The organism is Pseudomonas sp. No.21, assembly GCF_054558415.1.
In genome coordinates, this window is sequence record NZ_BAAJNO010000008.1 from 1 (window position 1) to 57505 (window position 57505).

Annotated in this window: 47 protein-coding genes and 1 pseudogene (1 of these 48 cut by a window edge); 23 read left to right on the forward strand and 25 right to left on the reverse strand. The window is 66.5% G+C overall.

Going from position 1 to position 57505, the window contains the following annotated elements; translation table 11 throughout:
* The first annotated feature begins 82 nt into the window (after positions 1–82).
* The 19 genes and pseudogenes from ACYJSS_RS17430 to ACYJSS_RS17520 all read left to right on the forward strand — a co-directional run bounded on the left by ACYJSS_RS17430 (position 83) and on the right by ACYJSS_RS17520 (position 22283).
* Complete coding sequence (locus ACYJSS_RS17430) at positions 83–5722, forward strand: hemagglutinin repeat-containing protein (protein ID WP_459480349.1); 5640 nt, start codon at positions 83–85, stop codon at positions 5720–5722.
* Entirely contained in the window at positions 5723–6088 is a 366-nt protein-coding gene (locus ACYJSS_RS17435) for a DUF3969 family protein (protein WP_236204948.1), read from the forward strand.
* Between the two features lie 167 nt (positions 6089–6255).
* Positions 6256–6474 carry a WapI family immunity protein gene (locus ACYJSS_RS17440; protein WP_445009245.1) on the forward strand — a complete coding sequence of 73 codons (219 nt, stop codon included), beginning with the start codon at positions 6256–6258 and terminating at the stop codon, positions 6472–6474.
* A 1090-nt stretch (positions 6475–7564) separates the two neighbouring features.
* A complete protein-coding gene (locus ACYJSS_RS17445; RefSeq protein WP_236204947.1) occupies positions 7565–8167 on the forward strand; it encodes a hypothetical protein in 603 nt (200 codons plus the stop codon).
* A gap of 85 nt (positions 8168–8252) precedes the next feature.
* Positions 8253–8648 (forward strand): hypothetical protein, encoded by a 396-nt coding sequence (locus ACYJSS_RS17450; RefSeq protein ID WP_236204946.1) that lies wholly within the window; start codon positions 8253–8255, stop codon positions 8646–8648.
* Between the two features lie 152 nt (positions 8649–8800).
* A complete protein-coding gene (locus ACYJSS_RS17455; RefSeq protein ID WP_236204945.1) occupies positions 8801–9139 on the forward strand; it encodes a DUF596 domain-containing protein in 339 nt (112 codons plus the stop codon).
* A gap of 164 nt (positions 9140–9303) precedes the next feature.
* Positions 9304–9696: a hypothetical protein gene (locus ACYJSS_RS17460; RefSeq protein ID WP_236204944.1), complete on the forward strand. Its 393-nt coding sequence runs from the start codon at positions 9304–9306 to the stop codon at positions 9694–9696.
* A 274-nt stretch (positions 9697–9970) separates the two neighbouring features.
* Positions 9971–10219: a hypothetical protein gene (locus ACYJSS_RS17465; RefSeq protein ID WP_236204943.1), complete on the forward strand. Its 249-nt coding sequence runs from the start codon at positions 9971–9973 to the stop codon at positions 10217–10219.
* 909 nt (positions 10220–11128) lie between these two features.
* Entirely contained in the window at positions 11129–11410 is a 282-nt protein-coding gene (locus ACYJSS_RS17470; RefSeq protein ID WP_111264383.1) for a hypothetical protein, read from the forward strand.
* Positions 11411–12183: 773 nt separating this feature from the next.
* Positions 12184–12298, forward strand: a pseudogene (locus ACYJSS_RS17475) (transposase); the annotation flags it as partial.
* Positions 12299–12595: 297 nt separating this feature from the next.
* Positions 12596–14275 (forward strand): ShlB/FhaC/HecB family hemolysin secretion/activation protein, encoded by a 1680-nt coding sequence (locus ACYJSS_RS17480; RefSeq protein ID WP_373875103.1) that lies wholly within the window; start codon positions 12596–12598, stop codon positions 14273–14275.
* Positions 14276–14306: 31 nt separating this feature from the next.
* The gene (locus ACYJSS_RS17485) at positions 14307–16166 is read left to right on the forward strand and encodes a DUF2341 domain-containing protein (RefSeq protein WP_236204942.1); all 1860 of its coding nucleotides are present in this window, start codon (positions 14307–14309) and stop codon (positions 16164–16166) included.
* A gap of 10 nt (positions 16167–16176) precedes the next feature.
* Positions 16177–16602 (forward strand): ExbD/TolR family protein, encoded by a 426-nt coding sequence (locus ACYJSS_RS17490; protein WP_021221719.1) that lies wholly within the window; start codon positions 16177–16179, stop codon positions 16600–16602.
* A 2-nt stretch (positions 16603–16604) separates the two neighbouring features.
* Positions 16605–17333, forward strand: a complete 729-nt coding sequence (locus ACYJSS_RS17495) for an energy transducer TonB family protein (protein ID WP_236204941.1) — start codon at positions 16605–16607, stop codon at positions 17331–17333.
* A 34-nt stretch (positions 17334–17367) separates the two neighbouring features.
* A complete protein-coding gene (locus ACYJSS_RS17500) occupies positions 17368–19062 on the forward strand; it encodes a putative porin (RefSeq protein WP_111264378.1) in 1695 nt (564 codons plus the stop codon).
* 26 nt (positions 19063–19088) lie between these two features.
* A complete protein-coding gene (locus ACYJSS_RS17505; protein WP_236204940.1) occupies positions 19089–19742 on the forward strand; it encodes a DNA repair protein in 654 nt (217 codons plus the stop codon).
* Between the two features lie 51 nt (positions 19743–19793).
* Positions 19794–20276, forward strand: coding sequence for a YbjN domain-containing protein (locus tag ACYJSS_RS17510; protein WP_236204939.1), 483 nt, complete (start codon positions 19794–19796; stop codon positions 20274–20276).
* Positions 20277–20281: 5 nt separating this feature from the next.
* Positions 20282–21259, forward strand: a complete 978-nt coding sequence (locus ACYJSS_RS17515; protein WP_236204938.1) for a peptidylprolyl isomerase — start codon at positions 20282–20284, stop codon at positions 21257–21259.
* Positions 21260–21311: 52 nt separating this feature from the next.
* Positions 21312–22283: a LysR family transcriptional regulator gene (locus ACYJSS_RS17520; RefSeq protein WP_236204937.1), complete on the forward strand. Its 972-nt coding sequence runs from the start codon at positions 21312–21314 to the stop codon at positions 22281–22283.
* A 415-nt stretch (positions 22284–22698) separates the two neighbouring features.
* Here ACYJSS_RS17520 and ACYJSS_RS17525 read toward each other — a convergent pair whose 3' ends face one another.
* From ACYJSS_RS17525 to glgA, 15 genes are all read right to left on the reverse strand, one after another.
* On the reverse strand, positions 22699–23685 hold the full coding sequence (locus ACYJSS_RS17525) for a lysylphosphatidylglycerol synthase domain-containing protein (RefSeq protein ID WP_111264373.1): 987 nt from the start codon (positions 23683–23685) through the stop codon (positions 22699–22701).
* Positions 23682–24905, reverse strand: a complete 1224-nt coding sequence (gene clsB, locus ACYJSS_RS17530) for a cardiolipin synthase ClsB (RefSeq protein WP_236204936.1) — start codon at positions 24903–24905, stop codon at positions 23682–23684. Before clsB ends, ACYJSS_RS17525 begins: the two co-directional genes overlap by 4 nt.
* A complete protein-coding gene (locus ACYJSS_RS17535; RefSeq protein ID WP_111264371.1) occupies positions 24902–25690 on the reverse strand; it encodes an endonuclease/exonuclease/phosphatase family protein in 789 nt (262 codons plus the stop codon). Before ACYJSS_RS17535 ends, clsB begins: the two co-directional genes overlap by 4 nt.
* Entirely contained in the window at positions 25687–26607 is a 921-nt protein-coding gene (locus tag ACYJSS_RS17540) for a DUF72 domain-containing protein (protein ID WP_236204935.1), read from the reverse strand. The genes ACYJSS_RS17535 and ACYJSS_RS17540 overlap by 4 nt, the downstream gene beginning before the upstream one ends.
* 11 nt (positions 26608–26618) lie before the next feature.
* A complete protein-coding gene (locus tag ACYJSS_RS17545) occupies positions 26619–27908 on the reverse strand; it encodes a zinc-dependent alcohol dehydrogenase (protein ID WP_236204934.1) in 1290 nt (429 codons plus the stop codon).
* A 686-nt stretch (positions 27909–28594) separates the two neighbouring features.
* Positions 28595–29242: a glycosyltransferase family 2 protein gene (locus ACYJSS_RS17550; RefSeq protein WP_236204933.1), complete on the reverse strand. Its 648-nt coding sequence runs from the start codon at positions 29240–29242 to the stop codon at positions 28595–28597.
* A complete protein-coding gene (locus ACYJSS_RS17555) occupies positions 29239–29850 on the reverse strand; it encodes a class I SAM-dependent methyltransferase (RefSeq protein WP_111264408.1) in 612 nt (203 codons plus the stop codon). The genes ACYJSS_RS17550 and ACYJSS_RS17555 overlap by 4 nt, the downstream gene beginning before the upstream one ends.
* Positions 29847–30602, reverse strand: a complete 756-nt coding sequence (locus ACYJSS_RS17560; protein ID WP_111264409.1) for a PIG-L deacetylase family protein — start codon at positions 30600–30602, stop codon at positions 29847–29849. Before ACYJSS_RS17560 ends, ACYJSS_RS17555 begins: the two co-directional genes overlap by 4 nt.
* Positions 30599–31633 carry an acyl-CoA dehydrogenase family protein gene (locus tag ACYJSS_RS17565; RefSeq protein WP_236204932.1) on the reverse strand — a complete coding sequence of 345 codons (1035 nt, stop codon included), beginning with the start codon at positions 31631–31633 and terminating at the stop codon, positions 30599–30601. Before ACYJSS_RS17565 ends, ACYJSS_RS17560 begins: the two co-directional genes overlap by 4 nt.
* Positions 31633–33759, reverse strand: a complete 2127-nt coding sequence (gene glgX, locus ACYJSS_RS17570) for a glycogen debranching protein GlgX (protein ID WP_236204931.1) — start codon at positions 33757–33759, stop codon at positions 31633–31635. Before glgX ends, ACYJSS_RS17565 begins: the two co-directional genes overlap by 1 nt.
* A gap of 31 nt (positions 33760–33790) precedes the next feature.
* On the reverse strand, positions 33791–34114 hold the full coding sequence (locus ACYJSS_RS17575; RefSeq protein ID WP_236204930.1) for a DUF2934 domain-containing protein: 324 nt from the start codon (positions 34112–34114) through the stop codon (positions 33791–33793).
* Entirely contained in the window at positions 34111–36909 is a 2799-nt protein-coding gene (locus tag ACYJSS_RS17580) for a malto-oligosyltrehalose synthase (RefSeq protein WP_236204929.1), read from the reverse strand. Before ACYJSS_RS17580 ends, ACYJSS_RS17575 begins: the two co-directional genes overlap by 4 nt.
* On the reverse strand, positions 36902–38980 hold the full coding sequence (gene malQ, locus ACYJSS_RS17585; protein ID WP_236204928.1) for a 4-alpha-glucanotransferase: 2079 nt from the start codon (positions 38978–38980) through the stop codon (positions 36902–36904). The genes ACYJSS_RS17580 and malQ overlap by 8 nt, the downstream gene beginning before the upstream one ends.
* Complete coding sequence (gene treZ / locus ACYJSS_RS17590) at positions 38977–40743, reverse strand: malto-oligosyltrehalose trehalohydrolase (RefSeq protein WP_236204927.1); 1767 nt, start codon at positions 40741–40743, stop codon at positions 38977–38979. The genes malQ and treZ overlap by 4 nt, the downstream gene beginning before the upstream one ends.
* Positions 40743–42284, reverse strand: a complete 1542-nt coding sequence (gene glgA, locus ACYJSS_RS17595) for a glycogen synthase GlgA (RefSeq protein WP_236204926.1) — start codon at positions 42282–42284, stop codon at positions 40743–40745. The genes treZ and glgA overlap by 1 nt, the downstream gene beginning before the upstream one ends.
* A gap of 370 nt (positions 42285–42654) precedes the next feature.
* Here glgA and ACYJSS_RS17600 point away from each other — a divergent pair, with 370 nt between their 5' ends.
* Entirely contained in the window at positions 42655–43173 is a 519-nt protein-coding gene (locus ACYJSS_RS17600; RefSeq protein ID WP_236204925.1) for a CinA family protein, read from the forward strand.
* Between the two features lies 1 nt (position 43174).
* Here ACYJSS_RS17600 and ACYJSS_RS17605 read toward each other — a convergent pair whose 3' ends face one another.
* Entirely contained in the window at positions 43175–44296 is a 1122-nt protein-coding gene (locus ACYJSS_RS17605) for a mechanosensitive ion channel family protein (protein WP_111264417.1), read from the reverse strand.
* Positions 44297–44542: 246 nt separating this feature from the next.
* On the opposite strand from ACYJSS_RS17605, the gene ACYJSS_RS17610 reads away from it, so the two are divergent.
* Positions 44543–44875 carry a four-helix bundle copper-binding protein gene (locus tag ACYJSS_RS17610; protein ID WP_236204924.1) on the forward strand — a complete coding sequence of 111 codons (333 nt, stop codon included), beginning with the start codon at positions 44543–44545 and terminating at the stop codon, positions 44873–44875.
* Between the two features lies 1 nt (position 44876).
* Here the strand turns inward: ACYJSS_RS17610 and ACYJSS_RS17615 are convergent, their stop codons facing one another.
* Together ACYJSS_RS17615 and ACYJSS_RS17620 are read right to left on the reverse strand one after the other, a co-directional pair.
* The gene (locus tag ACYJSS_RS17615) at positions 44877–46040 is read right to left on the reverse strand and encodes a lactonase family protein (protein ID WP_236204923.1); all 1164 of its coding nucleotides are present in this window, start codon (positions 46038–46040) and stop codon (positions 44877–44879) included.
* Positions 46041–46043: 3 nt separating this feature from the next.
* On the reverse strand, positions 46044–48416 hold the full coding sequence (locus ACYJSS_RS17620; RefSeq protein ID WP_236204922.1) for a glucose/quinate/shikimate family membrane-bound PQQ-dependent dehydrogenase: 2373 nt from the start codon (positions 48414–48416) through the stop codon (positions 46044–46046).
* 414 nt (positions 48417–48830) lie between these two features.
* On the opposite strand from ACYJSS_RS17620, the gene ACYJSS_RS17625 reads away from it, so the two are divergent.
* Entirely contained in the window at positions 48831–49250 is a 420-nt protein-coding gene (locus ACYJSS_RS17625; RefSeq protein WP_146603112.1) for a hypothetical protein, read from the forward strand.
* Positions 49251–49262: 12 nt separating this feature from the next.
* Here the strand turns inward: ACYJSS_RS17625 and ACYJSS_RS17630 are convergent, their stop codons facing one another.
* A complete protein-coding gene (locus ACYJSS_RS17630) occupies positions 49263–49517 on the reverse strand; it encodes a hypothetical protein (protein WP_111264856.1) in 255 nt (84 codons plus the stop codon).
* Between the two features lie 594 nt (positions 49518–50111).
* On the opposite strand from ACYJSS_RS17630, the gene ACYJSS_RS17635 reads away from it, so the two are divergent.
* The gene (locus ACYJSS_RS17635; RefSeq protein ID WP_111264857.1) at positions 50112–50834 is read left to right on the forward strand and encodes a phosphatase domain-containing protein; all 723 of its coding nucleotides are present in this window, start codon (positions 50112–50114) and stop codon (positions 50832–50834) included.
* 13 nt (positions 50835–50847) lie between these two features.
* Here ACYJSS_RS17635 and ACYJSS_RS17640 read toward each other — a convergent pair whose 3' ends face one another.
* The 6 genes from ACYJSS_RS17640 to ACYJSS_RS17665 form a co-directional block, all read right to left on the reverse strand.
* On the reverse strand, positions 50848–51492 hold the full coding sequence (locus tag ACYJSS_RS17640; protein ID WP_111264858.1) for a response regulator: 645 nt from the start codon (positions 51490–51492) through the stop codon (positions 50848–50850).
* A 175-nt stretch (positions 51493–51667) separates the two neighbouring features.
* The gene (locus ACYJSS_RS17645; protein WP_236204921.1) at positions 51668–52798 is read right to left on the reverse strand and encodes a protein-glutamate methylesterase/protein-glutamine glutaminase; all 1131 of its coding nucleotides are present in this window, start codon (positions 52796–52798) and stop codon (positions 51668–51670) included.
* Entirely contained in the window at positions 52795–53604 is an 810-nt protein-coding gene (locus tag ACYJSS_RS17650; protein WP_111264259.1) for a CheR family methyltransferase, read from the reverse strand. The genes ACYJSS_RS17645 and ACYJSS_RS17650 overlap by 4 nt, the downstream gene beginning before the upstream one ends.
* A complete protein-coding gene (locus ACYJSS_RS17655; protein ID WP_021221686.1) occupies positions 53604–54113 on the reverse strand; it encodes a chemotaxis protein CheW in 510 nt (169 codons plus the stop codon). The genes ACYJSS_RS17650 and ACYJSS_RS17655 overlap by 1 nt, the downstream gene beginning before the upstream one ends.
* A 9-nt stretch (positions 54114–54122) precedes the next feature.
* Positions 54123–55769 (reverse strand): methyl-accepting chemotaxis protein, encoded by a 1647-nt coding sequence (locus ACYJSS_RS17660; RefSeq protein ID WP_111264258.1) that lies wholly within the window; start codon positions 55767–55769, stop codon positions 54123–54125.
* A 12-nt stretch (positions 55770–55781) separates the two neighbouring features.
* Positions 55782–57505, reverse strand: partial view of a chemotaxis protein CheA gene (locus ACYJSS_RS17665; protein ID WP_236204920.1) — the 3' portion only. 469 nt of this gene lie beyond the right edge of the window; the window shows 1724 of its 2193 coding nt (coding positions 470–2193); its start codon lies off the right edge, out of view — the gene reads right to left on this strand; its stop codon occupies positions 55782–55784.

Consider the following 57505-nt stretch of genomic DNA (forward strand, 5'->3'; position numbering starts at 1 on the left):
CCTGAGCGCCGCCAGGGATGATGCGAATGGGCAGATGGCGTTGCTGGAGAACCGTTCCGGCACCGTTGAAAGTGCGGGCGACATGCGCCTGGACGTCGCTTCACTGATCAACCGCAAGGACATCTTCGCTTCCACCATCAGCCAGACCAGCGGTCGCATTACCCTTACCGGTACCGACAACTGCAAGGGCAAGCATTGCGAAGCCTCCTATGTGGTGGAGGAGGAGTTCGGTCTCAAGATCACCCAGGATTCGGCTCGCGCCAGCCTCATTGCGGGCGGCGACCTGACCTTCGTCGGTGGGGATTTCGACAACCGCTTCAGCACCGTGTCCGCCAGTGGCGACATCAGCCTCGACACCCGCAACTTCCTCAATACCGGCGCAGCTGGTGGCGAGAAGCGCTACTACGACTACTACATCTATACCAAGAGCGAGAGCGCGTATTACGGCTTCATCGCCAACATCGGCCGCTACAACGACTACAACGACCCCGCCTCGCCGAACTACAACCCGGCTGCCATGCCGCTGGGCGCTATCGCCATCGGCAGTGTGCGCAACTCCAGCGTCTCCCAGACCTCGGGAGGTGGCGACGTTGCTAACGCAGTGATCCAGGCTGGAGGTCGCGTCGATATCAAGGGCACCCAGACGATCGAGAACGGCCTGCTACGCCCAGGTGAGCAGATCGACCGAGGCGCAAGCCGCGTCGGCCAGACTGCCGTGAGCAGCGATGCCAAGCCGGTCGCCACGCTCAACGCCCAATTGCCTCCAGATACCCATCAGCAGTCGGTTGATCCGCTGACCCTGCCAGGCTTCAGCCTGCCCCAGGGCCAGAACGGCCTGTTCCAGGTCAGCAGCAACCCCAGCCACCGCTACCTGGTGGAGACCAACCCCGCCTTCGCCAACCTGAAGAACTTCCTCAGTTCCGACTACCTGCTGGGCCGCCTCGGCTTCGACCCCGACCAGGCGCAGAAACGCCTGGGTGATGGCCTCTACGAGCAGCGCCTGATCCGCGAAGCCGTCATTGCCCGCACCGGCCAGCGCCTGATCGCTGGTCTGGACAGCGACGAGGCCATGTACCGCTACCTGATGGACAACGCCATCGCCAGCAAGAGCGCGCTGAACCTTGCCCCTGGCGTGGCTCTGACCTCCGAGCAGGTCGCAGCCCTGACCCACGACATCGTGTGGATGCAGGAGCAGGAGGTGAATGGCGAGAAGGTCCTTGTACCGGTGCTCTACCTGGCCCAGGCCAACAATCGCCTCGCGCCCACCGGCGCCTTGATACAAGGCCGCGACGTCAACCTGATCAGCGGCGGCGACCTCGCCAACAAGGGCACCCTCCGTGCCAGCGCCGGCCTTCAGGCCAGCGCCGAAAACATCGATAACAGGGGCCTGATCCAGGCCGGCGACCGCCTGGCGCTACTGGCCGCCGACAGCATCCGCAACGCCCAGGGCGGCATCATCAATGGCAAGGACGTCAGCGTCGCGGCCGTCAAGGGCGATATCACCAACGAGCGCTCCGTCGGCTACACCGAGCACAGCGGGCGTTTCAGCTGGAGCCAGGCGTCGGTGGATAGTGCGGCGAGGATCGAAGCGACCAACAGCCTCGATCTGGACGCGGGCCGTGACCTGAACAATCTGGGGGGTGTGCTCAAGGCTGGAGGCGACGCCAACCTGAGCGCCGGGCGTGACCTCACCATCGGTGCAGTCGCTGAGGTGGACAGTGCTGATGCCCGGTACAAGAAGTCCTATGCGACCCAGTCGCAGGTCACCCACCACGGCAGCGACGTACAGATCGGTGGCGCCCTCCGTGCCGAAGCGGGCCAGGACCTGGGGATAGTCGCCAGCAAGGTAATGGCTGTACAGGAGTTGGCGCTGATCGCAGGGCGCGATGTCAGCATCGAGTCTGCGGCCAACGAAAGCCATCGCGCCTCTCGGAGCAAGAAGGTCCAGAGCAGCAACGATCAGATTCGTCAGCAGGCGTCCGTCATTCAGGCCGGTGGTGATATCTCCATCGAGGCAGGCCAGGATCTGACCCTGGTCGCTAGCCAGATCAAGGGCGCGAAGGATGTGGCCCTAGATGCCGAGCGGGACACAAACCTGCTTTCCGCGAAGGATGAGGACGCCAGTTTCTACTTCAAGAAGAGCAAGGGCTCCTTTGGGCGCAAGAAGACCGAGCAGCGGGAAAGCTACGACAGCACCAATATCGCGTCCGTCGTCGAAGCGGGTGGCGATCTCACCCTCAACACCAGCAAGGCGGCCGATGGCAGCCTGAACATCGACGGTGGGCGCAACGTCACCGTGATCGGCAGCGAACTGCATGCCGGTAATGACCTGCTGGTAGGCGCGACCGGGGATGTCGCAGTCCTGTCCGGAGTCGAGGAGCACGGCTCCTACAGCAAGAAGACCAAGTCCGGCTTCCTCGGCATGTCGAAGAGCGGCAAGAGCCAGCTCAAGACCAGCGCGACCCAGGTCGCCAGTGAGCTGGAGGCCGGCAACGATGTCGTGATCGCAGCGGGTAACGACATCCGTCTGCGCGCCAGTGAAGCCAGCGCGGGTAATGACGTGGAATTGCGTGCCGGCTTGGTGAAGGACACCGGCGACATCAACCTCGTTTCCGCCAACGACACGGCGTACAGCCTCACCAAGGAATACAAGAAGAAGGTCGGTCTCTCCACTTCGGGTGGCTTCCTGTCGATCTCTTCGGCCAAGGAGGCCGGTCGCGAGGCGCAGAGCAGTACCAGTGTCGGCAGCCAGGTGTACGCGGACCGGGATGCGACGCTGCAGGCGGAGCGCGACATCAACGTGATCGGCAGCGGCATCAATGCTGGTCGCAATGTCAGCCTGGATGCCGGTCGCGATGTAAACGTCGTGGCGGCTCAAAACAGCAGTGCTGAGCGCGATTGGGAGAAGAAGAAGCAGGTCGGTATCGGCATTTCGGGTAATGACAACGGCATCAACCTGTTCATCGGTGCTGATCGCGCCCAGGAAAAGAACCGTCTGGAGCAACAGACGGCTGCGGCCAGCCAGATCACTGCCGGGAAGGATCTTGGCGTCAATGCGGGGCGCGATATCAACCAGATCGGCTCCGACCTAGCGGCATCCAACGACATCAACCTGAAGGCCGGGCACAACATCAATATCGATGCTGCCCGCGAGACCAAGGTCATCGAGCATGTCGAAGTCCAGGAACGTCAGGGCCTGGGTATCAGCCTCAATCACAACTTCGGCAGCACCAAGGATGCGGTGAGCAACGCCGGCAAAGGTGAGAACAGCGTCAGCCAGGGCTCCAGCGCCTTGCGTGGTGTGGATGCGGTCAGCCAGTTCCTGGCCGGCCCGACGGCGGATGTGAAACTGGGCAACTCCAAGCAGAGCTCGAGCCAGGAGATTACCGAGCAGACTACCCGCGCCTCCACCCTGGAGGCTGGCAACGACCTGAACATGATCGCGGGCAACGATGTGCAGGTGAAAGGCAGCCAGCTCGGCGCCGGACGCGACATCAACGTCAAGGGGCGTGACATCACCCTGGACGTGGCCAAGGGCGAAACCCGAGAGGAGAACCAGGAGCGGCAGAGCTGGGGCGGTATACATGGCGGCACGTCCGGCGGCTTCAAGGTCGGGGTCGGCGGCAGCAATGGCGTCGCGAACGAGGACTTTAGCCAGGGCAGTTCCACCGCGACCCAACTGGAGGCGGGACGCGACATCAATCTTCAGGCCAGCAACGATCTGACCTTGATCGGTGCCGAGGCGAAGGCCGAGCGGGACATCAACCTGAACGCGGGCAACGACCTCAATATTGTTTCCGCGCAGAACGCCAGCAACAGCGAAAGCAACCGCCACAACGCGGGTGGCGAGGTCGGCCTGACCTTCGGCTCGCAAGGGGTGGGCGTCTATGTCAGCGTGAACATGGGCAAGGGCGATCTGGAGAGAGACGCGGATCGCCAGCAGGAGGCCTATCTCTACGCGGGTAACGGTCTGAACTTCAACAGTGGCAAAGACACCACCATCTCAGGCGCCACGCTACGCGGCGATGAGGTCGTCGGGCGCGTGGGAGGCGACCTGCACGTTTCCTCTGCCGTCGATACCGGCGAAGTGAAAGGCAAGGAGTTCGATGTCAGTGCCACCGCAACCTTCGGCCCTGGTGCGGGCTTCAGTGGCTCCGCCGGTTATGGGCAGACCACCGGCAAGACCAACTGGGTGGGAGAGCAGACCAGCATCACCGCCAAGGACAAGCTGGATATCCGCACTGAAAACCACACCCAGATCGACGGCGCACTCATCGCATCCGACAGCGGCAATCTAAAGCTGGACACCAACACGCTCGGCCACAGCGACATTGCCGGCGTGGACAAGGAGCACGGCTACTACCTCAACGTTGGTGGCACCTATAGCGCCGGAGGCAGCAGTGGTGGCACGACGCAGGACGCTAGCCAGGTTGGCAAAGGCAAGGAAGGCGAAGCCGGCTGGAGCGTAAACGGCTGGGAATACGAGAAGGATCGCCAACAGATCGTCCGCGCTACCGTGGGTAATGGCGACATCGTCGTGCGCAAGGACTCAGAGACGGGTGCCGACTCCACCGCTGGGCTCAATCGTGATGTCAGCAAGGCGTATGAGATCACCAGAGACCATGAAGAGCGTAAGGATCTTTATGTAACTAAGTCGTCTGTCGAGGCAGTGGGTAGTCCGGCTGAAACTTTGAAACGGTGGGGGCAGGCGGCAGATGAGTATGTTTATAAAGCCGAGAATGCGGCTGAACAAAGTAGAGAGTTGATCTTTGCGGGGGTTGCGGTTGGAGTCGGCATTCCTCCGGACGCTGTAAATATTGTAATTCAAGTCAATAGCGCTGAAAGAGCTTTGCTGAAAGGTGGAGAACAAACTCGTCTTGCGGCCGCTAAGCAGCTTATGGATATGTTCCTGCCAGAGTTGGCCGCGCCGGGAGCAAGTGTAGTTGTAGAGCGTGTCAATAAATTGGTAGTGGATGACCCCAGAGCGGCACTTGATGTTCTGTCCGCTCTGAATCGTCTTGCTGCTAATGAACGCCATAAAGGCCCAGTTAACAATCTCACGCAGTTTGTTGAGCTTGCTGCTCTTGCGTTGGTAGCTGGCGCTTTGGTGGTCGTGGTATCTAGTTCTTCATCGCAAGGCAACAATACGCAAAACGAAGATCTTGGAAATTTCCTTGACGGCGCTGCTAATAGTCAGGAAAGGCAAGAGCGAGTAAGCATTCTAAATGAGGTGATAGCCAAGCTGGGCGGTAGGCTCATCCATGAGGAGGATTACGTACCACTTGTAAATCCAACTGTTAATCCTGAGAAGAACCCGTCAAGTGGAGGGTATGGCAGTGGTGAGGTAGTTTCTGGTTCAACCTCGACTGGGGGGTCTCCAATCGACGGGGGCGGTGGGTGGAGTACTGTTACTGAGCCGATAGATCAAGACCTCCTTCCGGGGGCGATGTATAGTGAGTCAGACATAAGAAATGTGTACGACTCTGTAAGAAACGCCCCTGAATATCCGTATGGTTTTCGCGAGGCAAGGGGTGGAACAACTAAGAATAAAATGAAGAATGATGAGTTGCTGTATGAGTTGAGGAAGGTTGAGAGGGGGGACTGGTACAAAATATACAAAGATGGTTATGATTCTGATGGAAAAAGAGTTTCCGTGCATTACTTTCAAAGTGAGACTGGGAAAGTTTTTAATGTGAAAATTAAATCTGGGTGGAGTAACTGAATGAGTGGCGAAAATTCGGCTGTTGATGAGGTTTGTATTTTACATATTATGAATGGTGATCATGCATCCAGAGCAATTGCTGTTCTGGCTGTTGGTTTGTTGTATGGGTTAAAGGAACGAGTCGAGACACTAGAGTACGCAGAGAGTTTGATATTCTCACCTAGGACGGTGAAATATATGCGGAGCAGAGGCATGGATGAGGTGCTGTGTGGGCTTGTAAGTGATGGGTGTGAGCTGGAGGATTACTTGAGCCTCAAGCCTGATGGGTTTGATAGCGCAATTGATGGGTTGATATGTCGTCTATTAAAGTATTTGAAAGATAGCCCTGGTGCTATCGGTGATGTTTCGTTGAGGTTTTTGCAGTAATTAAGTTGGCACATAATACATGGTGTTGTGGGCGTTGCTAGGGGCTATTGATTTGCGATGAGAATAGAGTTAAGAGTTGTAATAGGTTTTTGCTAGTGGCATCAGAATTTTTATGTCTTGGGATATAGGTTTGGATTTTTCCGAAGGGCAGGTTCCGTTGGTGATATATGGACCTGTGTGGGGCTGGGGTTTGCTTTCGGTTGGGAGTTCTTGACTATGAGTTTGAGGGTAATACATGTCCGTATGACTCGGAGTGGCTGATTGTAAGAGTTTCAGTTGATGGTGCTAGTGAGTCATGGCAGTCCTTTGGCCTTTTTTTGAGAATTATTGAGTTGAAGGGTTTTTTGGGTTGGCTGAGGAGCTTGATGAGCTCAGGCATGACCTAAGTGTTTTAGGTTTTCTATGAATATAAAATAGCCCCGGCACTGCTGGGGCTATTTATTTCACTCTGCGGTAATCACCCAACACCCCTGCATAACCTGAATCCTTTGACCTCGAATCCGGCCTAATCGGTGTCTAGGATCAGTAGACCACTGCATTGAGATAACGGGCATGAACCATCGGGAGTGCCTGCGCAAGCGCGGCGTGTAAAAATTGAACAGCCTGCATGGGGGAATGAGTCTTGGGTTTTATTGGTGACAGCCAAGATTACTCAACTCATTGATTTTTCTCAAATGAATGTGGGGCGCTCAGGGTCGAAGAGGGGTTGAGAAAACCAAGCCCGATGTTGGGGCGCATGTTGTGTTAGCTAAGAAAAATGCAGCGACCGTTGAAGTGCATTCCAATGGCCCTATCCCAGTCCACGTAAAGGAATGGCTGGATTTAAAGAGCATTTCTTGTGAAGGAGCATTAATTATGGGTTCGCAAGCGAGTGTTGATATTGAATTTTCGGAGCGTCATGATCGAGACATGTTAGGGCTCTTTGTCGTTCTGGTTGGGTGGCAAGTTTTGCTGAGGAGGCTATGTATTTGAGCCCTGATGATGGTGAGTACAATTGGAATATCTGTAAGGCTTCAGAGTTTCGGTTGGATGAATTTTTGATGTCTCATGACTCAACATCAAGGGTTGGGTTGGTTATGACTTGTGAGGATGGAAGTGGAGGGGGCTGGTGAATCCTACATGGTTGTCGTTTTCGGCATCTATAAACCGACTCTATATAGATGACGTGATTCCTGATTTTTCAGGGTACCTATCTAAGATGGTTGCGGTCGTTAAGGGTTTTGGAGTCTCCAGAATAAGGTGCGAACTTGCAGTATGAAAAGCTTACTGACCTTGATCAAGCCGTCTGTCGACAGGGTAGGTAGATCGGCTGAAACCATGAAGCGGTGGGGCAGAAGGCAGATGAGTATGCACGTACAGCAAAGAGTATGGTCGAGTAAAGTAGAGAGTTGATCTTTTGGTGCTTGCTCGGGGCCGGTTTCCTCCTGATGCCATGGATGCGTGTGTGTAGAGGTTGTGAGAAGTCTGGTGAATGATATGGGTGACTTGAATCAAAACTGGAAGCCGGGTTTTGGCACTGTATATACTTGGTTTGCGATGGATAAATATGGCAGGCTGGCGATGATGGTCAATAACTGTTTCGGGGATTTGCCACGGCAGTTGCTGATGATGGAGAAAGCTGAAGATTTTCTTGATGGGATGAATGAATTTGTATGGGGAGAGTCTGCTGAGTTTGGAGTCTGTCCGAAGGATAAGTGTGGTGACTTTGAAGTGGATTTATACTCTGCATCTGCTTGGCGAAAACGTGCCTCTAAAGAAGAGGTTTTCGAAAGTCTACTGAATGAGCTGAAGCGTAGGGGGCAGTTTGCGGATGCAAATATACCGAAAAATAGAGGTTTCTATGTTTATCATGGTGTGGAGGGCAGTTATCCAGGGGAGGACTATCCGGTGGGGTATGACGGATGTACTGAAGTAGGTGACTATTTCAGGTTTCTGATGCCCAGCGTGTTGGGTGGGATTGAGGACTTTCCTGAAGAGCTGCGTAAAGGAGTTGCAGTTTCGGCAGATGTGGATTTCTCTATTGATAGAGTCTTGAGTGGGAGGGATATAAACAAATACTTTTCTGGGCTTTATTGTTGAGTTGTTGGGCTGTATGGGCTGCGCTTCGTCGCATGTCGGTGGCTGTAAATTGGAAGGCTAATGCCTCGTTTGCTGAAGGTGCCAGATGTCAGAAGGGTATTATCTTGTTTGTATGGATTGCAGGGTTGGTGTGGTGCTGGGCAAAAGTATAGCTATTAAGTATATGGATTTTCCCGAGCACAAGTTTTTTGGTTTTTCTGAGCTTGGTGGAGGAGGGGTATGGCAACCGTCCATAGGTGGTTGCGCTGACCTGCAGCAGTTCTTGGTTGTTCATAGAGTTCATGAGCTTAGGGTTCTGCCTGAGTCTGTCGATATGTATGCGGATAATGTAGGGGTTCCTCACTCGTCTCCTGATGGAAACTGCGGGGATTCCGAATATAGCAGGACAAAATTTTTTACTGGTAGCGTGGAGAAGCCCAATCCTGAGCTGGATAAAGTGCGCATCACGGAAGAGTTGATTGAGAAATTGAGAAGATTCTGATTTTGTGCGGTGTATTTTGTGTTGATTCCGATAGGATGATAATAAGGCTGGGTTGGCTCTATTCGCACTCCAATTATTGAGCAGGAGGAATGTGAAGGGCTGCTCTATCGCTGTGCTTGTTCTCATTTTGGTCTGTGTGAGTGTAGGTGGTGATGGTTGATACTCTCTATCGGAATGTTTTGCGAAGCGCATTTGGGTTGTCAATGGGTGCCGTGTGGCAGCATATGACAGTTGAGCTTCGTGAATTGTCTCGTGATGGCACTGACCGAGTCGATGCTTTCTTCTCCTTGCTTGAACGTTTGATGTCGGCGGGAGATATAAAGCTCGCGCGTGACGGCGTATTCCTGGTTGGATCTATTTCTGAGCAGTTGAATGTTTTAAGGGCTGTGTGGCCTTTAGAGCCAAGTGACGATGATCTTGATGGATTCTGGTTTCTCGCAGAGGCTCCTGCTGGACTTGTGTGGATAGACTCGGATGGGAAGGAGTATTAGACGTGACTCAGCTTTTAGTGGGGATATGAACCGGTCGGCCGTCACTCATTTTTGGAGTTGCGAATAAAACTGGCAACTCCCCTGGAGCAGGCAAGATCTTGAAGGATATGAAAATTGACGGCCAAGCAAGGGCTGAGGCTCTAAAGGTTGGAAGGCTATAAATAATGATTGATTTCTTGTTGAAACATAACGTTTCTGTCCAAGGGTTAACGGCTCTCATGGCTCTGGTTGTGGACGCGCCTGTAGATGAGGTTGTTGTTTGTCAGGATGCTGAGTTTTATGAGAGAGCGGGCGCATTGGATTTATCCAGTTGCAGATGTTTATGCATTTTTTCGTATGTTCTTGGGGAGGCTGCAATGTTGTTGCAGCTATTTAGATGTGAGATGAGTGCTGCGGAGTTAAAGGGGAGAATTATTTCTGCATCTTCTACTTTGGGGGTTGAGTGTTATATTCCAGATCCCGTCAGTGAGGGTTGGGTTTATGTTGGGGGGAATGGCGCGATGTCTAGTGTTAAAAGGGTATGTGGCGATAATGAAGGGTTTTTCTATTTTGAATAAGTGGTCTTATTCTGCTGTGGAGTGTGTAAAGAACTGTGGTTCTAGAGGGGGTGGATATGTTTCTTAGTGTCAAAGAGAAAGGGTATGCATGCGGCTATGCCGCTGCTTGAAAAAACAGAAAAATATTGACTGCTGTATTGGAAGGGCTCCTGAATCATCAGCGTGATGAAATTATGATTATGAGGTGAGTTGTGGGGGCTACAGTTTTTATAGGCTACTCAAAACGTAAAAGCTTGCATGTACCTTGAATCGAAAAGCTTCGGATGCAGTGGAGATGCTTTTTGATGCCGCCTTGCGGGAGCGAAACCCTAGGGTTTATGAAAAAACAGTGGAAATGCTTGTGCTTGATCAGATCGGTTTTGTTGATCTGAGTAAGGACGATTTTAATATGGTTATAGGGGCTGTTCGTTGCTATTTTTTCAGGCTCGATAGTTTGACGGAGTGGCAGTCGTTTCAAAAATATATATGGGAAGAAGTCTTGGCTCCATTGTTTGGGCTGGATGAGCGTTACCAGTTAACCTGAAAGATGTGGTTTGGGGGGGTAATCCTATAGGTCCGAAATAAATTTCTTGTCTTGTTTATGGCGAGCAGAAGCGAGGAGTTGCTTGATTGGTGCGTATAAAAAATAGAGGGGCCAAGAATGGCTATCTGGCATTTCAGAATCTATCTGGTGCCCACATCCGGGTTGCTGTTAGTACACGGATATATTCCTTTGTATCTCGATGAGTACAAACCTCACTCTGTCGACTCTGAGTTCGACGAAAACAGGGAGTTCCTCGATTACTGGGTGGGGAAAGGCGTTTCCCCACTTATTCGGTCGCGGGTCGAATCTCGGTATCCGTTATCAGGTTCCTAGAGCGAAGAGGCGACTATGTTCGGACGCGATAACGGTACGCGAGTGGAGCTCTGGACAGATGACGTAGTGGTCTCCATCGACGCCCGTGAGACCGTCGTCGATGAGTTGAGGTTTTTTGCCGAACTTGCCAAAGATGCGGACTGCCTTGTCGTACTCGGCCAAGATGGCCGGGTTGTAGAGCCCTCTCTGGAGCGACTGAGAAAAATATTTGAAGGGTCGAGGGCATATCGCTTCACCACCAATCCCATCCCAACGCTGAGGGGTGAATAGAGGTAGGGGCGGTCGTGACTTCTCCGAAATTTCCTCAAGGGTCCGCACTTGGCAGGTGTTAGTGGTGGTCACTTGGAAACTGCCCTTGCAGGCTTTCTCACTGCCTCATATAGTCCGCCCGTTGCGGTCAATCCCGTAGCCGATCTTGGCCGGTCGAACTCTCTAGGTGCACAGGCGCCGCCTATCCGATTGCGGGCGCCTTCTTCTTACACCAGGAGCCTCACGTCATGACTCGCGCCGCTCTCGATAGCTTCATTTCTTCTGTATTCGCACCCAGCCATCGTTGCAGTGGTGGAGGTGTTCATCATGGCTGACCTGCGCCCGCTCTCCGCCAACCCTTCCGGTTCTTCTGTCCTCTTGCTCGATGGCAGCCGGTCCTACATGGAACTCCAGGAGACAGCCGAGTACCGCTTGGTTGCTGCGCGAGATTTGCTCGCCAGTCTCTCGTGCATGGAGGGCTCCTGTGTCGATGGGCGTGATCTGGCCAATGTGGCCGACGCGGCCTACTTGCTGTTGTCCGATGCCAGCGACTTGTTCCGTGCCGCCCGCGAGGCGGTGCGGCGTGATCGCCTGGGCGTTCGTCGCTAAGCCCTTTACGTGCCCATGAAGAGGCCCGGCATCAGCCGGGCTTCTTCATTTCGGGCGAGCCGTTTCTGCAGAAATGTCAGAGGGTCCGGGTGCCCCGGACTGCCCCTTGGCGATCCTGGAGGGGCTGCCAAATCCGCTGCATGGGTTTCGCTGCGCTCTACCCATCCTACGAACACCGAGCGAGGCGCGGGGGAGGGCCGTGCGTAGGGTGGATGCCGCTCTTTGCATCCACCGGGCGGAGGTGGGCGTGGCTGCCCTGTAATGCCCATTCCAGACGCTTTTCCAGCCGCCAGAAACGGTCTTTCGTCCTCCGTTCATGAAGATTCGATGACAAAAGTTCGGTGGTGCCATCCGGCCCCGGTCAAGGTGATGTACGGAGCATCAACGGCGAGGGATATCGCCGAAAGGGAACGTGTCGCCAGGGATGGCGACGACTTTCGCCCGCGGTTTGCGGGCGTGCCGAGGCCAGTGGAACAGGGGCGATGGGGAATATGGACGGTTACTCGAAAGTGGGCATGCAGGAGCTCGACCAGCGTCTGTCGAAGATCGTCGAGGCGGCGCGCAAGAAACCGGTCTCGGTCTACCGCTACGGCGCGCCCTGGGTCTGGATCGTGTCCCAGGACGACTGGCAGAGCGCGCTCAAGGAAGTGTCCAGCTACATCCCGCCCGGCCATTCGCTGGTCCTGTTGCGGCCGCAGATCGACGAGGTGGTGGGCCAGGCCCTGGCCGAGCTGCAGGGCTGGGCCCGGGCGCAGCAACTGCAGGTGCCGCTGCCGGCCCTGCTGCATGCGCTGCTGCTGCAACTGCTCTATTCGCTGCCCAGCGAGAAGCAGCTCTACGAGCAGCTCAACTACAACCTGCTGTTCCGCTGGTTCGTCGGCCTTGAGCTGAACCAGCGGGTCTGGGGCTTCTCGGTCTTCGTCCGGGACCTGGGGCAGGTGCTGGACAACCCGCAGGCGGTGCGCCTGATCGAGCGGGTGATCGGCGAGGTGTTCTCCGGCGGCCTGATGCAGATGCCGGAGTTCTCGCTGAACTTCGCCCAGCTGCACACCTGGCTGGCCCGGCACGCGGCCGGCGCACGGCAACGCTGAAGGCGGCCGGCGAATCAACAACGAAACGTTCACTGATGCGGTGCGGCACGCGCGTTCGGGCGCGGCCACGCCTGCACGGAAGGCGGCCCGGGGCATGCCGGGCGCCATTTCACGAGGGGGCTGTGTGGGTCATCTGTCATTCAACCAACGAGGCGTCGCCGCGGCCCTGAGCCTGCCGTTCGCGCCGGCCTGCCTGGCCCTGGCGATCCACGCCGCGCCGGCGTTCGCGGAGGAGGGGGCGCAGCCAGCGGCCAGCGCCGACGCCCCGGCGCGGCGGGTCGACGTCAACGAGTACGTGGTGCGCGGCAACACGGTGCTGGAGGCCCGCGACATCGAGGAGGCGGTCTATCCCTTCCTCGGCCCGCAGCGCAGCCTCGCCGACATCGAGGGCGCCCGCGACGCCCTGCAGCAGCGCTACCAGGGCAAGGGCTACCAATCGGTGTTCGTCGAGCTGCCGGAACAGCAGGTGGAAGGCGGCGTGGTCTACCTGCAGGTCAGCGAGACCAAGGTCGGCCGCGTGCGCGTGGTCGGCGCCAGGCACTACTCGCCGGTGGCCATACTCGATGACGTGCCGGCACTTGAGGAGGGCAAGGTGCCCGACTTCGCCAAGGTCCAGGGCGAGCTGGCGGCGATCAACCGCAACCCCGGCCGCCAGGTGGTGCCGCTGGTACGCGAGGGCCAGCGCCCGGGGACCATGGACGTGGACCTGCAGGTGGAGGACAAGAACCCCTGGCAGGCCAGCGTCGGCCTGAACAACGACTACAGCGCCGACACCGAGAAGCTGCGCTCGGTGGTCAGCCTCGGCTACAACAACCTCTTCCAGCGTGGCCACAGCGCCTCGCTGACCTACTTCACCGCCCCCGAGGACCGCGACAACGCCGAGGTATGGTCCGGCTCCTACGCCGCGCCCCTGGACGAACGCTGGACGCTGCAGTTCTCCGGCTACCAATCCGACAGCGATGTGGCCACCATCGGCGGCAGCAACGTGCTGGGCAAGGGCCACTCCTATGGCGTCTCGCTGATCTACGGCCTGCCGCCGCAAGGGCCCTGGGCCCACTCGCTGTCGGTGGGCGTGGACTTCAAGGATTTCGAGGAGTCGCTGCAATTCGGCGGCGCCGAGGACAAGGTGCCGCTCAAGTACGCCCCCATCACCCTGGGCTACAACGGCTACCGCTACACCGAGGCCTCGCAGCTGGGCCTCGGCCTGGCGCTGGTGGCCGGCACCCGCGAGTTCCTCGGCTACGGCAGCGACGCCGAGGAATTCGACTACAAGCGCTACCGCGCCAACCCCAGCTTCGCCGTGTTCAAGGGCGACGCCACCTACACCTTCGGTTTCGGCGGCGACTGGCAGTCGGCGACCAAGCTGGGCTTCCAGTTGGCCTCCGGGCCGCTGGTTTCCAACGAGCAGTTCTCCGCCGGCGGCGCCACCAGCGTGCGCGGCTACCTGGCCGCCGAACGCACCGGCGATGACGGCTGGCTGCTCTCCCAGGAGCTGCGCACGCCCTCGCTGGCCGCCTTCCTCGGCAAGGGCCTGGCCGGCTACGTCGAGGACTGGCGCTTCTACGCCTTCGCCGAGGGCGCGCAGCTCTCCCTGCAGGACCCGCTGCCCGACCAGGACGACAGCTACAGCCTCGCCAGCGTCGGCCTGGGCACCCGCGCCACGCTGCGCGAATGGCTGTCCGGCAGCCTCGACTGGGGCTACCCGCTGAAGGACGGCCCCAACACCGAAAAACGAGACCCGCGCGTGCATTTCAGCGTGCAGGCGAACTTCTGACCCCACAGGCACCGACTCCGGAGTGACACACATGCAACGCTTGATCTTCACCGCGCTCATCAGCCTGGGGCTCATGTACCCGGCGATCGCCAGTGCCTGGTGGCAGGACGACTGGCTCTACCGCAAGCAGATCTCCGTCGACACCACGCCCCAGGGCGCGGCCATCGACCAGGCCGCCGGGCGCACGCCGCTGCTGGTGCGCCTGCACACCGGCAACTTCAGCTTCGACGGGGTCAACGAGAACGGCTCGGACATCCGCTTCGTCGCCGCCGACGACAAGACCGTGCTCAACCACCAGGTGGAAAGCTTCGACCCGCTGATGGGCATGGCGCTGATCTGGGTCGACGTGCCCCAGGTCGAAGGCGGCCAGCGCCAGGACATCTGGATGTACTACGGCAACGCCAAGGCCCCGGCCACCGGCAATGGCCAGCTGACCTTCGACCCGGACTACAGCCTGGTCTACCACTTCGACGGTGCCGTCGGCGCCCCCCCGCGTGACACCACCGCCTACGGCAACCACGGGCAGACGCCGCCCGCCAGCAGCATCGACGGGGTGATCGGCCGCGCCGCCCAGCTCAACGGCCAGCCGCTGATGCTGCCGGCCAGCCCGTCCCTGGCCCTGCCGGCCGGTGGCGCCTTCACCTTCAGTGCCTGGGTGCGCGCCGACCAGGCCGCTGGCGACCAGCTGCTGCTGGCCCGCCGCGACGGCGGCAACACGCTGTTGCTGGGCCTGGCCCAGGGCTTGCCCTTCGTCGAGGTCAACGGCCAGCGCGTCCAGGCCACCCAGGCCCTGGCCGCCGGGCAGTGGCAGCACCTGGCCCTGAGCGCCGATGGCAGCGCCCTGCGCCTGTACGTCAATGGCCGCGAGTCCGGCAGCCTGGCGCTTTCGCTGCCGGCCTTCGCCTCGGTGATCGCCATCGGCGCCGACCTGCCGAACACCCAGGCCGCGCCGGCTGCACCCGTCGAAGGCGCCACCGCCGAGACCGCGGCCCCGGCCGCCTTCGGGGCCTTCGCCGGCGCCATCGACGAACTGCGCCTGTCCAAGGTCGCTCGCCCGGCGGCGCTGATCCTCGCCGACGCCACGGCCCAGGGCGCCGAGTCGCGCCTGGTGGTCTACGGCGTGGATGAAGAACAGTCCGGCTTCGGCTTCGGCAGCCTCGGCTTCCTGCTCAAGGCGGTGCCGGTGGACGCCTGGGTGATCATCGCCGTGCTGGTGCTGATGATGATCCAGTCCTGGGTGATCATGATCCGCAAGAGCCGCAGCGTGGCCCGCGTGATACGCGCCAACCAGCTGTTCCGCGAGCAGTTCGCCCGCGTCGGCACCCGCCTGGAGCTGCTCGCCGACGACCGCGCCCTCAACGAGTCGCTGGTGCATTCCTCGCTCTGGCACCTGTACCAGGTGGCGGTGAAGGAAATCCGCACCCGCCGCGACCAGGGCGCCGACACCTCGTCCATCTCCGCCGCCACCATCGAAGCCATCCGCGCCTCCATGGACGGCGTGCGCACCCGCGAGAACCAGCAGCTGTCCTCGCGCCTCTCCACCCTGTCCAACGCCATCGCCGGCGGCCCCTACATCGGCCTGCTGGGCACCGTGCTGGGCATCATGGTGGTGTTCCTCGGCACCGCCATGGCGGGCGATGTGAACATCAACGCCATCGCCCCCGGCATGGCCGCCGCGTTGCTGGCCACCGCCATGGGCCTGTTCGTCGCCATCCCCGCGCTGTTCGGCTACAACCGCCTGACCACCCGCAACCGCGAGGTCAGCGCCGACATGCGGGTGTTCGTCGACGAATTCGTCACCCGCCTGGCCGAAGTGCACGGCGAATCCCAGTTCAGCGAAACGGCGCACCGGCGGGGCCTCCACGCCGGCAGCGCGCCGCTGACCGCCTGAGGACGCTGCCATGGCCAACCTGAGCAGCAGCCATGACGACGACGAGGACGCCGCCGTCGACAGCATCAACATCACGCCCCTGGTGGACGTGCTCATGGTGGTGCTGGTGATGTTCATCCTCACCGCCACCGCCCAGGTCTCGGGCATCCAGATCAACCTGCCCAAGGCCAGCGCCGCCATCTCCCTGGCGCAGCCGAAGACCAAGGCCATCTCGGTCAACGACGGCGGCCAGGTGTTCCTCGACGCCTACCCGGTGACCCTGCCGGAGCTGGAGGACCGCCTGCGCACCGAGAAGGCGCTGAACCCCGACTTCCCGGTGATCGTGCGCGGCGACGCCACGGTGCAGTACCAGAAGGTCATCGAAGTGCTCGACCTGCTGCGGCGCCTGGAGCTGTCCCAGGTCGGGCTGGTCACCGGCAAACCGAACCAGGGCTGACCATGACCACCTTTCCCAGCAAGGGCCCCGATGGCGGGCTCGCCGAAGTCCGCAGCGCCGAGCCGACATGGCGCCGGCCGCTGGCCTGGGGCGTGGGGGCGCTGGTCGCCGCCGGCCTCGCCTGGCTGCTCTGGCAGTGGGCCAACGACATGAGCGGCGTGCGCCGCGAGGCGCCGAAGATCCCCGCGATCATCCCGCTGCCACCGCCGCCGCCCCCACCGCCGGTGCAGGAGAAGCCGCCGGAGCCGGAAACCCCGGTGGAGGAAAAGATCGTCGAGCCGGAGCCCACCCCAGAGCCCGAGGAGGTCAAGCCGGAGGAAGAGGCACCGCCGACGCCCGCCGACGACCTGGCCAACCCCATGCAGATGGACGGCGACGCCCAGGCCGGTTCCGACGCCTTCAACATCGGCGCCGGCAAGGGCGGCGGCATGGCCGGCAGCGGCGGCGGGCGCCTGGGCAACGGCACCTACAGCCAGTTCCTCGCCTACGCCTTCCAGCGCCTGATGCGCGACAGCCCCGAGCTGCGCTCGCTGGCCTTCCGCGTGCACCTGGACGTGTGGATCGACCAGGGCGGCCAGGTCACCCGCGTGGAGCTGACCCGGTCCACCGGCGACCCCGAACTCGACGCCAAGGTGCTGGCCGCGCTGCGTGCCTCGCCCGCCCTGGAACGCCCGCCGGCCTCGATGTCGATGCCGGTCCGAATCTCGTTGCAAGGACGCCGGCCCAGCTAGGCCGCGCCACCAAGAACAGCCAAGGAGTAGAACCATGATCTGCAGAATGAGCCGACTGGCGCTGGGGATAGGCGCCGTGGTCGCCGGCCTGGCCGGCCCGGTGCTGGCGCAACCGCCGGCGCCTTCGGAAAACGCCACCATCAACCTGATCCGCCTGCTGGTGCAGCAGGGCGTGCTCAAGCAGGACCAGGCCCAGGCGCTGATCCAGCAGGCCGAGGCCGAAGCCGTGCAGGCCCGCCAGGCCGCCGCCGCAGCCCCGGCGGCCCCAGCCGGGGTGCCGGGCGAGGTGCGCGTGCAGTACGTGCCGGCCATCGTCCGCGACCAGATCCGCGACCAGGTCAAGGCCGAGGTCATGGCCCAGGCCAGGCAGGAGAACTGGGCCGCGCCCAACACCTTCCCCGACTGGGTGTCGCGCATCAGCCTGGAGGGCGACGTGCGCCTGCGCAGCGAGTCGCGCTACTACTCCGACACCAACAGCGACCGCATCGTCGACTTCGCGCGGATCAACGACCGCGGCCCCTACGACATCAACACCAACACCAACCGGCAGCTGCCGCCGCTGCTCAACACCCGCGAGGACCGCGAGAACCTGCTGCGCCTGCGCGCCCGCCTGGGCATGCGCGCCGTGCTCTCGCCGAGCTGGACGGCGGTCATGCGCATCGGCACCGGCTCCGACAGCGGCCCGGTGTCCACCACCCAGACCCTGGGCGGCGGCTTCGGCAAGAAGGACCTGTGGCTCGACCAGGGCTACCTCGCCTACAAGGCCGACGAGCGCCTGACCCTCACCGGCGGGCGCATGCCCAACCCGTTCTACACCACCGACCTGCTGTACTCGGGCGACTTGAACTTCGACGGCCTGGCGGCGGTGTTCGACCAGCCGCTGGACCGCGACATGGGGCTGTTCGGCACCCTCGGCGCCTTCCCGGTGGAGTACAGCTCCGACACCGCCAGCAGCAATGGCTTCGACAAGGAAAGCAGCAAGAACAACTGGCTCTACGGCGCCCAGCTCGGCGCCCGCTGGCAACTGGATACGGACAACAGTGTCAAGGGCGCACTGGCCTACTACCGCTTCGACGACATCGAGGGGCGGCGCTCCAATCCCTGCTCCCTGTACTCCGGCCAGCCGGCCTGCGACACCGACGAATCGCGCCCCGCCTTCATGCAGAAGGGCAACACCCTGATGCAGCTGCGCAACATCGTCATCGACCCGGCCAACCCCACCACCACGCCGCAGCCGCAATACTTCGGCCTGGCCTCCGAGTTCAACCTGGTTGACCTCAACCTCGCCTGGGACACCGCGCTGTTCGACGACTTCAAGCTGCGCAGCCAGGCCCACTACGTGCGCAACCTGGGCTACGACGAGGGCGAGATCCGCAAGCGCTCGGCCGGCCAGCTGGCCAACAACGTCGACGCCAGCGGCAACATCGAGAGCGGCGATACCGCCTGGATGCTGCAGTTCACCCTGGGCAGCGCCCTGGAGCTGAAGAAGCACGGCGACTGGAACCTCTACGCCGGCTACAAGCGCATCGAGCCCGACGCCCTGCCGGACGGCTTCAACGACTCGTCCTTCCACCTCGGCGGCACCAACGCCAAGGGCTGGTTCCTCGGTGCCAACTACGGCTTCGACAAGAACGTCGTCGGCAGCGTCCGCTGGCTGAGCGCGGAGGAGGTCTACGGCGCGCCGTTCGACATCGATGTCCTGCAACTGGAGGTCAACACGCGCTTCTGACGCGTGTGTGGCCAAGGAGCGAGAGCATGAACACCCGATCGCACACACCGCTGAAGCTGGGCCTGGCCCTGCTGCTGGGCGCCTGCATCGCCAACGCGGCCTCGGCCGAAGGCATGGAGGAGCGCCTGCGCGCCCAGCTGCGCACCACCACCCAGCAGTTGCAGGCGTTGCAGAGCGAGCAGGCCCAGGCCGCCGCCGCGCGCACCGCCGCAGAAGGCCAGCTGGCGGCGGCCCAGGCGCAGATCAAGCAGCTCACCGCCGAGCTGGCCAAGGCGAAGGGCCAGGCCGAGCAGCTTGCCGGCCAGCAGGACAGCCTGCGCAGCGCCGCCCAGGCCCAGGTCGCGGCCAGCACCGAGCAGGTGGGCAAGTTCAAGCAGGCCTACGACGAACTGCTGGGCCGCGCCCGTGGCATCGAGTCGGCCCGCGCCCAGCTGGCCACCGACCTCGCCACGCGTGACGAGCAGGTGCAGCAGTGCACCGCCAAGAACCAGCAGATGTACCAGGTGGCCAAGGACATCCTCGAGGCCTACGAAAAGATCGACGTCAGTGACGTGATGAAGATCCGCCAGCCCTTCGCCGGCAGCGCCCGGGTGAAGTTCGAAGAGCTGGCACAGACCTACGGCGACGCCCTCTACAAGACCCACTTCGACGCCGCCATGGCACCCGCCGCCAGCCAGTGACCCACGGGCGCCGGCGTGGCCGGCACCGAACCGCAGACAAGGAACCGCGCAATGACCGCAATCGACATGATCCACAGCATCAGCCCCGACCAGCTCACCGAGCGCCTGCAGGCCGCCGGCTACCGCGTCAACCGCAGCGAGCAGGGCGGCGTGGTGCAACTGCTCAGCGCCAGCCAGGGCATCGGCTTCGCCGTGCGCTTCGGCAACCCGGCCACTGACCCAGGCGCCTACCTCGACTACTGCTTCAGCTGCGCCCTGCGCATCCAGGGCGAGCTGCCGGCGGGCCTCGCCGAGGTGTGGAACGCCAGCCGCCGTTTCGCCCGCCTGTCGCGCCAGGGTGAATTCCTCGTGCTGGAGATGGACGCCATCGTCGCCGCCGGCGTCAGCCCGCAGCACCTGCAGGGCCAGATGGAACTGTGGGACCGCCTGCTGCAGGAGTTCATCGCCTACCTGCGCGACTACAGCCAGGTGATGGCCCGCGAGCAGGCCGCGGCCACCCCGGCGCCGGCCGAAACCGCCGACAGCGAGGCGTGAGCGCGATGAACGCCAAGGGCCGGATGGTCGGCATCGGTGCACTGGCCGCCGTGGCGCTGGCGGTGGGCCTGGCGCTCGGCTTGCGCCCGGGCAGTGCGCCTGAAGCGGCGGTGCAGGCCGCGCCCGAAGTGCAGCAGGCGAGGGTGGCCAGCCAGGCCGCCCCCGCCGGGCGCGCAGTGGCGCGCCTGGGTGAACTGGAGCTGGGCGAGGGTGAGCTGCAGGCGGTGCTGGACGGCCTGCCGGCGGCCAGCCGCGAACAGCTGCGCGCCGACCGGGGCGCCCTGGAAGGCTGGATACGCGGGCGCCTGGCGGAAAAGGCCCTGCTGCAACAGGCCCAGGCCCAGGGCTGGGAGGAGCGTCCGGAAATCCAGCGCATGACCCGCGCCGCCACCGAGCAGATCCTCCTGCGCACCTACCTGGAGTCGGTCAGCCAGGTGCCTGCCGACTACCCCGGCGACGCCGAGCTGCAGGCCGCCTACGAGGCCGGCAAGGACAACTGGGTGACCCCGGCGCTGTACCGCGTCAGCCAGATATTCCTCGCCGTCGGCCCCGGTGCGGCGGAGGAGCAGGTGCGCAAGCAGGCCATCGAGCTGGCCCGCCGGGCGACGGCTGCCAACGCCGATTTCGCCGCCCTGGCGCGGCAGTATTCCCAGGATGCCCGCACGGCGGAGCAGGGTGGCGACACCGGCCTGCAGCCGCTTGTGCAGTTCGTCCCGGCGATGCGCCAGGTACTCGCCCGCCAGCGCGTGGGCAGCGTCTCCGAGCCGCTGCGCAGCGAGGACGGCTACCACATCCTCAAGCTCACCGAGCAGCAGCCCGGCCGCGTCGCCAGCCTCGACGAGGTGCGCGACCGCCTGCGCCAGGCCCTGCGCGCGCAACGCCAGGAACAGGTGGCACGGGCCTACCTGGACGGCATGGTCAGCTCGGCGACCCTGAGCATCGACGGTGCGAGCCTCAACCAGGCGCTGGAGCGGGCCCACTGAGATGGTGCCGGGCGGGAGGCCCGGCGCGAGGCAACCTTACGGAGGAGGGTTCATGGCATTTCAGGAGAACGAACGGGCGTCGGCCCATGACGCGGCCGGCACCAGCGGGCATGCACCGGAGGACGGCTTCTTCGGCCTGGATGTAGAAGCGGCGCACTACTTCGTGGTGGCCGCCCGGTGCGGCTGTTTCATGCAGGCGGCGCGCAGCCTGAGCATCAAGCCGACGCTGCTGCGCAAGAAGCTCGGGCTGCTGGCGGCCTGGGCCGGGCACCCGCTGTTCCAGCACCAGGGCAACGCCCTGGTGCTCAGCCCCGAGGGCCGGCGCCTGCGCACCCAGCTGGTGGCACGCCTGGCGGTGCTGTCGCCGGGCCTGGCACAGAACGAAGACCAGCCGCTGGTGCGCATCGCCGTCGCCGAACCGCTGCTGCACGACATCCTCGGCCGCGACCTGCTGGCCTTCCTCCGCCAGCACGCCAACGTGCGCCTGGAGCTGGCGCGTCTGGACGAGGGCGAAGCCCCGGCAGCGGACACCGACCTGCGCGTCTGGCTGGCCCCGCCCGACGATGACGCGCCCTGGCCGGGCTTCGCCAGTGCCCATCGGGAGTGCCTGGCCCAGCTGGAATACCTGCCCCACGTCGCCAAGCGCTACTCCCGCGAAACCAGCCGCCCGCGCAGCCTGGTGGAGCTTGCGGACTACATGCTGGTCGACCTGCAGGGCTACGCCGGCATCGAGGCGCTGCGCCCCTGGAACCTCGCCATCGCCGAGCGCCGCGCCGGGGTCACCCGGGTCAACTCCTACGAAATGCTCCGGCAGATGATCCAGTGGAGCGCCTGCATCGGCCTGCTGCCCCACTACGTCGGCCAGCTGGACAAGAACCTCATGGCCCTGCCGGCGCTGTTCGAGCCGCGCATGGACATGCAGGCCTGGCTCGCCGTGCGCGCCGGGGAGGAAGAGCGCGAAGAGGTCCGCCGCCTCGTCGCCCTGGTGCACGCCGCCTTCGATGAGCGCCGGGATTGGTTCTAGCGGGGGCGACCGGCAGCATGGGTTTCGCTTCGCTCTACCCATCCTACGAAGCGTTATTCGCCCCGCTGGCACGGTGCCCACGTGGGATGGGTAGAGGCACGAAACCCATCAATTCCCCGGCTCCGGAACATCCGGCTTGCTCGTGTGCGCCCAACCCGCCTGCGGATCTGCCTGGCGCGGTGTTCGCCCCGATCAGCATGGGTTTCGCTTCGCTCTACCCATCCTACGAAGCACCATGCCCGCAGGATGGGTAGAGGTACGAAACCCATCAATCGCCGGGCTCTGGCGTATCCGGCTTGTTCGTGTGCGCGGATCTGCCTGGCGCGGCGCTCGCCCCGATCAGCATGGGTTTCGCTTCGCTCTTCCCATCCTACGAAGCACCATGCCCGTAGGATGGGTAGAGGTACGAAACCCATCAATTGCCGGGCTCCGGCGTACCCGGCTTGCTCGTGTGGGTCCAATCGCGCTGGCGGATCTGCTTGGCGCGGCGTTCGAGCACGAGATAGACCACGCAGGCGATGGCCAGGGGCAGGAGGAAGTAGATGGCGCGGTAGCCGATCAGCGCGGCGAGGAGGGTGCCCTTGGACATCTGGTGCTGCATCAGGGCGATGAACACCGCCTCCAGCACGCCGAGCCCGGCGGGGATGTGGGTGATGACCCCGGCGATGCTGCTGATCAGGAGGATGCCGAGGATGGAGGGGTAGAAGGCTTCCTTGGGCAGCAGGATCCAGATCAGCGCCGCCATCAGCGACCAGTTGAGCATCCCCAACCCGACCTGGATCAGCGCCATGCGCAGGCTCGGCAGGGTCAGCTCCTGGTCGCGGAACCGCCAGTTGCGGCGCTTGGAGAAGCGGCAGGCGGCGAGGTAGGCGAGGGCGGCGGCCACCAGGGCGAAGCCGATCAGTTGCAGGCCGGTCTCGCCGATCTTCCAGCCCTCGGGCAGGTCCACCAGGCGCAGGGAGAACACGCAGCCGGCCAGCAGCATGTAGCCCAGCCAGTTGGTGATCAGGCTCAGGCTGAGCACCTTGGTGATGGTCGGCACGTCCAGCCCCAGCCGCGAGTAGAGGCGGTAGCGCAGGGCGATGCCGCCCACCCAGGAGCTGAGATTGAGGTTGAAGGCGTAGCAGACGAAGGTGACCGGGACGGTCTGCCAGGCCGGCAGCTTGTGCGCGGTGTAGTGGCGGCCCACCAGGTCGAAGCAGCAGTAGGTGGCGTAGCTCGCCGCGCAGGCCAGCCCGGCCAGTGCCAGGGTGGTGGCCTTGTAGTTGGCGATGGCCTGGCGCACTTCCTGCCAGTCGAGGTTCTTCACCAGCATGAACAGCAGCACCGGCACCAGGCAGAAGAAGAACGCCGTCAGGCCGCGCTTGGCCCAGGTCTTCCAGGTGGCCTTGCGCGCGCTCATGAGCTTTTCTCCTGCTGCTCGTAGACCGGCTCGACGCCGGCATCCTCCAGCGGCTGCAGCGACTTGATGCGCGGCGAGTGGGCGGGGAACCAGCCGGCGATGGCCGGGAAGTGCCGCAGGAAGTGGAAGCTGAGGAAGATCAGCGGCGCCCGCCACCAGTGGCCCCGGGTGATGCGCTGCAGCGTCACGCGCTTGCACTTGGCGTCGGCGAGCTGCTGCAGGTGGTCGTGCAACTGCTGGTTGAAGGCCGGGTCGCGGATCACCAGGTTGGCCTCCAGGTTCAGCGACAGGCTCAGCGGATCGAGGTTGCTCGACCCCACCGTGGACCACTCGTCGTCCACCAGCGCCACCTTGCCGTGCAGCGGCCGCTGGCAGTATTCGTGGATCACCACGCCGTCGCGCAGCAGGTAGTTGTAGAGCAGCCGCGAGCACAGGCGCACCAGCGGCATGTCCGGCTGGCCCTGGAGGATCAGGGTCACCTGTACGCCGCGCCGTGCGGCGTTGCGCAGCTCGCGCAGCAGGCGGTAGCCGGGGAAGAAGTAGGCATTGGCCACCACCAGCCGCTGCCGGGCCGAGCGCAGCGCACGCAGGTACTGCTCCTCGATGTCGTTGCGATGGCGCTCGTTGTCGCGGATCGACAGCAGCATGCGGGCATGCCCGGCCTCGCGGTTTTCCGGCGATTCCGGCAGCAGGCTGTGCACCTCGCTGGCGCTGTGGGCCAGCAACTGGCTGCAGGTACGGTGCAGGTCGCAGACGATGGGCCCGCGCACCGCCACCGCGTAGTCCTGCTTGGCCATGGGGCCGAAGTCGGCGAGGTGATCGGCACAGAAGTTGATGCCGCCGATGAAGCCCAGCTCGCCGTCCACCACCACCAGCTTGCGGTGCAGGCGGCGGAACAGGTTGGTGCGCATGCCCAGCACCCGGGGACGCGGGTCGAACATGTGCAGGTTGACGCCGGCCTCGGTCATCTCGCGGATGTAGCGGCTGCCCAGGTCGGCGGTGCCGTAGCCGTCCACCGTCAGCTCCACGCGCACGCCGCGCCGGGCGGCGGCGATCAGGGTCTCCTTGAGGCGCAGGCCGACCTTGTCCTCGAAGACGATGAAGGTCTCCAACAGCACTTCGTGGCGGGCCTTGTCGATGGCCTCGAACACCGCCGGGAAGAAGGCCTCGCCATTGATCAGCAACTCGACGTGGTTGCCTTCACGCCAGTCGAATTTCACAGGTGCACCTCCACAAGCAAAGGGGCGTGGTCGGACAGGTGGGACCAGGGCCGGCGCAGCAGCACCTGGGGTGAATGGCTGGTGGCGTTGCGCACGTAGACGCGGTCCAGGCGCAGCAGCGGCCAGCGTGCCGGGAAGCTGCGCGCCGGGGCGCCATAGGCGTTGACGAAGGCCTCGACCAGGCCGCGGCCGGCGAGGATGTCGTCGGCACGCACGCGCCAGTCGTTGAAGTCGCCGGCGACGATCACCGGCGCCAGCGGCGGCAGGCTGTCGAGCAGGCGGCAGAGCAGTTCCAGCTGCTGGCGGCGATGGGCCTCGCGCAACCCCAGGTGCACGCAGATGGCATGCACCTCGCGGTGGCCGGGCACGTCCAGCACCGAGTGCAGCAGGCCGCGTTCCTCAACGCCGGCGATGGACGCGTCGAGGTTCTCGTAGCGCAGGATGGGGAATTTCGACAGCAGCGCATTGCCGTGGTCGCCCTCCGGGTAGACCGCGTTGCGGCCGTAGGCGAAGTCGGGCCACATGCTGTCGGCGAGGAATTCGTACTGGGGCGTCGGCGGCCAGTTCCTGAAGCGCCTGGCATGGGACTGGTGGGTGCCGAGCACCTCCTGCAGGAACACCAGGTCGGCACCGAGGGTGCGCACGGCATCGCGCAGTTCCGGGAGGATGAAGCGGCGGTTCAGGGGCGTGAAGCCCTTGTGGGTGTTCACCGTGATGATGCGCAGCTGGTGCACGGCCGGCAGCAGGTCGGTGGCGGGCAAGGGGGCACTGGTGACGGTATTCACAGGTCGGCTCCTTCCAGGGGCTGGCCGGGTTCGGTCTGCAGGTGCGTGGCCAGCTGGAGTGTCTCCAGCAGGTGGCGGGCGTCGTAGGGCGCGCGCACCTTGATGTCGTTGTCGAAGTAGCAGTACACATCGCGGCTGGCGCGCTTGGCGGGTGGTTCGGCGCTGATCAGCCGGGCGTCGTCGGGCTGGCCACCCCGGCTCCAGGCTTCGATCCGCTTCTTCCAGGCCTTCAGCGCAGCGGGCGAGTAGCCGCTGGCATAGAGCTGCTTGTCGCCGTGCAGGCGCATGTAGACGAAGTCGCTGGTGAGGTCTTCGGCGTAAGGCCACTTCTTCGCCGTGTCGGCGACCACCAGGGCCACCTTGTGCCGGCGCAGCAGGGCGACGAAGGCCTCGTCGAGGAAGCTGTCATTGCGGATCTCCACCGCGTGGCGCAGGCGCAAGCCCTTGGGGATGTCCAGGTAGCCTTCCACGTGCAGGCGCGCGTCGCTGTGGCGGGCCAGGCTGCGGGCGGCGTCGCTGTCGTGGGGCAGGGCCTGGAGAAAGTCGGCGAACAGCGCGGGGTCGAACTTGAAGCTGGGCGGGAACTGCCAGAGCACCGGCCCGAGCTTCTCGCCCAGGCGGAACAGCCCCGAGGCCATGAAGTTGGCCAGGGGCTGCTCCACCTCGCGCAGGCGCTTCACGTGGGTGATGTAGCGCGGCGCCTTGACGCTGAAGACGAAGTCCTCGGGGGTATCCGCTGCCCAGCCGGCATAGCGCTCGGGGGTCTGCAGGGCGTAGAAGGAGCCGTTGATCTCGATGCTGTTGACCGCCCGCGAGGCGAAGCGCAGCTCCTTCTTCTGCACCAGGCCCCTGGGGTAGAAATCACCCCGCCAGGGGGCGTAGCGCCAGCCGGAAATACCGATACGGATCTCAGCCATCCTCGCCTCCGCTAGCGTCCCGGAGCCGGGTTGGCGGCCGCCAGCGTCCGCTCCAGCTGCGCCTCGTCGGCGACCACCTCTTCGCCGCGATCGCCCGCCGGCTGCATCCGCTGGGGGTGCAACTCGACCTTGATCCAGCCGCTCTCGCGGCGGTCGAAGGCCTTGAACGCTTCGATGGCATCGCTCATCGGCTTGACCTGGGTGAGGATCTTGGCCGGGTCGACGCGCTTGTTCAGGGTCAGCTCGATGAGCCTGGGGATGTACTTGCGGTGGTGGCAGTTGCCCATGTTGATGGTCAGGTTCTTGTTCATCGCCAGGCCGATGGGGAAGCTGCGCGCCTGCCGCGGATAGACGCCGATGATCGACAGGGTGCCGGCCTTGGCCAGGCCTTCGACCGCCCATTGCAGGGCCTGGCTCGGGGCGTCGCCGGGGTGCCAGTTGTCGCCGTCCGGGTGGGTGCGCGGGGTTAGTTCGGCCATCTCCCGGCGCATGCGCCCGGCGGCGTGGTGGTCGTGGCAGGCGTGCTCGGCGTCCACGCCCACGGCATCGATGGCGCGGTCCACGCCAATGCCGTCGGTGAGCCGGCGCAGGGTAGCGACCGGATCTTCCAGGTCGAAGTTGATCACTTCGGCGCCTTGCTGGCGGGCCATGCGCAGGCGGTCGTCGAGGTGGTCGATGGCGAACACCCGGGCGGCGCCCATCAGCTTGGCGCTGGCGATGGCGAACTGGCCCACCGGGCCGCAGCCGAACACCGCCACCGTGTCGCCGGGGGTGATCTCGGCCATCTCGGCACCGAAGTAGCCGGTGGGGAAGATGTCGGACAGCAGGATGGCCTGGTCGTCGCTGATCTCGCTGGGCAGCTTGATCAGGCCGATGTTGGCGTGGGGGATGCGGGCCTTCTCCGCCTGCAGCCCATGGAAGGGGCCCGTGGCCCGGGGCCCGCCGTAGAACGCGGTGCCGGCCTCCTTGCCGTTGGGGTTGGCCACGTCGCACTGGGCGTAGTAGCCGGCCCGGCAGTAAGAGCAGTTGCCGCAGGCGATGGTGGAAGGCACCACCACGCGGTCGCCGATCTGCAGGTTGCGCACGTCGTTGCCCAGGGCTTCGACGATGCCCACGCCCTCGTGGCCGAGGATGGTGCCCTTGACCATGCCGCTGACGGTGCCGCGCACGAAGTGCAGGTCGGTGCCGCAGATGGCCGAGGCGGTCAGGCGGATGATCGCGTCCGTGGGCGCCTGCAGGGTCGGCTCGGGGACGTCGTCGAGACGGATGTCGCCCACGTCATGGAATACGACTGCCTTCATGGGTGGCTCCTGTTCGGGCCCGGGCCGGTGTGGGTCGGCCACCGGGCATGGAAAACGGCAGGTGCCCTGGCGGCACCTGTGATAGTTCCGACTGGGCGGCAAGGGAGCGGTTCAGGTTTTCTGCCCGTTGGGCACGAGGCGCAGTACGGGCTTAGGCCCGGCGTGTGGTTGTGACGCGACCGCGAATGAATTGGCTCTGTTTGCGTTAGCTGTTGTGGTTTTAAAGCAAGTGCTCAAGCACAGCCCTTTCCGGGCGCCCAAGGGTTCGTGCCACCGCCACCGCATGGGTTTCGCTTCGCTCGCGGAACGCCGCCCGACCCATCCTACGAAAGCCTGTGCGCACCACGTGGCGATGCGCTGGACGAAGAAAGTTGGAGCAGCCGCCAACGCCCCTCCAGGAGGCCGAACGCAGTCGTTGCGCCGGGGGACGAGCGGCATGGATGCCGCGAGAGGCGCGCCGGGCCATGGATGGCCCATCGCGCCGGCCCCCAGAGCAACGATGGAGTGAGGGAACCCCGGCGAAGCCGGGGCCGGATGATGGGGCAAGCCTCTTTGGTTTCTTTCTTGGCGACTGAAGAAAGAGACTCGCCCGGGGGGCGAAACCAGAAACATCACCAGAGCTCGGCAATCAGCTGGGCTCAATTCTCTAGCAACACTTAACGCAGACAGAGCCAATGAATTCGCTCCTACAACAACCCCCGGAGGAATTCCGCGAAGCCCTCCGGGGCGCGGGCGTCGAGGCGGGCGCTGGTGTGCACGGCGGGGCTGCTGCTCCAGGAGATGCGTGCGCCGCTGCGTTCGAAGGCGCGCACCAGGTGCACGTCCTCGTGGGCGGCCAGGGGCGGGAAGCCGCCGGCGCGCAGGTAGGCCTCGGCGCTGAAGCCGAGGTTGGCGCCGTGCACGTGGCGGTGGTCGTCGTGCTGGTGGTAGTGGGCGTGGTAGCGCGCCTGGGCGTCGAGGTGGATGGCGTCCCACTGGGCGATGCGCACGGTGCCGCAGACCACGTCGGCCCCCAGGGCCAGCTGTGCGACCAGCCAGTTGGTGCCGGCGATGCTGTCGGCGTCGGTGCAGGCGATCCAGCGCGCGCCCTCGTCCAGCAGCAGGTGCACGCCGGCGGCTCGGGCCTGGCCGACGTTGCGCGCGTCGATGGCCAGGGTGGCGATGCCGGCGGCCTCGGCGATGGCGGCGGAGCCGTCGCTGCAGGCATCCAGCACGGCCAGTACGCGGACCGGTTCGCCGCCGAGGCCGGGGTGGGCGGCCGCCGCCAGCACCGATTCGATGCAGGCGCCCAGCAGCCGTTCCTCGTTGTGCACCGGGATGACGACGCCGATCATGCACCGCGCTCCCGCAGCCCCTCGCGCTCGGCCACCGAGGTGGCGTCGTGGCACCAGACCTCCAGCAGCAGGTCGGGCTCTTCATGGCGCAGCAGGCGCGGCATGCCCAGGCCCCGGGCCAGGCGCTCATGGACTTCGTCGCCGGTCAGCGGGCAGCCGTCGATCTCCGGCCGCCAATGGCAGGCCAGCAGGGTGCCGCTGCGGTTCAGCGACGCCAGGCAATGCGTGATCAGGCGGTCGAGGTCGCCAGCGTCGAGGTAGTAGCACAGCTCGCTGAGGACGATCAGGTCGAAGCGCCCCCTGGGCCACTGCTGCGGCAGGCGCGCCTGCAAAAGGCGCACGTTGGGCTTGTTGGCCAGGCGCTGGGCGGCCAGTTCCACGGCGCGCGCCGAGGTGTCGCAGCACAGCAGGTCGTGGCAGCGTTCGGCCAGGCGCAGGCTCAGCTCGCCGTTGCTGCAGCCGGGCTCGAACACCTTGCCGTAGAAGCCTCGGGGCAGGGCGGCCAGCACCAGGCTGCGCTTGCGCTTTTCGTACCAGCGGCGGCGGAAGGCCCAGGGGTCGCGGCTGTCCTGATAGAGCCTGTCGAAGTAGGTGTCGGCCACACTCATAGGAAGAACAGCTCGAAGGGTTGCTGCAGGCGTTCCAGGCTGGCGCTGCCGAGCACCGGCTGGCCACCACCGGGGTCGGCGTACAGCTGGCTGGCGAAGGCCTGCACGGCGTGGCGCTTGCGGGCCAGGGTCCAGATGTCGAGCTCGACCTTGCGCGCACGCTCCCAGGGGATGCGCGGGTCTTCCGGGCTCGCCCAGTGCCAGGCCCAGATGGGCACCTCGTGGACCAGCGCGCCGATCTCGCTGCCGACTTCGAGGGTGGCCAGCCCCACCGCCTCATGGTCGGCGTGGCCGTCCTCGCGCCAGGTGGTGAAGACCACGTCCGAGGGCTGCAGGTAGGTGGCGAGGAAGCGCTTGAGCTCGCCCAGGTGGCGCCCGACGCCGGTGTCGGGGAAGCCGCCGCGCAGCCACTTCAGCTCGGCCACCGGGATGCCCAGGCGGTGCAGCGCCTCGGCGCTTTCCTGGGGGCGCACGATGCCGAGGCGGTGTGCGGTCCAGTAGGGCGAGCCGGGGTGGCTGGCGCTGCCGTCGGTGACCGAGATCAGCAGCACCTGGCGGCCCAGCTGGAACAGCTGCTGCAGCAGGCCGCCACAGCCGAGCACCTCGTCGTCCGGGTGCGGCGCGACGATCACCGCGCGGGCTTCCGGCGGCACCAGGCGCTCGCAGCGAATGGTCGGCACCAGGCTCAGGTGCTGCGAGGCGTTCCAGGCCTGCAGCGGCGTTCCGTCGCCGTGGATGAGGGGCGCTCTCATGGCATCCAGCTCCCTTGTGGTTCTGCGGCGGCGAGGCGGCCGAGGGCGGCGAGGTCACGTTCGGCATGGCTCTGGCGCAGGTACACCGGCAGGTCGGCGAGCAGCCGTGCCAGGTTCGGGTCGAGGCAGTAGGGCGCCGCGCCCAGGGCGTGGCCGACATGCAGGATGGCGGCCTCGGCGGCGCCCTCGCAGATCGCCCGCAGGCGCCGCACCGGGATCTGGGCGTCGGCGCGCGGTTGGCGGTCGATCCAGGCGGCGCAGTCGCGCAGGGTGCAGGCGGCGGCGTAGAGCTGTGCGTCCAGGGCGCCCAGGTGGGCGAGGGCGTGGGGTTCGTCATGGCCCGCGCAATGCGCCCTCAGCGCCTCGCCCAGGGCCTGGGCGGCACCCAGCCAGCAGGCGGCGATGCCGGCGCCGCCGTGCCAGAAGCCGGGGCGCTCCAGGTAGCCGCCGGCCGGCCCGATGCAGTGGGCGCGGGCCTGCTCGAAGTGCACCGCGACGCTGCCCGTGGCGGCCATGCCCACCGCGTTCCAGCCGCCCGTGGCGATGCGCACCCCGGGCTGGTCCAGGGCCACGGCCACCAGCTGCTGGTGGCCGGCTTCGTTCCAGCCGGTGAGCAGCGCGTGGCTGAGCACGGCGGCGCCGGAGCACCAGGCCTTGGTGCCGTCCAGGCGCACGTCCTGCTGCGAGGTGCGGGCGTTGATGCGCACCCGCGCCTGCGCGGGCTCGGCGGCCCAGACGCCCCAGGTGCTGCCGGGCGGCGGCGCCTCGGCGCCGAGTTCGTGGAGGATGGCCAGGGCGTCGGTGTGGCCTTCGTAGAGCTTGCACAGGCCCAGGTCACGGGCGGCGACCCGGGCCAGCGCCTGCCAGCGCTGCAGGGTGGCACCGCCGCCTGGCCGGGGCAGGTGGTCGAGGCCCGCCGCCACCAGCGCGGCCAGGCGACGGCCGAGCTCGGGAGTGTCGGCGCCCGGGCGCGGGTACTCCGCCAGGTCGCCTTCCAGGCGGTCGGCGGAGCAGGCCGGGGCGCTCCCCATCAGCCGTTCTCCCGTTGCAGCTCGAAGAGCAGCAGCGAGCGGTTGGTGAGGGTGAACTCGGCGTCGAACTCGAAGCGCTCCAGGGAACGGTCGTCGGGACGGTTGGTGTCCAGCAGCAGCGTCCAGGCGGTGCCCTGGGCCACTTCCGGCAGGCGGAAGTTGACCACGTCGTGGTGGGCGTTGAGCAGCAGCAGGAGGGTGGCGTCGGCGCCACTGCGGCGGATGCCGGTGGGTTGCGCGCGGCCATCCATGAGCATGCCCAGGCAGCGGGCGTTGCCGTCCTGCCATTGCTCCTCGGTCATCTCGTTGCCACAGGGCGACAGCCAGGTGACGTCCTTGACCCCGAGTTCCTCGTTGTACTCGCCCACGAGGAAGCGGCCGCGACGCAGGATCGGGTAGGCGCGGCGCAGGCTGATCAGCCGCCGGGTGAAGTCCAGCAGGCTGCGGCCCTCGTCGTCGAGTTCCCAGTCGATCCAGCCCAGCTCGTTGTCCTGGCAGTAGACGTTGTTGTTGCCCTGCTGGGTGCGGCTGAACTCGTCGCCCGCCACCAGCATCGGCGTGCCCTGGGAGAGCAGCAGCGTGGCCAGCATGTTGCGCATCTGGCGCAGGCGCAGCTCGCGGATGTCCGGGTCGTCGGTGGGGCCTTCGACGCCGTGGTTCCAGGAGTAGTTGTTGTCGCTGCCGTCGCGGTTGCCTTCGTCGTTGGCCTCGTTGTGCTTGTGGTCGTAGCTGACCACATCGCGCAGGGTGAAGCCGTCGTGGGCGGTGACGAAGTTGACCGAGGCGTAGGGCCGGCGGCCGCGCTGGTTGAACAGGTCGCCCGAGGCGGTGAGGCGGCTGGCGAGCCCGGCGACCTGACCGTTGTCGCCGCGCCAGAAGGCCCGCACGGTGTCGCGGAAGCGGTCGTTCCACTCCACCCAGCCGGGCGGGAAACCGCCCACCTGGTAGCCGCCCGGGCCGCAGTCCCAGGGCTCGGCGATCAGCTTGAGCTTGCTCAGCACCGGGTCCTGGCGGCAGGCGACGAGGAAGCCGTGGCGCTCGTCGAAACCGTGGGCATGGCGACCGAGGATGGTGGCGAGGTCGAAGCGGAAACCGTCGACGCGCATCTCGGTGGCCCAGTAGCGCAGCGAGTCGGTGACCATCTGCAGCACGCAGGGGTGGCTGAGGTCGAGGGTGTTGCCGGTGCCCGAGTCGTTGATGTAGTGGCGGCGGTTGTCGGGCAGCAGGCGGTAGTAGGTGGCGTTGTCGATGCCGCGCATGCACAGGGTCGGGCCCAGTTCGTTGCCTTCGGCTGTGTGGTTGTAGACCACGTCCAGGATCAGCTCCAGGCCGGCGTCGTGCAGGTGCGCGACCATTTCCTTGAATTCGTTGATGTGGCCGCTGGCGAGGTAGGCCGCATGGGGCGCGAAGAAGGCCAGGCTGTTGTAGCCCCAGTAGTTGTTCATGCCCTTTTCCAGCAGGTGCTGGTCGTTGACGAAGCCGTGGACCGGCAGCAGCTCGATGGTGGTGATGCCCAGGGAGCGGATGTGCTGCAGCAGTTCGGCGTTCATCAGCCCGGCGCAGGTGCCGCGCAGGTGCTTGGGCACGGCGGGGTGGCGCATGCTGGTGCCGCGCAGGTGGGCCTCGTAGATCACCGTGGCGTCCCAGGGCACGCGCACCGCCTTCTGCTCGGGCCAGGTGAAGGCGGGGTCGATGACCTTGGACTTGGGCACGTAGGGCGCGCTGTCGCGCTCGTCGAAGGACAGGTCGCCGTCCTTGTGGCCGATGGTGTAGCCGAACAGCGCCTCGGACCAGCGCAGCCCGCCCATCAGCTGGCGGGCATAGGGGTCGACCAGCAGCTTGTTGGGGTTGAAGCGGTGGCCGGCGTCGGGCTCGTAGGGGCCGTGCACGCGGTAGCCGTAGATCTGCCCGGGGTGGGCGTCGGGCAGGTAGCCGTGCCAGATCTCGTCGGTGTATTCGGGCAGTTCGATACGCTCCAGTTCACGCTCGCCCTTGGCGTCGAACAGGCAGAGCTCCACCTTGGTGGCATGGGCGGAAAACAGCGCGAAGTTGACCCCCAGGCCGTCCCAGGTGGCGCCCAGGGGAAAGGGGTGGCCTTCGGTTATCCGTGAGCGTTGCCTGCTCATTGGTGCTTCTCCTCAAACGACTCGGTGGGGTTCAGGCTTTCGGCGCCTTGGGCGTGGCCTTGGCGGCACGCGGCTTCTTCAGCAGCGCGGGTTTTTCTTCGGTGGCGGCCTTGGCGGCACGTGGCTTGCGCGGTGCCGGCGGGGCGGCGAGGGCCTCGGCGGGCGTGCTGGACGGGACCTCCTTGGGTTTGCTGACCCGGCGCGGCTTGGGCGCCGGCGGGCGCTCGCCGCGGGTTTCCGACTCGGCGAGCTTGCGCGCCATTTCCCAGTGACGGGCTTCCTGGCCCGTGGGTCGGCCCTCCGATTCCCAGATCTGGTAGGCGAATTCGCGGATGCGCTGTTCTTCTGCACTCATGGCTGTGGCTCCTGGTGAGGTCTGAAACACAAGAGGTTGACGGGGAAGTCCGCCAGCGCCTGCGCCACGGCGATGCGCCCATCGACGGGGTGCAGCGGCGCGCTGGAGAACACGCCGGTGAGCGCGCCCTCGGCAATGGCGGCGGGCAGCACCACGCGGGTGTCGCCCCAGCGTGCTGGTGGGATGTGGGGGGTGACGGCCTCGTCCAGCAGCCCGCTGGCCAGGCGCGGCACCAGCACCACCAGGTAGTCGCCGCCGTGGCTGCGGGCGAAGGCCAGCAGCTGCTCGGCGTGCTCGCCCTCCACCGGCAGTGGCTGGTAGTCGCCCCGGGCGAAGAGGTCGGCGCGGGCATAGCGCACCGAGAGCACGGTGGAGATCAGCCATTGCTTGATGCGGCCATCGCGCCAGTGCTCGATCAGCTGGTGCTGGTCGGCCGGTTCGGTGAGGGCGTCGATGCGGCGGGCGAAGTCCACTTCGCGGCGGTTGTCCGGGTCCACCAGGCTGAAGTCCCAGAATTCGGTGCCCTGGTAGAGGTCGGGGATGCCGGGCGTGGTCATGCGCAGCAGGCACTGGGCGAGTCCGTTGAGGGCGCCGGCGGGGGCGATGGCGTTGGCCGCGGCGGCGATGTCGATGCGCAGCTCGCGGGCGGTGTCGCGCGCCAGCAGGTCGTGCAGGAAGGTGCGGCAGGCCACTTCATAGACGGCGTTGGGGGCGCTCCAGCTGCTGTGCAGCTTGGCCTCGCGCAGGGCCTTCTCCTGCCAGCGCAGCAGGCGCTCCAGGTAGGCCTCCAGGGCGTGGCGGTCGTCGGCGTCGAGGTCCAGCGGCCAGCTGCCGAGCAGGCACTGGTAGAGCATCAGCTCGTCCGCCGCGCTGGGGGCGCCGTCGCTGTCCAGCACCTCGCGCAGCGGCGCTGCCAGGCGCCGCCAGTGCTCGCAGCGGGCGGCGAACCAGGCGGAGCGCTCGCTGAGCACCGCCAGGCGCGCGCGGTTGTCCTCGCCGCGCTTGTGGTCGTGGGTGGCGGTGGTCAGCAGGTTGCCGGGGAAGTGCTGCGAGCGCGCCAGGCACTGGGCGTGGAACTCGGCGACCGAGCCGCTGAACTGCTGCGGGTCGAAGCCCACGTCGTTGCGCGAGAGCAGCACCGCCGAGCGGTAGCAGGCGGTGTCCTCCACGGCCTTGGCGGCGGCCGGGGAGGTGAGCTGCTGGAAGCGCGCCAGGACCTTGCGCCGCTGCTTGCGCTGCGGGCCGGGCGGCACCTCGCGCAGGGGCTGGCCGCCGAGCCAGCGGTCCAGGTGCTGCAACAGCGGCTGGTCGGCCTCGCCCAGGGTGCTGCGGGCACCGGCCAGGGCCTGCTCGAAGACGCGGCGGTCCTGCTCGGAGCGGCCGCAGGCACCGGCATAGGTGCGGTACACCGGGAAATGCACGATGAGTTCCAGCAGCGCGCGGCGGATGGCGCCCAGGGTCAGGTCGCGGGTGGCGATGTCCTCGCGCGCCACCAGCAGCAGGCCCTGGGCGAGGTTCTCCAGATCGCCCGCCAGGGAGCTGGTGAGCACCAGTTGGCGGGCTTCCAGCACCTCGTCCTGGAAGCGCCCGGAGCGGCCACTCAAGGTGCTCCACAGGGCGTTGAGCTGCAGCTCGCCCAGGGGCGAGTGCTGCAGCAGGGACACCTGGTTCATGAATTCGTAGCCGGTGGTGCCGTCCACGCCCCAGTCGCCGGCCAGGCGTTCGCCCGGGCCGAGGATCTTCTCGACGTAGATCGGGAAGTGCTGGCCGAGCAGGGCGCGCGGGCGCTTGTCCAGCAGGCCCTCGACGCGCCGGCGCAGGCGGCGGCAGTAGCCGCGCGGGTCGGCCAGGCCATCCACGTGGTCGATGCGCAGGCCGTCCACCAGGCCCGCTTCGATCAGCTCGAAGACCTTGGCATGGGTGGCTTCGAACACCTCGGGGCGCTCGACGCGCAGGCCGCCCAGTTCGTTGATGTCGAAGAAGCGCCGCCAGTTGATGTCGTCGGCGGCGGTGCGCCAGCTGGCCAAGCGGTAGTGCTGGCGCTCGAGCAGCCGGTGCAGGCGCTCCAGGCCTTGCGGCGTGTCGGCGTGGTAATGCTCCAGGGCGCGGGCCAGGGGCGCGTCGTCCGGGGTGGCTTCGGCCAGTTGGCAGCGCAGCTCCCGGGCCTGTTGCCAGGCGTCGGGTTGCCCGTCCAGGGCCTCGAAGCGCGCCGCGAGGTCCGCCAGGGACGGCTCGCCGCTGGCCCGCAGCAATTCGCCGTAGCTGGGCGGGGTGAGGGGGAAACGGTGGTCGAAGTGCTGGGCGTAGAGGCTGCCGTCCCCGGCGTCGTAGCGCAGGGCGATCTCGCCGGCCGCCAGCACCTCGCCGTAGTCGCTGCGCAGGAAGGGCACCAGCAGCTGGCCGCGCAGCAACGGGTCGTGGGAGCGCCACTGGATGTCGAAGAACTGTGCGTAGGGGCTGCTCCGGCCCCATTCGAGCACGTCGAGCCACCAGGGGTTGTCGTCACCGCCCACGGCCATGTGGTTGGAGACGATGTCGAGGATCAGCCCCATGCGCTGCTCGCGCAGGGCGGCGACCAGGCGCTCGAGCGCCGCTTCGCCACCCAGCTCGGGGTTGACCCGGGTGGGGTCGACCACGTCGTAGCCGTGCACGGAACCCTTGCGCGCGGTGAGCAGCGGCGAGGCGTAGACATGGCTGATGCCCAGGCGGGCGAAGTAGTGCACCAGGGGCACGGCGTCGTCGAGGGTGAAGCCCCGGTGGAACTGCAGGCGCAGGGTGGCGCGGACTTCATTCATGGCCTTGGCCCTCCAGCTGGCGGCGTGCGTCGTCGAGGCGTTGCAGGCGGCGGCTGGGGCCCGGGCCGTCGAGCATGCTGGCGGCCGGTTCGCTCCAGCGTCGCCGCCAGTTGGGGTGCTGGTCGCCGGGACCGGGTAGGTTGGGTTGTTCCTCGCTGCCCATCACGTCTTCCAGGGGCAGCAGCACCAGGGGCGCGGGGGTGCGGCCGACGAAGCCGATGCAGGCTTCCAGCTGCGCCTCGCTGTCGCTGTCCGGGCCGTGGCTCGGGTCGCTGGCGTGGAGCGCGGTGGTCAGCGCGAGCTTTTCCCGCGTGCGGGCCTCGCGGTCGCCATGGCTGTGCTCGGCGCTGCGCTGGCCGGTGACCTCGCGCCACTCGATGTCGCGCCCCAGGAGCCAGCCGCGCATGCTCGGCAGGTCGTGGGTGGTGGTGGTGGCGAGGGCGTCGCGGGGCCAGCTGTGGGGCGGCAGGAAGCGGCCGTCGGCCTGCTCGAACTGCAGCACGCGCATGCCGAGGATCATCCGCTGCGCCAATTCTTCACGCAGGCCGGCGGGCACGGTGCCGAGGTCTTCGCCGATGACCAGGGCGCGGTGGCGGAAGGACTCCAGCGACAGCAGGCGCAGCAGGTCCTGCAGCGGGTAGTTGAGGTAGGCGCCGGCTTCCGGCGGCGCGCCCTGGGGCAGCACCCAGAGGCGCTTGAGGCCCATCACATGGTCGATGCGGATGCCGCCGGCGTGGGCCAGGTTGGCCTGGAGCATTTCGATGAAGGCGCGGTAGCCGTGGCGTTGCAGGCCCTCCGGGGAGAAGGCCGAGACCCCCCAGCTCTGCCCGGAGCGGTTGAGGATGTCCGGCGGGGCACCCACGGTCACGGCGGGCAGCAATTCGGCCTGGCGCGCCCAGGCCTGGCTGCCGGCACCGTCGGCCCCCACGGCGAGGTCGGCGATCAGGCCGATCTTCATCCCCGCGCCCCGGGCAGCGCTCTGCACGCGGTCCAGGCCACGGGCGATCAACCACTGGCAGAAGGCGTGGAAGGTGACTTCCTGCTCGTGCTCGGCGGCGAAGCGCAGCACCGCCTCGTGCTGGGGGTCGCGGTACTGCTCGGGCCAGACGCGCCAGTCGGTGGGCAGGCCGCTGCGGCTCATGAAGCCGTGCAGGGCCTCGAAGCGGCAGTGCTGCAGCAAGGCGTCGCCGCCGTGCTCGCGGAAGCTGGCGAAGTCGGCGCTGAAGGCGTTCTCCGGGCCGCTGAAGCCGTCGAACAGCGCACGCAGGATGGCCTGGCGGCTGCTGGCCACGGCGGGCCAGTCGATCAGCGGCTGGGCTTCCAGGCGCGCCAGCTCGGCACCCAGGCCGCAGGCGGCGATCGCCTGCTGCATGGCACGCTCGCCGAGGATGCAGCCGGGGGCGGCGTGCAGCGCGTTGAACAGCAGGCGGCTGGAGGGCGAGTAGGGGCTGTAGGTGTGGCTGTTGGCACTGAACATGGCGTGCACCGGGCTCAGGGCGATGGCGTCGGCGCCCTTGGCGGCGGCGCTGCGGGCCAGTTCCTCCAGCGCCTGGGTGTCGCCCAGGCCGCCGTCGCCGGGGCGGCGCAGGGAATACAGCTGCGCGGTGAGCCCCCAGATGTGCCGGCGCTGGTGGTCGCAGAGCTGGGCCACGCTCTGGCAGGCCGGCGGGGCCACGGCCAGGGTCAGCGCCTGGTCGCCGATCAGCAGGCGCTGGTAGCCGCAGGCGGCGATGGCGGGCAGGCGGCCTTCGTGGTCGAGGCGGGCGTCGACCCGGGTGCCGTCCTCGAGCTGCAGCGCAAAGGGGGTGCCGGCGGCGAAATGCCGGGCCAGCGACAGCGGCTGGCCCTGGTCCAGCGTCAGCAGGGGGGCGAGGGTGGCGCTGCCGCGCTGCTGCTCGATGTGGGCGAGGCTGGCGTGGATCTGCTGCTCGCTCTGCGCCGGGTAGCCGAGGGCTTCGAGCAGCGCACGCTGGGCCTCGGGGGCCACCTGCTGCGGGCGGCCGTCGGCGTCGGTCCAGTGGATGCTGAGGCCGGCGGCACCGGCCAGGTCGGCCAACAGGGCGTCGCTCATGCGCTGTCCTCCAGGGTCACGGCGACGCTGCGCGGCGCCAGCAGGCCCTGGCGGTAGTCGTCCAGGTCCATGCGGTTGGAGAAGATCACCCGCGCGCCGTCGTGCGGCAGCGGTGCACGTACCGGGGCGGAGGCGAGGTTGAGGTCGATGCGCAGCAGGCTGCCGTCACCCAGGCGCCAGCTGGCCGATACGGCCTTTTCCTCCAGCACCCGGGTGCCGATGGCCTGGCTGCCGGGCAGGCGTGGCACCAGTTGCGCGTGGCGCAGCTCCAGCAGGCGCCGGTAATAGACGCGCCAGGCCTGCTGGCCGGGCTCGGTGCAGGTGGCGCAGTCGGGGATGGAGCCGGTGAAGGTGCCCAGGGCGTTGGGGTCGGGAATGCTCCGGCGGATCTGCTCGTCGGCGAACACCGCGAACTCGCGGAACTCGTTGCGCCGCCCGTCGCGCACCGCGCGGCCCAGTTCCTCGTTGTGCGAGGTGAAGAACAGGAAGGGTTGGCGCGAGCCCCATTCCTCGCCCATGAACAGCAGCGGGATCATCGGGCTGAGCAACAGCAGGGCGGTGGCGGCCTTGAGTTCGTCGGGCTCGGCCAGGCTGGCCAGGCGCTCGCCGAAGGCACGGTTGCCGACCTGGTCGTGGTTCTGCAGGAACAGCACGAAGGCGGTGGGCGGCAGGTGTGCGCTGGACTGCCCGCGCAGGTGGCCGCGCCGGGTGGACTCGCCCTGGTAGACGAAGCCTTCGCCGAGGCAGCGCGCCAGCTTGCTGGTGGTTTCCGTGGCGAAATCGGCGTAGTAGCCCTCGCGTTCGCCGGTGAGCAGGGCGTGCAGCACGTTGTGGCCGTCGTCGTTCCACTGCGCGTCGTAGCCCTTTTCCAGCAGGTCGACGTCGTTGTCCTCGTTCTCCAGCACCAGGTGCAGGTGGCGGCCCTTGCCGACGGCGGCGCGCAGGCGGCCGGCCATCTCCACCAGGAAATCCTTCTCGGCGATGGCGTGCACGGCGTCGAAGCGCAGGCCGTCGACGCGGTAGTCCAGCACCCACATCAGGGCGTTCTCGCAGAAGAAGTCGCGCACCTGCACCTGGCGGAAGTCGATGGCCGGGCCCCAGGGGGTCTTGCGTTCGCGGTTGAAGAAGGCCCCGGCGTACTGGCCGAGGTAGTTGCCGTCGGGCCCGAAGTGGTTGTAGACGACGTCGATGAACACCATCAGGCCCAGGCCGTGGGCGCTGTCGATGAGCCGCTTGAGCGCCTCGGGCGGGCCGTAGGAGCTGTCCGGTGCGAAGGGCAGCACGCCGTCGTAGCCCCAGTTGCGGGCACCGGGGAATTCCCCCAGGGGCATCAGCTCGATGGCGGTGACGCCCAGTTCCTTGAGCCCGGGCAGCAGTGCCTCGACGCGGTCGAAGCCGCCGAGCAGGCCGACATGCAGTTCGTAGATCACCGCCTCGTGCCAGGGGCGGCCCCGCCAGTCGGCGTGACGCCAGCGGTAGGCCTTGGGATCGACCACCCGGCTGAAGCTGTGGGGGCCGTCCTCCTGGGCCCGCGAGGCCGGGTCGGGCACGCGCAGGTGCCCGTCGATCAGGTAGCGGTAGAGGGTGCCGGCGCCCAGGGGCAGGCGGCTGCAATGCCAGCCTTCGCCGTGGGCGCGCAGCGGGTGGCGGCTGCCGTCGTCCAGCTCCACCTCGACGGAGCCGGCATCCGGTGCCCAGAGGGCGAAGCGTGTGGTGCCGTCTTCCTCGAGCAGCGCCCCATGGCTGCGCGTCAGGGGAAACATCAAGCCTGACCCCCTGCCTGCAGCGTCATCGAGCCGGCCTTGAGCAGCCGCTTGTACAGGCGGTCATAGGGCTTGACCGACTGGTGCCAGTAGAGCGGCGAGGCCATGGCCTGGCAGCGCATGGCGTTGAGCAGCTCGGGGTGGCGGTAGACGTTGAGCGCGCGCTGCACGGCATCCAGGTAGCTGGCGGCATCGGCCTCGCGGAACAGGAAGCCGGTGACGCCATCCTCGATGGTGTCGGCCAGGCCGCCGGTGCGCCGGGCGATGGGCAGCGAGCCGAAGCGCTGGGCATACATCTGGCTCAGGCCGCAGGGTTCGAAGCGCGAGGGCATCAGCAGGAAGTCGCTGCCGGCGAACATGCGCCGGGCATCGGTCTCGTTGAAGCCGACGTGCACGCCGATGCGGCGCGGGTGGCGCTGGGCGAGGTCCTGCATGGCCGACTCCAGGGCCGGCTCGCCGCGCCCGATGATGGCCATGCGACCGCCGCCGGCGACGATGGCGTCGGCGATCTCCAGGGTCAGGTCGATGCCTTTCTGCTGCACCAGGCGCGAGACCACGGCGAACAGGGGGCCGTCGCCCGGCTCCAGGTCGAAGAGCTTCTCCACGTACTCGCGGTTCTCGCGCTTGCCCTGCCACAGCTGGGCGCTGAAGCTGGCCACCAGGTGCTCGTCGGTACGCGGGTCCCAGCTCTCGTCGATGCCGTTGGTGATGCCGCTGAGCTGGCCCTGGTCGACACGGTGCTTGAGCATGCCTTCCAGGCCGCAGCCGAAGTCCTCGGTGGTGATCTCGTGGGCGTAGTTCTCGCTCACGGTGGTCACGTGGCTGGCATGGGCGATGCCGGCCTTGAGGAAGGACAGCTTGCCGTAGAACTCCATGCTTTCGTGGCTGCAGGCTTCCGGCGGCAGGCCCAGCTCCGGGCTGCACTGCGGGTCGATCAGGCCCTGGTAGGCGAGGTTGTGGATGGTGAACACGCTGGGCGTGGTCTGCCCGCGCCAGGCCATGTACGCAGGGGCGAGGCCGGCGGGCCAGTCGTTGGCGTGGATCAGCTCCGGGCACCAGCTGAGGCAGGCGGTGCCGGCGGCCAGCTCGGCGGCGGCCAGGCCCAGGCGGGCGAAGCGGATGTGGTTGTCCAGCCAGTCGCGGCCCTCGGCGTCGCCATAGGGCGTGCCTTCGCGCTCGTAGAGCTCGGGGCAGAGGATGACGTAGACGATCAGGCCGTCCTTGAGGTCCATGCGGCCGATGCGGCAGGCGGGCAGGGCGGCATGCCCCGGCACCCGGCCGATCACGCGGATCGGGTTGCCGCTCTCCAGCACCTGCCGGTAGCCGGGGATGAGGACGCGAACGTCATGTCGGGAAGCCAGGGCCCTGGGCAGTGCAGCGGAAACGTCCCCCAGGCCGCCGACCTTGACCAGATCGGCGAACTCCGAGGTGACGAACAGAATTCTTTTCTTGTTGGTGTGCAGGCTTTCAACATGCAGCTGGGGGCGATTGGTCACGAAACTCAAACCCCCGAGCTGAGCGCTCGCTACAGCATTTCCCATATCATCCTCCGCTATCCAAAATCCCTGAATAGGGGGATGCAGTCTCACCGTCCGTGCGCGGGTCATCGTTCCTGCACCGCTTCTCGAGCCGGTGCCAGATGGAAAGATGAGCTTGGAAACCCAGCACAGACGTCACATCCCCACATAAACCCTGACCGGGCGCGGAGCGGAGAAGTTTCGACTATTTTTCCCTCCGGCCGGCCGTCGGGGAACGTTGGCGATGAGGGTTGTCGTCGGCTGCAGCATCGCGGATGAATTTCGCTCCCACGACGGGCGCGCCCGTCGCCTGCACCGGTGGATAGTGGGAACTCGGCAGCTCCGGTGCATCCCTAAGCCACTACACAGGCACAGCCATTCCCCGGAGGCCGTCATGCAGAGCGTCGAGCAGGTTGTGAGTTTCCTCGAGAAGTACCAGCTGTCCCTGGTCACCGCCGAATCCTGCACCGGGGGGATGATGGCGTCCCTGCTGGCGGGGGTGCCCGGTTGCGGTGCGGTGCTGGATCGGGGCTATGTCGCCTATTCGCCCGAGGCCAAGCAGCAATGCCTGGGCGTGGACCCGGGCACCATCGCCCGCTACGGCCTGACCAGCGAGGAGGTGGCGCGGGAGATGGCCCTGGGCGCCCTGGACAACAGCGAGGCCAGCGTGGCGCTGGCCAATACCGGGCTGGCCGAGGCCGAAGGCGAGATGGACGGCCTGGTGTGCTTCGCCTGCGCCATGCTGATGGACGGCGAGCCCTGGGTGGTCAGCGAGCAGTTGCGCTTCGATGGCCAGCGCAACCAGGTGCGCGAGGCGGCCGCCCGGCATGGCCTGCTGCAATTGCCCTACTACTACGAGCGCCTGCGCCAGGCCGTCGCCGCGAAGCTGCCCATCGAGGCGGCCGGCGGCTGATTCACACCGGCGGCTGGCGCTCGGGTTCGACGATGGGCTCCGGGTGGCGGCCGCCCAGTTCGGGCGCGGCACTGCGGGACAGTTCGGCGCGCAGTTGCGGCAGGCAGTGCGGGTAGCGGTGGGCGATGAAGTTGATCAGGTTCTCGCGCAGGTAGCAGCGCAGGTCCCAGTTGCGCGAGGAGTCGATGGAGCTGACCAGCACCCGCAGCTGGATGGCGCGTTCGTTGGCGTCCACCAGTTGCAGCACGCTGACGCGCCCGTCCCAGAGTTGCGGCGCTTCCTTGCACAGGCGCTCCAGCTCCTGGCGCAGCGGGTCCAGCGGCATTTCGTAGTCGGCCCAGAGCACCACCGCGCCGGTGATCGAGGAACTGACCCGCGTCCAGTTCTGGAAGGGGTTCTCGATGAACCACTGCAGCGGCACCACCAGGCGGCGGTCGTCCCAGATGCGCACCACCACGTAGGTGCCGGTGATTTCCTCGATGCGCCCCCATTCGTTCTCGACGATCACCACGTCATCCAGGCGGATGGGCTGGGTGATGGCGATCTGCAGCCCGGCGATCAGGTTGCCCAGCACCGGCTTGGCGGCGAAGCCCACCGCCAGCCCGGCGACCCCGGCCGAGGCCAGCAGGCTGGTGCCGAACTGCCGCGCGGTGGGGAAGGTCATGAGCATGGTGGCGGCCCCGAACAGCAGCACGAAGAAGCTCAGGGTGCGCACCAGCACGCGGGTCTGGGTCTGGATGCGCCGGGCGCGCAGGTTGTCGCTGATGTCCACGGGGTTGTGCAGCAGGATCACCTGCTGCACCGCATCCACCGCGCGCAGGCCGAGCCAGGTGAAGGTGCCGATGATGGCCATCGAGGTGAGCTGGCGCAGCGGGCCGATGAACAGCAGGTCGTCGTCCGCGGCGCTCCACACCGTCTGCAGGCCGAGCAGCGGCAGCAGCAGGTAGAGCGGCCGACGCACCCGTTGCAGCAGCTCGCGCAGGAACAGCACCGGCTTGGCCAGGCGGACGAGCACACGCATGACCCCGCGTGCGGCCAGGCTGAGGCCCAGCGTCACCACCAGGGCCGTGAGCAGGACCCTGAGTTCGGGCAGCGGCAGGTACGGTAGCCAGTTTTCCAACATGGGGAACCTCCGGATCACGATGACCCTGTTAGTGACCCGGTGCCTGGCGATGGGTTCGGGTGGATGTTCAGGCGGCCATGGCACGCTTGTAGGTGGGCGCCGAGCGCAGCGAGGCCCAACGGAGCGGGGCTCGACTCTGCTGCGTTGGGCTTCGTGCCTCAGCCCAACCTACGGCGCACATAAATCTCCTGAACCGCCGCGCCATGGCGGGGCCGAAGTAGATGAGCCCCCTGGATGGAGATGCCCATGAATGCCGAGATCCAAGCCTGTGCCGAAGCCTGCGTGGTGTGCGCCAGTGCATGCGCGCAGTGCGTCACCGAGAGCCGCCTGGACGAGTCCGGCGAGGACCTGGGGCGCTGCATCGAGCTGAGCCGCGAATGCGCCGACAGCTGCCTGCTGATGCAGGAGCTGGTGGAGCGGCAAAGCGCCCAGGTGATCGCATTCGGCCTGTTCTGCGCGAGCATGTGCCGGCTGTGCGCGGCGGAGTGCCAGCGTCACGACCTGGCGTACTGCCAGCGGCTGGCCCAGGTGTGCGAGGAGTGTGCGAGGCAGTGCCAGGGCCTGGCCCTGGCCGCCTGAATCACGGGACGAAGCGCAGGGCGCTGGGAGCGGGGGTGCTGATGCCTTGCACCTGCTCCACCAGCAGGCCGCTCTGCGGGTCACGGGAGAATACCGCCACGCTGTCGCTCTTCTGGTTGGCCACCAGCAGGAAGCGCCCGTCCGGGGCGAAGGTGAATTCGCGAGGTTCCTCGCCCCCGCTGGCGTGCCGCTGCACTTCGCTGAGGCTGCCGTCGGCGGGGCTCACCGCATAGACCACGATCTGGTTCTCCACCCCACGGCGGGCGACGTAGAGGAAGCGTCCGTCCGGCGACAGGTGGATGGCGCCCAGGCGGCGGTCGCCCTCGGCGTTGGCGCCGGGCGGGTCGAGGTCGACCAGGCCCTGTTGCTCCAGCCTGGCCTCGTCGCGGCCGAGGATGGCGATCTGGTTGGACAGCTCAAGGCTCAGGTAGGCGCGCGTGCCGCTCCTGTCGAACGCCAGGTGGCGCGGGCCGCTGCCCTTGGGCAAGGCGAAGGCGCCGGGCCTGGCGGCCTGCAGCGGCTTCTTCGGTTCATCCCCGTCGTAGCGGTAGGCGTAGACCTTGTCGGCGCCCAGGTCGGTGACGAACAGGTAGCCGCCAACCGGCACCGCCGCGTGCATGTGCGAGGAGCCCTGGCGCTGCGAGCCGCGCCTGGAAAAGCTCTGGCGCACCTGCTGGGCCACGGCGCCCAGGGTGCCGTGGGCCGTGACCGGGATCACCGCGAGGCTGCCTCCGGGCGTGGGCCGGATGCCGTAGTGGGCGACGAAGAGGAAGCGCCCGTCCTCGCTGAGGCTGGCATGGGTCGGCTCGGCACCCCGGGTCGCCACCTGGCTGAGTGGCGTGAGGCTGCGCTCGGCGCCCGCGCCGATGGCGAAGCTGCTGACCTGGCCGGCCGGGTCGCGCCCCTGGGGCGTGTTCTCGTTGGTGGCGAACAGCTGGCTGCCATCCGCCGAGAGCACCAGCCACGAGGGGTTGGCGCTGGGCAGGGTCTGCAGCGGCCGTTCCGTCAGCCGGCCCTGGGCGCCGTCGAAGGCGAAGCGCTGGATGCCGGGGCAGGCCGCGCCCGCGCAGCCGACCAGCAACTGGGTGGTGTCGACGGGAGGGCGCCCGGCGCATCCGGCGAGCAGGGTCAGGGTGCACAAGAGCAGTGGGACGTTACGCGGCATCGATCATTCCTTGGGCAGGGCGAAGGCCAGGACATAGTCGCCCTGGCGGGTGTGCAGTGAGCCGTGGCCACCGGCGACGATCAGCACGTACTGGCGACCGTCCTTGCCGGTGTAGCTCATGGGCGTGGCCTGGCCGCCGGCGGGCAGGCGGCCTTCCCAGAGCTGCTCGCCATTGCGCACGTCATAGGCGCGCAGGTACTGGTCGAGCGTGCCGGCGAGGAAGGCGACGCCGCCGCCGGTGATCACGCTGCCGCCCAGGCTGGGCACGCCCATGGGGAGCGGGATGGGGATCGGCGAGCTGTCGCGCACCGTGCCGTTCTTGTGTTTCCAGGCGACGTTCATGGTGGTCAGGTCCAGGCCCGCGACGTAGCCCCAGGGCGGCGACTGGCAGGGCAGCCCGAGGGGGGACAGCAGCGGCGAGAGCAGGGCGCCGAAGGGCGCGCCCTTGTTCGGCTGTACGCCTTCGATCTCGCTCTTGCGCGCAGGTTCATCGGCGGCGCGGCCTTCAGGCACCAGTTTCGAGGTGAAGGCCATGTAGCTGGGGTTGAGGAAGGCGATCTGGCGCACCGGGTCCACCGCGATGCCGCCCCAGTCGAAGACCCCGAAATTGCCGGGGTAGACCAGGCTGCCCTGCTCGGAGGGCGGGGTGTAGATGCCTTCGTAGCGCAGCGAGCGGAAGGCGATGCGGCAGAGCATCTGGTCGATCGGCGTGCCGCCCCACATGTCGCGCTCCTGCAGCGGCGGGGGCATCAGGTTGAGTGCCGACATGGGCTGGGTCGGCGCGGTGAAGTCGCCCTTGGCCGCGCCCTGGGGCACGGGGGTTTCCTTCACCGGGACGATGGGCTCGCCGGTGCGCCGGTCGAGCACGTAGAGGCTGCCCTGCTTGGTGGAGGCGATCAGCGCCGGGCGCGGGGCATCGCCGGCCTTCTGCGGCGGCAGGTCGACCAGGGTGGGCTGGCCACCGACGTCCATGTCCCAGAGATCGTGGTGGGTCATCTGGAAGGTCCAGCGCACCTTGCCGGTGGCGATCTCCAGGGCGGTGACGCCGGCGCTGTATTTCTCCGATGCGGGGGTACGGCGGCCGCCCCACTGGTCCGGGGTCTGGTTGCCCATGGGCAGGTAGAGCAGGCCGAGCTGCTCGTCCAGGCTCATCACCGACCACATGTTCGGCGAGTTGCGGGTGTAGGTGCGGCCCTCGGCCAGCGGGGCGGTGTCGTCGGGGTTGCCGGCATCCCAGTTCCACACCAGGTGGCCGTCGCGCACGTCGTAGGCGCGGATCACGCCCGAAGGCTCGTCCTCGGAAACGTTGTCGGTGACGTGGCCGCCGATGATCACCAGGTCACGGCTGACGCCGGGCGGCGAGGTGGAGTAGTAGCCGCCCGGGGTGAAGCTGCCGATGCCGCGCGTGAGGTCGATGGACCCCTTCTCGCCGAACTCCTCGCAGGGCTTGCCGTCATCGGCGTCCAGGGCCATCAGGCGGGTGTCGGCGGTGGGCAGGAACAGGCGCCGCTCGCAGCGCTTGCCGTCGCCGGGGGTGTCTTGCTGGTGGTAGGCGACGCCCCGGCAGGTCATGTGCGCCCAGCCCTTGAAGCTGTCGGCGTGCTGCGTGCTGATCTTCGGGTCGAAGCGCCAGATCTCGCGGCCGCTGTCCGGGTCCAGGGCGATCACCTGGCTGTGCGGGGTGCACACGTAGAGCATGCCGTTGGCCTTCAGCGGGGTGTTTTCGGCGGTGGTTTCCTGCGGGTCGTCGGGGCCGGGCAGATCGCCCGTGCGGTAGCTCCAGGCCAGCTCCAGCTTGTGGACGTTTTCCGGGGTGATCTGCGCCAGGGGCGAGTAGCGGTCGCCGGCATTGCTGCGCCCGTAGGCCTGCCAGTCGCCTTCGGGCATGGGCGGCTCGCCGGCGGCGGGCGCGGGGTCGGCCCGGCTGATCTCGCCTTCCTGGCGGTGCGGTTCGGTGAACTGGCTGAGCAGTGCCACGGCGCCGGCCAGCAGCACCGCCACCAGCAGCGCGCCACCGTTGGCCGGCGAGGTGCCACCGGCCAGGCCGCGCCGCGTCCAGGGCAGCAACAGCAGCACGCCGAGGCCGAACCACAGGGCCAGGCGCGGGACCAGTTGCCACCAGTCCAGGCCGACTTCCCAGAGGGCCCAGGCGGTGGAGGCGATGAGCATCGCGGCGAACACCAGCAGCGCCGAGCCGAGGCCGTTCCACAGCAGGAAGCCGGTCAGCAGCAGGGCTGCACCGGTCAGCGGGTAGTACCAGGAGCCGCCGACCCAGACCAGGCGGATGCCGCCGATCAGCAGGGCGAGGCCGATCAGCGACAGAAGCAGGGCGAGCAGGCGGGCAAGGTGGGAAGGGCGGGCGCCGAGGGTGGCCATGGGGTCCTCCGGGGTGGGGGCTTTGCGGTTGCGATCAGGGGCCGGCACGCGCGGATACGGAGCGGCGCCGCTGAAGAGATCGAACCCCGGTGCGGGGAATAGTTCAGGGCCACGGGTGAGACTGGTCGCCGGCTGGCACTTCGTCATCATTCCGTCATGTGAATCGGGTGAGCTAGGCGCCTCTCATCATCCTGCTGGCGTTCGGGCCGGAGGCACGGTCTTTCAAGCGGGTCCCCCCGCACGGTCGCTATCGCATCCCGCGCCGGCCTGGCCGTCGGGCGGGCAGCGCAGCCACCCCGACCCACCCAGCGGACTGCCGAGCGCCCCCTGCGCCGAGCCCCCGAAAATTTCCTGAACCGACCCCGCCAACGTCCCTCTGAACCTCTGTGACTCCCATTCCCGGTGAGCAAGACCATGAACCAGTTATTCGCAATGCTGCTCGGCCTGTTCGGCGCGGGCGATTCCCAGGCCAACGAACAGCCGGCGGTGCAGCCGCTCCCCGAGCCCATCAGCGTGCAGCAGTGGCAGGCGGCGTTCGATGAGGCGCTGGCGTTGCCGGAAGTCCGTTATTCGTCGTCGGACCAGGTGACCATCATCAAGAACGAGCGCGACGGCTCGGTCTATCTCTTCACCACCCGCAAGCACCCGGCCTATCCGGCGATGATCGAGCGCCGCCTGGTGGAAGGGGATGCGCCGCGCTACTCCAGCTCGGGTCGCTATGCGGGGGATGGCCAGGCCTATGCCGCCTGGCTGGAGAAGTACCACCAGTTCGACAACCGGCCCTACGCGTCGATGAGCGTCAGCCAGGGCACCGAGCTGTCCTCGGCGAACTGATGCGCGCGGGGCTCAGGGCTCGGCCTTGAAGGCCGCGCCGCGGCGGGTGAGGGTGATGCCCGTGGCGCTGGCCAGCAGCGGGCCCTGGCCGTCGCTCTGCTCGCTGCGCTGCAGCTGGCCGCTGATCAGGCCGAGTTCCTGGAGATCGCGCAGGCCGATCATCACCCGTGCCGGGTCGCCTTCCAGGGTGCTGGCATCACGGGGGTCGTCCTCGCTGAGCTGGGCGAGGAGGGAACGCAGGAGAAGGGTGCGGCTCTGGATATCCATGGGCGGGACTGCAGCGTGATTCGAGGCTGATTCTAGAACAGCTTGGCCCGGCGTGGTGTGGCGATTGTCGGACATCCGCCGAATTGGCCGTTGCACAGGGCCGGCGGGTTTCGCTGCATCAAGGTTTTGGCCAAGCCGATTAGCGAGTTTTGCTGGTGGTTCTGGTTTCGTCCCCCGGGCGAGTCACTTTTCTCAAGCGTCGGGATGCCGAACCACAGAAAAGTAACCAAAAGGGCTCGCCCCTGCATACGGCCCGACTGCGTCGGGTTCCCTCGCTTCATCGTCGGTGCTCGATACTTCACATTGATGTGCGCATCACGACCGCGGCTGGCGGCTTCGCAGGATGGCGTAGAGCGAAGCGAAAACCATGCGGTGGGCGCGACAGGGGGGCAGGAATGCCCCGGAATACACCCTGCTTGAAGCTTCGCATCACGTTCACGAGCGCCCGCGCAGGCAGAGCCCATGAAATCGCCCCTGCGGTCGCCCTTGCAGGCGATTGCACCGGTGGGGCGGCCGACAAATTTTTCACGTCTTCTTGATCTGGCCTTTACGGGCGGTGCGCGAGGGTAGTGGCGAACCTTGCAGGAGCGCGCCATGACGCCCGGACCCCGTATCTCGCTGTTCTTCGCCGGCCTGCTGGCCGTCGCTTCGCTGTGCGTGCCGCTGGCCCAGGGCAACACCCAGGTGCCGGAGCCGGGAGCGCTGCTGTCACGGCAGGACTGGGCGGTGCCGGTGGACCGTGGTTTCAACCTCTACCGCATGACCCCACAGCTGTACCGCAGCGCGCTGCCGGATTCCGGCGACCTGCCGCAACTGCAGCGCCTGGGGGTGCGCACGGTGGTGAGCTTCATCAAGGAGGACGATGCCGACTGGCTGGGCGATGCCCAGGTACAACGGGTGAGCATCCCGCTGCACGCCGACCGGGTCGACGACGTGGACGTGCTGCGTGTGCTCCGTGTGCTGCAGCGAGCCGAGGCGCAGGGGCCGGTGCTCATGCACTGCAAGCACGGCCGCGACCGCACCGGGCTGATGGCGGCCATGTACCGCACCGTGGTGCAGGGCTGGAGCCGTGCCGATGCGTTGGCGGAGATGAAGGCCGGTGGCTTCGGCGACGCGCGGTTGATGGATGACGCGATCGCCTATGTCGAGGGCGCCGATATCGACGGCTTGCGCCAGGCGCTGGCCAGCGGCGCCTGCAGCACCCGGACCCTGGCGGCGTGTCAGGTGGGGCGCTGGTTGCGGGCCACCTTCGGCGCGCAGGCGGATGAGGAGGTGGCGGTGAGCGGGCCCGTCGAGCAGGTGCGTTCCGACTCCTGACTCGCCCGCCGCCTCAATCGTCCGGGCTGATGATGCCCTTGCGCACCGCGTAGAGGACCAGCCCGGGAACGTCGTGGATGTCCAGGCGCTTCATGATCTGGGCGCGGTGGGCCTCCACCGTCTTCACGCTGAGGCCGAGGCCGTCGGCGATGGAGCGGGTCGAGGCGCCCCGGCTGATCAGGCGCAGGATTTCCACCTGGCGCTGGGTGAGCCCGGGATCGTCGCCGCCGTGCTGGCGGGCCAGGGCCTGGTCGATCACCGGTTGGGCGATGGCGGAACTGAGGTAGCGCTGGCCCCGGTCGACGGCCTTGAGGGCGAGGGCGAGCTCGACCATGGCGGCGTCCTTGAGCAGGTAGCCGTAGGCGCCTTTCTCCAGGGCGGAGAGCACCACGTCGGCGTCGGTGTGCATCGAGAGCATCAGCACGCGGGCCTCGGGCACGCGCGTACCCAGGCGTTGCAGGGCCTCCAGGCCGTCCACGCCGTGCATGGAGATATCGAGGAGGATGATGTCCGGCTTCAGGCGCTCGGCCATCACGACGGCTTCCTCGCCGTCCTCCGCTTCTCCGACTACTTCGTAACCCTCCAGATCGTTGACCATGGCTCGGACGCCGACACGGATGAGTGCGTGGTCGTCGGCCAGCAACAGGCGACAGGTCATGGGCGCTCCTTGCGCAACGCGTCGTTCATGCATTTCTCCAAGTGCAGGCCGCCCTGAAAAAGAGCAGGCCTACAGGTACGGAGTAGCATCCGACACGAAGGTTCGCCCGGGCTTACCGGACGGACGGTAGCACCGGGCCAGTATCAAAATGACCCGTTTTTCGCCTGGAACGCCTCTATCTTGCGGCCTCCGCGTTCTTGTCGGGCGCCGAGCCGCGCGCGTAGCGGACGATCACCTCCGACAGTTTGGCCAGGGGCTCGGTGCTCTGCGCCGCCCCCATGCGCAGGGCTTCCTTGGGCATGCCGAAGACCACGCAGCTGGCCTCGTCCTGGGCCACGGTGCGTGCGCCGGCCTCGCGCATGGCCAGCAGGCCGCGGGCGCCGTCGTCGCCCATGCCGGTCATGATCACGCCCAGGGCGTTGTGCCCGGCGTGGCGGGCGACGGAGCGGAACAGCACGTCCACCGAGGGCTTGTGGCGGTTGACGTGGGGGCCGTCGAGCACCTCGACGAAGTACTGTGCGCCGCTGCGCTTGAGCTGCATGTGGTGCCCGCCGGGGGCGACCAGGGCCAGCCCCGGGCGCACGCGGTCCATGTGCCGGGCCTCGCGCACATCGATCTCGCACACGCTGTTCAGGCGCTGGGCGAAGGCGGCGGTGAACTTCTCCGGCATGTGCTGGACGATGACGATGCCGGGGCAATCCACCGGCAGCTGGCGCAGCACCACCTCCAGGGCCTGGGTGCCGCCGGTGGAGGTGCCCAGGGCGACCACGCGGTCGGTGGTGGCGTAGCCGGTGGGGCGTGCCGAAGGTTCGGCCGGAGCCGCTGCCGGCGCGGCCTTGGCCGGGGGGGGCGGCGGCGCGCTGCGCGGCATGGCGTGGGGGTGGCTGCGGGCAGCCAGTTCGATCTGCCGGATGAGTTCGCCGGAAAGCTGCTGCAGGCTGTCCTTGAGCCCCTGGCGCGCCTTGGTGAAGACGCCTACGGCGCCGGCGGCCAGGGCTTCGAGGGTGATGGCCGCGCCGGCCTCGGTGAGGGTCGAGCAGATGATCGAGGGCGTGGGCCGCTCGGCCATGATCTTGCGCAGGAAGGTGATGCCGTCCATGCGCGGCATCTCGACGTCCAGGACCAGCACGTCGGGCCACTGCTTGCGCATCTTGTCCAGGGCGAACAGCGGGTCGGCGGCCTGGCCGATGACCTGGATGCCGGGGTGGTTGTCCAGGCAGGCGGTGAGCACCTGCCGCACCAGGGCGGAGTCGTCGACGATGAACACCTTGATCGGGTTCGGGGCGGGTCTGCTGAGCGGGCTCATGAGCGTTGGAATACCGAGGGCCGCACTGCACGCAGCGGCAGGTTGAAGCCATGCAGGCTTTCCGCATGGCCGATGAAGAACAGGCCGTCCGGGCGCAGGCGCTCCACCAGGCGCGCGACCATGGCGCGCTTTTCCTCCTGGCCGAAGTAGATGAGCACGTTGCGCAGGAAGATCACGTCGAAGGGGCCGATCTCCCTGGGGATTGGCCGGGTCAGGTTGAGTTCGGCGAAGGTCACCCGGTGGCGCAGGGTCTGGCTCATGCGGAACAGCCCCTGGCTCTCCTCCACGCCCTTGAGGCAATGACGCTTGAGCCAGCCGGTGGGGAAGTTCTCCGCCTGCTCCATGGGGTAGGTGGCCTGGCGTGCCTTTTCCAGCACGCGGCGGCTGAGGTCGCTGGCGAAGATCGACCAGTCCTGGGTGCGGGCGTTCTCGGCCAGGGTCATGGCCATGCTGAAGGCCTCCTGGCCGGAGGAGCTGGCGGCGCTCCACAGGTGCAACGGGCGACGCTGGCGGGCCACCCATTCGCCGAGCAGCTTGAAATGCTGCGGCTCGCGGAAGAAGTAGGTTTCGTTGGTGGTCAGCAGGTCGATGACGGTGCGCCGTTCCTCCTGGGCGGCGGGATCGTCGAGCACCTTCATGTAGTCGCCGTAGCTGTCCAACTCCAGGGCGCGCAGGCGGCCCATCAGGCGCCCGGCCATCAGGGTGCGTTTCTGTTCGGCCATGCGGATCCCCGAGGCCTCCAGCATCATCTGCTGGAGGCGACGGAAGTCGCTGTCGCTGAGCTTGGGCAGGTGGCTGGTGGGCATCAGCCGGCCTGCTGGGCGAGGCTCAGCTGGCGGATGTCGTCCAGCGAGAGCACGCGGCGCACGTCGAGGATGATGGTGAAGCCGCGCTCATCGCGGGCCATGCCGGCGATGAAGTCGGTGCGGATGCCGGCGCCGAAGGGCGGCGCCTGCTCGACCTTGTCGGACTCGATGTCCAGCACTGCGTCCACCGCGTCCACCACCAGGCCGATGCGCTGCTGCTGCTCATCCAGGTTCAGCTCGATGATGACGATGCAGGTGCGCTTGTTCGGCACGCTCAGCTCGAAGCCGAAGCGTGCCGCCAGATCCAGCACCGGCACCACGTTGCCGCGCAGGTTGATCACCCCGTGGATGAAGGGCGGCATCATCGGCACGGTGGTGACCTGGCCGTATTCGATGATCTCGCGCACCAGGTCGATGGGCAGTGCGTAGCGCGCCTGGCGCACCCGGAACGACAGGTGCTGGATGCTGGTGGGCAGGGCCACCGGCACCATGGCCTTGGCTTCGTTCATGCCGCCTCCTCAGTTGAAGCTGACGAACTGGCCTTCATCGGCCAGCGGCTGGTTCGGCTTGCGCGGGGCCGGGCGGCGCAGTTCGCGCACGTTGCCGGGGCCACGGTCGTTGCGCACCACGGGCAGCTTGCCGGCCTGGGCGGCGCTCTCCAGGCGGAAGTAGCCGATCAGCTCCTGCAGCTGGCTGGCCTGGGCGTTCATTTCCTCGGCGGTGGCCGCCAGCTCCTCGGAGGCGGAGGCGTTCTGCTGGGTGATCTGGTTCATCTGGCCCATGGCGATATTGATCTGCGCGGCGCCGGTGGTCTGTTCCTGGGACGCAGCGGTGATTTCCTGCACCAGGTCGGAGGTCTTCTGGATGTTGGGCACGATCTGGTCGAGCAGGGCGCCGGCCTGTTCGGCCAGGTGCACGCTGTTGCTGGCGACGCCGCCGATCTCCTGGGCGGCCACCTGGCTGCGCTCGGCGAGCTTGCGCACCTCGGCGGCGACCACCGCGAAGCCCTTGCCGTGGTCGCCCGCGCGGGCGGCCTCGATGGCGGCGTTGAGGGCCAGCAGGTTGGTCTGGTAGGCGATGTCGTCGATGATGCCGATCTTGTCGGCGATCTGCTTCATGGCCTGGACCATCTCGCGCACCGCCTGGCCACCCTGCACGGCGTCGTTGGCGGCCTTGCCGGCGATGCCGTCGGTGATCTGCGCGCTTTCGGTGTTCTGCGCGATGGAGGCGGACATCTGCTCGACCGAGGCGGTGGTCTCCTCGACGCTGGCGGCCTGTTCGGTGGCGGCCTGGCTCAGGGACTGCGAGGTGGCGCTGACTTCCTCGGAGGCCGAGGACAGCGAGTCCGCGGCGCTGCGCACGTCGGCCATGACGCTGCGCAAGCGCTCGGTCATGTGCTGCATGGAGGCCAGCAGGCGCCCGGTCTCGTCGCGGCTTTCGGATTCGACGTGCACCGTCAGGTCACCCTCGGCCAGGCTGTTGGCCACGCCCATGGCGCGGTTCAACGGCCGCGAGATGGAGCGGGTGACGAGGATGCCGATGGCGAAGCCGAGCGCGGCGGCGATCAGGATCAGCGCGATCATCTGGGTCCGCGAACCCAGGTAGATGTCGGTGATGGTGTCGTTGGCGTCCTTGGCGCGGGATTTCTTCTGCGCCACCAGCTCGCTGATGGTGGCGTCGGCGGCGTTGCCCTGGGCACGCAGCTGCGGCATCAGTGCGGTGGCCTCGGTGCTCTGCGCCAGGGGGGCGTTCTTGTTCGCCTCGAGCATCTGCAGCACGATTTTCTCGTATTCGGCCAGTTGCGTGTCGAGGGCGGTGAGCTTGGCGAGGGACTGCTCGCTGTCGAAGCTGCCGCGCGCCTTGTCGAGGTTCTCGTGCAGGTTCTTCATCGCGTCGTGGACCTGCGCTGCGGTGGCGTCGCGTTCCTGCTGGGAAGACGACAGCAGGTTGCTGCGCAGGTGGCGGCCCATGTAGATGAGGTCCAGGTTGGCGTTCATCATGGTTTCCAGGGCGGCCATCTCGCGGCTGTACATCTGGTCGGAGAGGTCGTTGACCTTGCCCAGGTTGACGATGCCCAGGACCCCCACCACGGCGGTCAGGAGCACCACCAGGGAAAAGCCGGCGATCAGCCTTACGCCGATCTTCAGGTTGCTGATGAATTGCATGGCGGTGATCTCCTACGAGCCCGCGAGGTCGGGGCGCGGTTGGGTTGAAGGGGTACGGGCGTCGGCGTCGACGCGTCCTTGCAGGTGGCGGAACAGGCTGGCGATATCGAGGATCAGGGCGACCTGCCCGGAGCCGAGGATGGTGGAACCGCTGATGCCTTCCAGGTGCTGGAACAGCAGGCCGAGCGGCTTGATCACCGTCTGCAGCTCGCCGTGCAGGTTGTCGACGACCAGCCCGGCCTGTTGGCGCCCCAGGCTGACGACCACGATGTTGCGCCGCTTGCCGCGCTGCACCGGCAGCTCGAAGTGCGCGGCCAGGTCGATGCAGGGCAGGGGCCGGCCGCGCAGGTCGAGGTAGCCGTAGGCGGCCTCTGCCAGCTGCCCGGCTTCCAGCTCCAGGCACTCGGTGACCATGTCCAGCGGCACCACGAAGTGTTCTTCGCCCAGGCTCACCAGGAAGCCGTCGATGATCGCCAGGGTCAGCGGCAGGCGGATGCGGAAGGTGCAGCCCAGGCCCGGCCGCGAGTCGATCTCGATGCTGCCGCGCAGGGCGTCGATGGCGCTGCGCACCACGTCCATGCCGACGCCGCGCCCGGAGAGGTCGGAGACGTTGTCGGCGGTGGAGAAGCCGGCGGCGAAGATCAGCCGCTGGATATCGTGCTCGGGCAGGTTCGCCTGCGCATCGATCAGGCCACGGGCGATGCCCTTCTCGCGGATGCGCGCGGTGTTCAGGCCGTGGCCGTCGTCGGCCACCTCGATGACGATCATCCCCGACTCGTGGAAGGCGTTGAGGCTCAGCCGGCCTTCGGCGCTCTTGCCGGCGGCCAGGCGCTGCTCGGCGGATTCGATGCCGTGGTCGATGGCATTGCGCACCAGGTGGGTGAGGGGGTCGGCGAGCTTGTCGATCACCGACTTGTCCAGCTCGGTGTCGGCCCCGCGGATCTCCAGGCGGATGTCCTTGCCCAGCTGCTGGCTGACGTCGCGCACCACGCGGTGGAAGCGGTTGAAGGTGTCGCCGATCTCGATCATGCGCAGCTTCAGCGCCGCCTCGCGGATCTGCTCGACGCGCTGGTTGACCGTCTGCGCGCCTTCCAGGCACAGGGCGTTGCCGTGCATCTGCGCCTGCAGCTGGGCCCCGGCGGCGCTGATCACCAGCTCGCCGACCAGGTTGATGAGCTCGTCGAGCTTGTGCGCGGCGACGCGGATCTGGCTGCTTTCCTGGACCTTGCGCTCGCGCGAGCTCTTCTGCTTGGCCAGGGCGGCGCTGACCGCCTGCGGCGCGACGATGCCTTCTTCCACCAGCACCGCACCGAGGGCCGGTTTGAGTTCAGGGGCCCCGGCCTGCAGGGCCAGGCCCTGTGCCAGTTCGTGCTCGGTGAGCAGGCCGCTGGCGACGAGGATGGCGCCGATGCGCTGGTCGGTCTCGGGCAGTTCCTGGATCAGGCGGATGTAGTCGTCCAGGGCGCTGTCGGGCGGCAGGATGCGCAGGGTGCAGAAGTCGTGGATGAAGTCGAAGACGTCCTCGATCTCGGCCTTGGTGGCTTTGCTGAAGAGGTCGATCTCCATGCCCAGGTAGCAGCTTTCCGGGTCCAGTTCGGCCAGCGGCGGCAGGGCGTCGTCGATCACCTGCAGGTTGAGCACCTCGCCCAGGCGGCCGAGGTACTGGACGAAGGCGATGGGGTCGAAGCCGTTGCGCAGCAGGTCGGCATGGAAGCGCAGGGAGATGTGCCAGGCGC

Coding starts and splice junctions, on each gene's coding strand:
- ACYJSS_RS17430 (WP_459480349.1), top strand. CDS start 83: ATGCGCCTGGACGTCGCTTCACTGATCAACCGCAAGGACATCTTCGCT.
- ACYJSS_RS17435 (WP_236204948.1), top strand. CDS start 5,723: ATGAGTGGCGAAAATTCGGCTGTTGATGAGGTTTGTATTTTACATATT.
- ACYJSS_RS17440 (WP_445009245.1), top strand. CDS start 6,256: ATGGACCTGTGTGGGGCTGGGGTTTGCTTTCGGTTGGGAGTTCTTGAC.
- ACYJSS_RS17445 (WP_236204947.1), top strand. CDS start 7,565: ATGGGTGACTTGAATCAAAACTGGAAGCCGGGTTTTGGCACTGTATAT.
- ACYJSS_RS17450 (WP_236204946.1), top strand. CDS start 8,253: ATGTCAGAAGGGTATTATCTTGTTTGTATGGATTGCAGGGTTGGTGTG.
- ACYJSS_RS17455 (WP_236204945.1), top strand. CDS start 8,801: ATGGTTGATACTCTCTATCGGAATGTTTTGCGAAGCGCATTTGGGTTG.
- ACYJSS_RS17460 (WP_236204944.1), top strand. CDS start 9,304: ATGATTGATTTCTTGTTGAAACATAACGTTTCTGTCCAAGGGTTAACG.
- ACYJSS_RS17465 (WP_236204943.1), top strand. CDS start 9,971: ATGCTTTTTGATGCCGCCTTGCGGGAGCGAAACCCTAGGGTTTATGAA.
- ACYJSS_RS17470 (WP_111264383.1), top strand. CDS start 11,129: ATGGCTGACCTGCGCCCGCTCTCCGCCAACCCTTCCGGTTCTTCTGTC.
- ACYJSS_RS17480 (WP_373875103.1), top strand. CDS start 12,596: ATGCCGGGCGCCATTTCACGAGGGGGCTGTGTGGGTCATCTGTCATTC.
- ACYJSS_RS17485 (WP_236204942.1), top strand. CDS start 14,307: ATGCAACGCTTGATCTTCACCGCGCTCATCAGCCTGGGGCTCATGTAC.
- ACYJSS_RS17490 (WP_021221719.1), top strand. CDS start 16,177: ATGGCCAACCTGAGCAGCAGCCATGACGACGACGAGGACGCCGCCGTC.
- ACYJSS_RS17495 (WP_236204941.1), top strand. CDS start 16,605: ATGACCACCTTTCCCAGCAAGGGCCCCGATGGCGGGCTCGCCGAAGTC.
- ACYJSS_RS17500 (WP_111264378.1), top strand. CDS start 17,368: ATGATCTGCAGAATGAGCCGACTGGCGCTGGGGATAGGCGCCGTGGTC.
- ACYJSS_RS17505 (WP_236204940.1), top strand. CDS start 19,089: ATGAACACCCGATCGCACACACCGCTGAAGCTGGGCCTGGCCCTGCTG.
- ACYJSS_RS17510 (WP_236204939.1), top strand. CDS start 19,794: ATGACCGCAATCGACATGATCCACAGCATCAGCCCCGACCAGCTCACC.
- ACYJSS_RS17515 (WP_236204938.1), top strand. CDS start 20,282: ATGAACGCCAAGGGCCGGATGGTCGGCATCGGTGCACTGGCCGCCGTG.
- ACYJSS_RS17520 (WP_236204937.1), top strand. CDS start 21,312: ATGGCATTTCAGGAGAACGAACGGGCGTCGGCCCATGACGCGGCCGGC.
- ACYJSS_RS17525 (WP_111264373.1), bottom strand. CDS start 23,685: ATGAGCGCGCGCAAGGCCACCTGGAAGACCTGGGCCAAGCGCGGCCTG.
- ACYJSS_RS17540 (WP_236204935.1), bottom strand. CDS start 26,607: ATGGCTGAGATCCGTATCGGTATTTCCGGCTGGCGCTACGCCCCCTGG.
- ACYJSS_RS17545 (WP_236204934.1), bottom strand. CDS start 27,908: ATGAAGGCAGTCGTATTCCATGACGTGGGCGACATCCGTCTCGACGAC.
- ACYJSS_RS17550 (WP_236204933.1), bottom strand. CDS start 29,242: ATGATCGGCGTCGTCATCCCGGTGCACAACGAGGAACGGCTGCTGGGC.
- ACYJSS_RS17555 (WP_111264408.1), bottom strand. CDS start 29,850: ATGAGTGTGGCCGACACCTACTTCGACAGGCTCTATCAGGACAGCCGC.
- ACYJSS_RS17560 (WP_111264409.1), bottom strand. CDS start 30,602: ATGAGAGCGCCCCTCATCCACGGCGACGGAACGCCGCTGCAGGCCTGG.
- ACYJSS_RS17565 (WP_236204932.1), bottom strand. CDS start 31,633: ATGGGGAGCGCCCCGGCCTGCTCCGCCGACCGCCTGGAAGGCGACCTG.
- glgX (WP_236204931.1), bottom strand. CDS start 33,759: ATGAGCAGGCAACGCTCACGGATAACCGAAGGCCACCCCTTTCCCCTG.
- ACYJSS_RS17575 (WP_236204930.1), bottom strand. CDS start 34,114: ATGAGTGCAGAAGAACAGCGCATCCGCGAATTCGCCTACCAGATCTGG.
- ACYJSS_RS17580 (WP_236204929.1), bottom strand. CDS start 36,909: ATGAATGAAGTCCGCGCCACCCTGCGCCTGCAGTTCCACCGGGGCTTC.
- malQ (WP_236204928.1), bottom strand. CDS start 38,980: ATGAGCGACGCCCTGTTGGCCGACCTGGCCGGTGCCGCCGGCCTCAGC.
- treZ (WP_236204927.1), bottom strand. CDS start 40,743: ATGTTTCCCCTGACGCGCAGCCATGGGGCGCTGCTCGAGGAAGACGGC.
- glgA (WP_236204926.1), bottom strand. CDS start 42,284: ATGGGAAATGCTGTAGCGAGCGCTCAGCTCGGGGGTTTGAGTTTCGTG.
- ACYJSS_RS17600 (WP_236204925.1), top strand. CDS start 42,655: ATGCAGAGCGTCGAGCAGGTTGTGAGTTTCCTCGAGAAGTACCAGCTG.
- ACYJSS_RS17605 (WP_111264417.1), bottom strand. CDS start 44,296: ATGTTGGAAAACTGGCTACCGTACCTGCCGCTGCCCGAACTCAGGGTC.
- ACYJSS_RS17610 (WP_236204924.1), top strand. CDS start 44,543: ATGAATGCCGAGATCCAAGCCTGTGCCGAAGCCTGCGTGGTGTGCGCC.
- ACYJSS_RS17615 (WP_236204923.1), bottom strand. CDS start 46,040: ATGCCGCGTAACGTCCCACTGCTCTTGTGCACCCTGACCCTGCTCGCC.
- ACYJSS_RS17620 (WP_236204922.1), bottom strand. CDS start 48,416: ATGGCCACCCTCGGCGCCCGCCCTTCCCACCTTGCCCGCCTGCTCGCC.
- ACYJSS_RS17625 (WP_146603112.1), top strand. CDS start 48,831: ATGAACCAGTTATTCGCAATGCTGCTCGGCCTGTTCGGCGCGGGCGAT.
- ACYJSS_RS17630 (WP_111264856.1), bottom strand. CDS start 49,517: ATGGATATCCAGAGCCGCACCCTTCTCCTGCGTTCCCTCCTCGCCCAG.
- ACYJSS_RS17635 (WP_111264857.1), top strand. CDS start 50,112: ATGACGCCCGGACCCCGTATCTCGCTGTTCTTCGCCGGCCTGCTGGCC.
- ACYJSS_RS17640 (WP_111264858.1), bottom strand. CDS start 51,492: ATGACCTGTCGCCTGTTGCTGGCCGACGACCACGCACTCATCCGTGTC.
- ACYJSS_RS17645 (WP_236204921.1), bottom strand. CDS start 52,798: ATGAGCCCGCTCAGCAGACCCGCCCCGAACCCGATCAAGGTGTTCATC.
- ACYJSS_RS17650 (WP_111264259.1), bottom strand. CDS start 53,604: ATGCCCACCAGCCACCTGCCCAAGCTCAGCGACAGCGACTTCCGTCGC.
- ACYJSS_RS17655 (WP_021221686.1), bottom strand. CDS start 54,113: ATGAACGAAGCCAAGGCCATGGTGCCGGTGGCCCTGCCCACCAGCATC.
- ACYJSS_RS17660 (WP_111264258.1), bottom strand. CDS start 55,769: ATGCAATTCATCAGCAACCTGAAGATCGGCGTAAGGCTGATCGCCGGC.